This window comes from Streptomyces longispororuber (assembly GCF_014656095.1).
GTDB classification, from domain to species: domain Bacteria; phylum Actinomycetota; class Actinomycetes; order Streptomycetales; family Streptomycetaceae; genus Streptomyces; species Streptomyces longispororuber.
In genome coordinates, this window is the sequence record NZ_BNBT01000004.1 from 57,672 (window position 1) to 114,219 (window position 56,548).

A 56,548-nucleotide genomic window follows, 5' to 3' on the forward strand; every position below is an offset into this window, starting at 1 on the left:
TGGCGCATGGAGCGCACCGCGCGGCGCAGGATGCGGCGCAGCACGTAGCCGCGGCCCTCGTTGCCGGGCGCGGTGCCGTCGGCGAGGAGCATCAGGGCGGTGCGGACGTGGTCGGCGACGACGCGCAGGCGGACGTCGTCCGCGGGGTCGGCGCCGTAGCGCACCCCGGCGAGCTCGGCGGCGCGGTCCAGGACGGGCCGGGTCTCGTCGGTCTCGTAGAGGTTGTCGACGCCCTGGAGCAGGGTCGCCATGCGCTCCAGGCCCATGCCGGTGTCGATGTTGCGGCGCGGGAGTTCGCCGAGGATCGGGTAGCCGGTCTTGCCGGGTCCCTCGCCGCGTTCGTACTGCATGAAGACGAGGTTCCAGAACTCCATGTACCGGTCCTCGTCGACGGCGGGGCCGCCCGCGCGGCCGAGCGCCGGGCCGCGGTCGTAGTACAGCTCCGAGCAGGGGCCGCACGGTCCGGGGACGCCCATGGACCAGAAGTTGTCCTCGTCGCCACGGGCCACGATCCGCTCGTCGGGCAGGGCGGCGACGCGCCGCCACAGGGCGCGGGACTCGGCGTCGGAGTGGTGCACGGTCACCCAGATCCGCGCCGGGTCGAGTCCGAAGCCGCCGTCCGCGACGGGGCGGGTGCTCAGGTCCCAGGCGTGGGTGATGGCCTCCTCCTTGAAGTAGTCGCCGAAGGAGAAGTTGCCGTTCATCTGAAAGAACGAGCCGTGCCGGGTGGTCCTGCCGACCTCCTCGATGTCGAGGGTGCGGACGCACTTCTGCACGCTGGTGGCGCGCGGCCAGGGCGGGGTCGCCTCGCCGGTGAGGTAGGGCTTGAACGGCACCATGCCCGCGTTGACGAACAGCAGCGTCGGGTCGGGCGTGGGCAGCGGGGCGCTGGGCACCACGGTGTGGCCGCGCTCGGCGAAGAAGTCGAGGAAGCGGCTGCGGATGTCGGCGGTACGCAAGACGTGCTCCGGTCTGGGGTGGGTCACTGGGGCGGGTCCGCGGCGGCGCGCGCGGGGTGGTCCGGTCCGAGGAGGGCGACGGTCCCGTTCCCGTCGGCGGGGCGGGTGACCTGTCGCCAGCCGAGGCGCTCGTAGAAGCGGACGGCGGTGGCCTCGGCGGACGTGAGCAGCCAGCAGCGGCCGTCGGGCGCGTCGCGGGTGACCGCTGCCAGGAGCGTACGGCCGAGGCCGAGGCCGTGCGCGGCGGGCAGGGCGGCGAGTTCGTCGACCTCCCGGCCGCCGCACAGCCACGCGGCCGTGCGGGCGGTGCCGAGCGCGGCGGTGACGCGCGGGTAGGCGCGGTCGGCGGGCAGCGGGGTGCTCGACGTCCAGGCCGTGGCGAAGCCGAGCACCCGCTCGCCGTCCAGGGCCAGGGCGGCGGTGAACCCGGGCCGGGTCACGTCGTGGGCGAGGCGTTCGAGGTAGTGGTCGGCGTCCGCGGGCTGCGAGTGCCAGGGCCCTCGGGCGAAGGCGGCGGCGTGGACGGCGCGGATGCCGTCGCCGTGGGCCAGCAGGTCCCGCCCTGGCAGGCGTACGACGGCGGCCATCAGGCGGCCCTCGCGACGGTGGCGGTGGCCACGGGGTGCAGGGCGGCGTACTCCAGGGGCGCCGACGGGTCGACGGAGACGTCCAGCGGCGCGGGTGGGGCGCCGGCGCGGACCAGCAGGTCGCCGACGGCGGCGATCATCGCGCCGTTGTCGGTGCACAGCCCGAGGGGCGGGACGCGCAGGGTGATCCCGGCGGCCCGGCAGCGCTCCTCGGCGAGCGCCCGCACCCGCGAGTTGGCGGCGACGCCCCCGACGACCACGAGGGTGGTGACGCCGTGCGCGGTACAGGCTGCGACCGCCTTGCGCGTGAGCACGTCGGCGACGGCCTCCTGGAGCGCGGCCGCGCCGTCGGCGACCGGCAGTTCCCGGCCCCGGTGGCCCTCGGCCCAGCGGGCGGCGGCGGTCTTCAGGCCGGAGAAGGAGAAGGCGTACGGGTCGTCGCCGGGGCCGGTCAGCGGGCGCGGGAAGGCCACGGCGTCCGGCGATCCGGCGCGGGCCGCGCGGTCGACGGCGGGGCCGCCGGGGTAGGGCAGGCCGAAGACGCGGGCCACCTTGTCGAAGCACTCCCCCGCGGCGTCGTCCAGGGTGTCGCCCAGGTGCGCGACGGGGTCGCGGGCCAGGTCGCGCACGAGGAGCAGCGAGGTGTGCCCGCCGGAGACGATCAGGACCACGCAGGGGTCGGGCAGGGGGCCGTGCTCCAGGGTGTCGGCGGCGACGTGCCCGGCCAGGTGGTGCACGCCGTACAGCGGTACGCCGAGCGCGTACGCGAGGCCCTTCGCCCCGGCGAGGCCGACCTGCAGGGCGCCGGACAGCCCCGGCCCTGTCGTCACGGCGACGGCGCCGATGTCGCCGAGGCGCAGTCCGGCCTCGTCGAGGGCGCGGCGCACCACCGGGCCGAGGGCGTGCACGTGGGCGCGGGCGGCGATCTCGGGCACGACGCCGCCGAACCGGGCGTGCTCGTCCATGCTGGACGCCACCGCGTGCCCGAGCAGGTGGCCGTTCCGCACGAGGCCCGCGCCGGTCTCGTCGCAGGACGACTCGATCCCCAGCACGACCGGGCCCGCCGTGGCGCTGCTCCCCATGTCCGCCCCCTTGGCTGTTCGGGTTGCCTGGCTTGTTGCCCCTCTATTGTAATTGCAAATCACTCGCAACAAGCGACAGGGACGGGCACACGAGCGCTGCGGGAGGGGACGGGCCCAGGGGGCGTGAAAAGCGTCCGGCCCGGCGACTCCCTGGTCACCGGGCCGGACGGGGCGCGGACGTCAGCGTCCGGCGTCCTTGAGGACCGCGTCCGCGAGTCCGCGGGCGTACTCAGGGGACAGGCCCTCGGTCCGGAACAGGATGCGGTACAGGAGCGGCGCCACCACGTGGTCCATGACGGCTTCGCGGCCCGGCAGCGGCTCCTCGCCCCGCTCGGCGGCGCGGCCGAGGATCAGGTCGACCTGGTCGGCGGCGTAGTCGGAGCAGCGGCTCGCGTTGCCGCTCTCGGGGGTGCCGAGGAGCGCGTCGCGCAGATAGGCGCGGCCGGGGGTGGAGGACATCTCCTCCAGGAAGTGCTCGGCCCACGCGGTGAGGTCGGCGCGCAGGTCGCCGTGGTCGTCCGGGTCCGCCTCGGGCCGCAGCCGCTCCACGGCCACGTCCGACAGGAGCTCCTGGAGGTCGCCCCAGCGGCGGTACACGGTGGACGGCGTGACCCCGGCCCGGGCCGCGATCAGCGGCACCGTCAGGGCCGCGCGCCCCCGCTCCGCCTCCAGCTCGCGCACCGCGGCGTGCACGGACGCCTGCACCCGGGCGCTGCGTCCGCCGGGACGGGCCATGGGCTTGGGACTCATGCCGTTCACCTTAACGCGAAGATCTGGCTTCAACGGGACGGGGTGGCGGGGCCCGCTGCCGCCTCACCAGGGCCGGGGCCACGCGGCCAGGGCCGGGGGGCTACGCGACCCGGACCGGGGGCGCGACCAGGGCCGGGGGCGGCCAGGGCTGGGGGGACGCGACCAGAGCCGGGGGGCTACACGGCCAGGGCAGCGGGCGGGCTCCCCGCCTCCGGGGCGAGCGAGCCGGCATCCGGGCGTGTCCGCTCGTAGGCCCGCCCCGCCCGCAGCGCCGTCCGCTCGCCGCCCGGGCCGCCGATGAGCTGCATCCCGAGGGGCAGCCCCGCGCCGTCCCGGCCGACGGGGACGGTCAGCGCGGGCAGGCCGGTGATGTTGGCGGGCGCGGAGAGGCGTACGTAGGCGTCGGGCACGCTCTCCACCGTGCCGTCCGGCCAGGACACCGACTCCTGCCCCGCCCGGACCGCGGCCGTCGGCACGGCGGGCGCGACGACGACGTCGACCCCCTCGAAGAGCCGCACCCACTCGCGGCGCATCAGGGTGCGGGCGCGCTGGGCCCGCAGGTAGTCGCCCGCGTGGAACAGCTCCCCGGCTTCGAGGAGGACCCGTACGTCGTCCCCGTACAGCTCGGGGGTCGTGCGCAGGGTGCGCTCGTGGTTCGCGCTGGCCTCGGGGACCATCAGCCCCCACTGGACGGCCTGGACGTAGCGGGTCATCGGGATGTGGACGTCGACGAGTTCGGCCCCGAGGTCGCGCAGCCGCCCGACGGCGTCCCGTACGGCCGTCTCGACCTCGGGAGTGACGTGGTCGAAGTAGTGGTTGACGGGGACGCCCACCCGCAGGCCCGCCAAGTCCCCGTCCGGCAGGGGCGCGTACTCCTGCCCGGTGAGGGCGGCGAGCACGAGCGCGGCGTCCTCGACCGTGCGCGTGAGGGGGCCCACGTGGTCCAGGGACCAGGACAGGGAGGTCACCCCGCGCGTGGGGACCAGGCCGTGGCTCGGCTTGAGGCCGACCACGCCGTTGAGCGCCGCGGGGACGCGGATGGAGCCGCCGGTGTCGGTGCCGATGGCGAAGGTCGCCGCGCCGGCCGCGACCGCGACGGCCGAGCCGCCGCTGGAGCCGCCCGCGACGCGGTCGGCGGCCCAGGCGTTGCGGGTCTGCGGGGTGGTCAGGCCGTAGGCGAACTCGTGGGTGTGGGCCTTGCCGAGCAGCACCGCCCCGGCGGCCGCGAGCCGGGCGGCGACGACGCTGTCCTCGGCCGCCAGGTGGCCGTCGCGGACCCGCGAACTGGCGCTGGTGGGCTGCCCCTTGACGTCGACGAGGTCCTTCAGGGCGAGCGGGATGCCGTGCAGGGGGCCGCGTCCGCGCCCGGCGGCGAGCTCGCGCCCGGCCCGCTCGGCGGCGCGGCGGGCCTCCTCGTGCCGCAGGCTCACATAGGGGTTGAGGACGCCCGCCACCTCGTCGGCACGGCGCAGGACGGAGTCCGTCAGCTCGGCCGGGGACAGCTCGCCCGCGGCGATCGCGGCGGCCGCCCCGGCGAGGGTCAGCTCATACGGCCGCATCGCGCACCTCCGCCCCGGCGGGCGTGGGCTCCACACCGGTGAGGTCCAGCTCGCGCAGGGTGGCGACGACGGCGTGGATGTGGCGGGCGGTGGCGGCCACCAGGTCGAGGCGCTCGTCGGGCAGGGGCAGCCCGGCGCGCGCGGCCCACCGGGCCGCGTCGCGGGGGCCGAACTCCAGGGAGGACATGGGGGTTCCCTTCGAGATGGGTGGCACGGGAGACGCAAAAGCTAAACGTTTGCGTTAGGCCACCATAGGGGCTAGCCTCCACTAACGCAAAGCCATTGCTTTTAGGTGCGCAGGGCTCCACGTGACCTCGCACGGCTTCACGCGGCCTCACCTGGCCCGGCCCCACGCGGGCCCCACGCGACCGCACACACGCGGAGGGCTCCCCCTCCCCCTCACCCCTCGGAGCACCCACCCATGCACCACCACCCCACCCCTGCCCAAGAGCCGCACACCTCTCCCCGAACCCTCGGCACCACCCCGGCCTGGGCCGTCGGCAGCACGCCCGTCCACCGCGTCGACGAGATCGACTTCCCGCCCGAGACCGGCGCCTGGCTGCTGCCCGACGCCACCCCGGACGTCGTCGCCCGCGCGCCGTGGCTGACACCGGACTTCGCCGACGACGGGGGCGTCCTGCGCGCGTCGAGCCACAGCTTCGCGTTCACCGTCGACGGGCGGCGGGTCCTCGTCGACACGGGCATCGGCAACGGCAAGCAGCGCGCCATGCCCGCCTGGCACGAGCTGGACACCGACTACCTCGACCGGCTCACCGCGGCGGGGTATGCACCCGACTCCGTCGACCTGGTGATCCTCACGCACCTGCACGCCGACCACGTCGGCTGGAACACCCGCCTGGAGAACGGGACATGGGTGCCCACGTTCCCCCGCGCCCGGTACGTCACGACCCGTACCGAGTGGGACCACTGGGCGTCCGTGGACATGGAGGAGTCCCGCCGCCAGATGTTCCGCGACTCGGTGCACCCCGTCCGCGACGCGGGCCTGCTGGACGTCGTCGACATCACGGAGGGGCCGGTCGCCCTCGCGCCCGGCCTGCGGCTGCTGCCCACCCCCGGACACACCCCCGGCCAGGTCGCGGTCGAGCTGCGCGACTCCGGGGACACCGCGCTGATCACCGGCGACGCGGTCCACCACCCCGTCCAGCTCGCGCACCCGCACCTGGCGAGCTGCGCCGACACCGACAGCGCCCTGGCCCGCGCCACCCGTGCCGCCCTGCTCGCGTCCGCCGCAGGGAGCGGTGCGCTGCTGCTCGGCACGCACTTCGCCCCGCCGACGGCGGGCCGCCTCACCCGGGACGGCTCCGGCTACCGACTCACGCCCGTGCGCCCCGCATTGGCCCAGACCTATTGACGACAGGTCTATACCTACTTACCGTCAGCCGCATCAGATCCCATCCGCAGCAAGGCCTCCTTGAGGGAGCACGCCATGATCGGTCGGACGGTACGTCTGTTGGGAGCGGCCCTGGCGCTGGCCTGCGCGGCACAGTTGCCCGCCGCGGCGGCGCCGGACGCGCCGGGCACACCGCGGGAGGAGACCTGCGCGGTCAAGTCGAAGCCGGCGGGCAAGGTGCTCCAGGGCTACTGGGAGAACTGGGACGGCGCGGCGAACGGCGTGCACCCGCCCTTCGGCTGGACCCCGATCACCGACGCGCGCATCGGCGCGCACGGCTACAACGTGATCAACGCCGCCTTCCCCGTCATCCGTTCCGACGGCACCGTGCTGTGGGAGGACGGCATGGACTCCACGGTGAAGGTCGCGACGCCGGCCGAGATGTGTCAGGCCAAGGCCAACGGCGCCACGATCCTGATGTCCATCGGCGGCGCGGCCGCGGGCATCGACCTCAGCTCCCCGGCCGTGGCCGACCGGTTCGTCGAGACCGTCGTGCCGATCCTGAAGAAGTACAACTTCGACGGCATCGACATCGACATCGAGACCGGCCTCGTCGGCACCGGCAACATCAACCAGCTCTCGCCGTCCCAGTCGAACCTGATCCGCATCATCGACGGGGTGCTGGCCAAGATGCCGTCCAACTTCGGCCTGACGATGGCCCCGGAGACGGCGTACGTCACCGGCGGCAGCGTCGTGTATGGCTCCATCTGGGGCGCGTACCTGCCGATCGTCAAGAAGTACGCGGACAACGGCCGGCTGTGGTGGCTGAACATGCAGTACTACAACGGCAGCATGTACGGCTGCTCCGGCGACTCCTACTCCGCGGGCACCGTCCAGGGCTTCGTCGCCCAGACCGACTGCCTCAACAAGGGGCTCGTGATCCAGGGCACCACGATCAAGGTCCCGTACGACAAGCAGGTGCCGGGGCTGCCCGCCCAGCCGGGCGCCGGCGGCGGCCACATGGGCCCGAGCCTCGTCGCCCAGGCCTGGAACCACTACGCGGGCGCCCTCAAGGGCCTGATGACCTGGTCCATCAACTGGGACGGCTCGCGCAACTGGACGTTCGGCGACAACGTCAAGCGCCTCCAGGGGCGCTGAGCCCGCACCGGGTGCCGCCCGGGGTGCGGACCCGTCACCGGGGTGCCTCCTGACCGCCGGAGTGCCGTCCGGGGCCGGGGTGGCCCCCGGGCGGCGCCGCGCGGCGCCGCTCCCCGGGCGGCGCCCCTGATCGGCCGCGCCCGACCGGCCCCGTCCCTCTTGCCCGCGCCCCGGCCCTCTGCTTGACTCCGCCCGCCGAACCGGCCACGCCCCCACGCGGAGGACCCCATGGACCTCACCCGCAGACGTCTGCTCTCCGCCCTCGCCGCCGCCGGGCTGCTGAGCGCGGTCCCCGTGCGGGCGGCGAGCGCGGCCGACCGGGAGCGGCTGCTCGCCAACGTCGTGGCCGTCTTCGCCGGGACCGCGCGGTCCAACGCCCGGCCCGAGACCGCGGCCAGGCGCGCCGCCGTCGAACGGGCCGCGCGGGACCGGCTGAAGGCCATGGACGACGCCGGGCCGGGCGAGCTCTTCCACGGCCTGGTGCTCGGCACCGACGAGGCGCAGCTCAACACCGCCTTCCGCCACCTCTACGAGATCGCCCTCGCCACCCGCACCCCCGGCCTGCCCGGCGGCGACCTGTACGGGAACACCGCCGTGCGGCGCCGGGTCGTCGACGGCCTGGTGTGGCTGCACGAGCGGTACTACGGCGACCAGACGAAGGGCTACTACGGCAACTGGTTCCACTGGGAGATCGGGATCTCCCAGCACGTCAGCAGGACCCTGGTGCTGCTCGCCGACACCGTGCGCGCGTACCGCCCCGACCTGGTCCGCACGTACGTGGCCTCCATGGACGCCTACCTGCGCAACGGCGTCGACGGGGACGTGAACCTGGACTCCCGCTTCCACACCGGCGCCAACCTCGCGGACATCACCACCAACCGCGTCCTGCAGGGCGCGCTGCTCGCCGACGACGCGCGGGTGCGCAAGGCGCTCACCGACCAGTTGACGGTCTTCGCCACCGTCGACCCCTACGACCTCAAGCACGGCGTGACGGACGGCTACTACGCCGACGGGTCCTTCCTCCAGCACGCGTCCGTCGCCTACACCGGCGCCTACGGCAAGGGCCTGCTCACCCGGGTCGTGCAGACCCTCACGTTCCTCGACGGGACCGGCTTCGCGCACGGCGAGGACCTCGTCCCGGTCGTCCTGCGGTGGGTGCGCGACGGATTCGCCCCGGTGATCTTCGAGGGGTGGATGATGGAGATCGTCAAGGGGCGGGCGGTGTCCCGCACCGACAGCGGCTACACCGACGTGGCCGCCGTCGTGGAGGCCGTCACCGACCTCGCCCCGCTCGCGCGCGCCGCCGACGCCACGGCCCTGAAGGGCTATGTGAAGCACGTGCGCGAGACGTCCAGGACCGCCCTCGACCCGAGCCGGTTCGTCTCCCCCGTCAGCATCGTGCGCTACGCCGACATCGTCGCCGACGCCTCCGTCCCGGCCCGTGACCTCAACCCCGCCGCCCGGTGCGTCGCCTTCAACGCCATGGACCGCACCGTGCACCGCAGACCCGGGTACGCCTTCGCGCTGGCGCGCAACTCCGACCGGATCAGCAAGTACGAGTACATGAACGGCGAGAACCTGCTGCCCTGGTTCCAGGGCGAGGGCGCCCACTACCTGTACCTGGCGGGGCAGGACCAGACGAGGGCCTTCGGCGTCGACTACTTCACCGCCGTCCCGCCGCACGGGCTCGCCGGGGTGACGGCCCCGGTGGAGCGGCGCCGCTCCGTGCCGGAGCTGTACGGCAAGCCGTACTACGACAACCCGGGCCACCCGCTGAAGTTCACCCCGTCCTCGGAGTCGCAGAACACCTATGTGTACTTTCCGCGCGGCACCCACCGGTTCTCCGGCGGCGCCGTCCTCGGGGCGTACGGCGTCGCGGGCATGGTGCAGTCCGACGACGTCGCCCACCGCGACCGGGCGCTGCTGCCCGACGACTTCGTGACCCACCGCAACGCCACCGCCACCAAGTCGTGGTTCCTGCTCGACGAGGAGGTCGTGGTGCTCGCCGCCGGAGTCGGGGACGGGGCCGGCCGGGCGGTGGCCACGACCGTCGACGCACGCGTCTCCGCGCCCGGCGACCGGGTCTCCCTCACCGGGGCGCTGCGCGACGGACAGCCCTGGAGCGGGCCCGGCACCGGCCGGCTCGCCTGGCTGCGCTGGGCCGACGCCGGGCAGGGCACGGCGGTCGGGTACGTCTTCCTCGACACGCCCCCGGTGCGGGTCACCCTCGACGAGGTGACCCGCAGCCGCCGCGCCGTACGGACCGCGAACCCCGACACCCCCGTGACGCGCCAGGTGTTCGCCGCCCGGGTCGAGCAGGAGGCCGGCGCCGCCCCGGTGCGCCTGGCGTACGCGCTCCTGCCGCACGCGGGCGAGGCCCGGCTGCGGTCGTACGGGGCGGTCGAGGTCCTCACCAACTCCCGGGCGCTGCAAGCCGTCCGGCACGACGGGCTCGGCCTGACGGCGGCCAATTCCTTCACGCGCGGGCGCCACGACGTCGGGCACCTGCGCGTCGACGGGCCGGCCTCGGTCCTCGTGCGCGGACCGCGCGGCGGGCCCACCACCGTCGCCGTGTCCGACCCCACCACGGCCCGCGACACCGTCACCGTGCTGCTGCGCGGACGCCCGCTGCGGCCGGTCGACGCCGACGCGGGGGTGCGGGTCCGGGCCGTGCCCGGCGGCACGAGGATCGACGTCACCACGCACCACGCGTACGGACGGAGCTTCACGGTCACGCTGCGTCCGTGAGCCGCGCCGCCCGCCGTGCACGCCGCCCGCCGCGCCGTCAGGCCCCCGCCGCCACCGGCTGGTCCCGGCCGTCCCGGTGGATCGGGGCGCGCGTGCCGGTGAGTGGCGCGCCCGTGCCGCCGTGCCGTGCCGCCACGATCTCGGCGGCGATGGACAGGGCCGTCTCCTCCGGGGTGCGGGCCCCGAGGTCGAGGCCGATCGGCGAGCGCAGCCGGGCCAGTTCGGCCTCCGTGACGCCCGCCGCGCGCAGGCGGCGGGCACGGTCCTCGTGGGTCCGCCGCGAGCCCATCGCACCGACGAACGCGACCGGCAGCCGCAGCGCCACCTGAAGGACGGGCACGTCGAACTTGGCGTCGTGCGTCAGCACGCACAGCACCGTGCGGGCGTCCGTCGCGGTGGAGCGCAGATAGCGGTGCGGCCAGTCCACGACGACCTCGTCGGCCTCGGGAAAGCGGGCCCGTGTGGCGAAGACCGCCCGGGCGTCGCACACCGTCACGTGGTAGCCGAGCAGCTTGCCCGTGCGGACCAGCGCCGCGGCGAAGTCCACGGCGCCGAACACGATCATGCGCGGGGGCGGGGTGCTCGACTCGACGAGCAGGGTCACCCCGCCCGGGCAGCGCGAGCCGTCCTCGGACACCTCGACGGTGCCGGTGCGGCCCGCGTCGAGCAGCGCGCGGGCCTCGGCCACCGCCGTGCGGTCCAGGGCCGCGCCACCGCCGAGGCCGCCCGCCCACGAGCCGTCGGCCCGCACGAGCAGGGCCCGGCCGAGGAGTCCGGCGGGGCCCCGGGCCACCCGGACGAGCGCGGTCGGCTCGTCGCGGTCGGCCCGGGCCAGGGCCTCGGCGACCCGCGCCCGGTCCGGGGCGTCGGCGGGCACGGGCACGACCAGGACCTGGAGGGTGCCGCCGCAGGTGAGGCCGACGGCGAAGGCGTCCTCGTCGCTGTAGCCGAACTCCTCCACCACCGCCTCGCCGTCCTCCAGCGCCCGCAGGCACAGGTCGTACACCGCGCCTTCCACACAGCCGCCGGAGACCGAGCCGACGGCGGTGCCGTCGCTGTCGACGGCGAGGGCGGCGCCGGGGCCGCGCGGGGCGCTGCCGCCGACGGCCACCACGGTGGCCACGGCGAACGAGCGCCCCTCGTCGGTCCAGCGCCGCAGCGCCCCGGCGATGTCAAGCACGGTCCGGCCCGCCGTCGGCCGCGGCCCCGGCGCCTGGGGTGCCCGGGGCCCCTGCCGCGTCGAGGACCCGGTCCGGCCGGATGGGCAGGGTGCGGTGGCGGACGCCGGTGGCGTGCCACACGGCGTTGGCGATCGCCGCGGCCGCGCCGACGATGCCGATCTCGCCGATGCCCTTGATGCCGACGGGGTCCTCGTCGTCCGTGTCCTCGACCCAGTCCGCCTCGATGCGCGGTACGTCGGCGTGCGCGGCGAAGTGGTAGCCGGCCAGGTCGGCGCCGACGTGCGCGCCCGAGGCCGCGTCCCGGACCGCCTCCTCGTGCAGCGCCATCGACAGGCCCCACGTCATGCCGCCGACCAACTGGCTGCGCGCGGTCAGCGGGTTCACGATCCTGCCCGCGGCGAAGATCCCGAGCATCCGGCGGACCCGTACCTCGCCGGTGGTGACGTCCACGGCGACCTCGGCGAACTGCGCGCCGTAGGAGTGGCGCTCCTTCTGCGCGAGCGCGGCGAGGACGTCGCTGGTGTCCGACCGCGCCGTGAGGCCCTCCTCCGGTACGGCGCCGCCGAGGGCCAGGCGTTCGCGCAGTTCGCGCGCCGCCAGGAGCACCGCCCAGCCCCAGGAGCGGGTGCCCATGGAGCCGCCGGCGAGCCAGGCCTGGCCGAAGTCGCTGTCGGCGATGCGGACGCGCACCCGGTCGGGCGTGACCTCAAGGGCGTCCGCGGCGATCTGGGTGAGCGCGGTGCGGGCGCCGGTGCCGACGTCCGCCGCGGTGATCCGTACGGTGAAGGTGCCGTCGGGCTCCGCCGTCACGGCCGCCGTGGTCGGGGCCGCGCCGACGAAGAACGTGGACGCCGCCATGCCGGTGCCGACGAGCCAGCGCCCGTCGCGGCGCGTGCCCGGGCGCGGGTCGCGGTCGGCCCAGCTGAAGCGGCGGGCGCCCTCGCGGTAGCAGGCGAGGAGGTTGCGGCTGCCGAAGGGCAGGCCGGAGACGGGCCCGACGGCGGGTTCGTTGCGCTCGCGCAGCGCGATCGGGTCGACGCCGCACTTCTCGGCGAGCTCGTCGAGGGCGCACTCCAGGGCGAAGGAGCCCGGGGCCTCGCCGGGTGCCCGCATCCAGGTGGGCGTGGGCACGTCGAGGGGCACGAGGCGGGTGACGGAGTGGTGGGCGTCGGCGGCGTACATCGACCGCCCGAACCCGGCGCTCGGCTCGACGAACTCGAACAGCTTCGACGTGACGCCGTGGGCCTCGTGGCCGAGGGCGCGCAGCCGTCCGTCGGGGTCGGCGCCGAGCCGCACGCGCTGGGTCGTGGGGCTGCGGTAGCCGACCACCGAGAACATCTGCCGCCGCGTCAGGACCACGCGCACCGGCCGGTCGAGGACGGTCGCGGCCATGGCGGCGCCCACCTGGTGCGGCCGTACGCCCTTGCAGCCGAAGGCGCCGCCGACGTGCTCGGACCGCACCCGCACCGAGGCCAGGTCGAGCGAGAACAGGTGCGCCAGCTCCTCGGCGACCCACCGGCTGCCCTGGTTGGAGTCGACGACTTCGAGCCTGCCGCCGTCCCAGCGGGCGGTGGCCGCGTGCGGCTCCATCGTGTTGTGGTGCTCCTCGGGCGTGCCGTACCGCTCGTCCACCACGACGGCGGACGCCGCGAGTTCGGCCTCCAGGTCGCCCTTCACGGCCTCGTTGGGCTGGCCCATCACGCTCTCCGGCGTGTACGCCGCCGCGTGCTCCGGGTGGAAGCCGACGTCGTGCGGCTCCGTCTCGTACCGCACCTGGAGCGCCTCGGCGGCCTCCCTGGCCTGCTCGGACGTCTCGGCGACCACGAGGGCGACGGGCCAGCCCGCGTAGGGCACGCGGTCGTGCTGGAAGAGGCCGACGACGGGGTCGGGCGGCCCGAGGCTGCCCACGTACTGGGTCTCGACGCGGGGCGCGTTGCCGTGGTGGAGGACGGCGAGCACGCCCGGCATCCCGAGCACCGGCCCGGTCTCCACGGCGACGACGCGGCCGCGGGCGACGGTGGAAAGGACGAGCCAGCCGTGGGCGAGGTCGCCGAAGGGGATCTCACCGGCGTAGCGGGCGGCGCCGGTAACCTTGTCCCGGCCCTCGATCCGGGTGTGCCCGGTGCCGACGGCTCCGGGCGCCGCCGTGCCGCGGGTGGCGGTGGTCATCGGCCGGCCTCCTCGGCGAGTTCGGTCAGGACGGCGACGACGAGGTTGCGCATCAGGGTCACCTTGTATCCGTTGTCGGGCAGCGGCTCGGCGGCCGCGAGTTCGGCGTCCGCGGCGGCGGCGTACGCCTCAGCGGTCGCCGGGCCGCCGGTCAGCGCCCGCTCGGCGGCCCGCGCCCGCCAGGGCCGGGAGGCCACCGCGCCGAAGGCGAGCCGGACGTCGTGCACGCGGCCGTCGCGCACGTCGAGCGCGGCGGCGAGCGAGCCGATCGCGAAGGCGTACGAGGCGCGTTCGCGCACCTTGCGGTAGCGGGAGCGGGCGGCGACCGGCGCGGGCGGCAGCGTGACGGCGGTGATCAGCGCCCCGGCGGGCAGGGCGGTCTCCGCGTGCGGGGTGTCCCCCACCGGCAGGTAGAAGTCCGCGAGCGGCACCTCGCCGGGGCCGTCGAGGGTCTCGTAGGCGACGACCGCGTCGAAGGCGGTGAGGGCCACGCCCATGTCCGAGGGGTGGACGGCCACGCAGTGCTCGCTGGCGCCGAGGATGGCGTGATTGCGGTGCTCGCCGCGCAGGGCGGCGCACCCGCTGCCGGGCGTCCGCTTGTTGCACGGCCGCGCCAGGTCGGTGAAGTAGGCGCAGCGGGTGCGCTGCAGGAGGTTGCCGCCGACCGTGGCCATGTTCCGCAACTGGCCGGAGGCGCCGGCGAGCACGGCCTGGGTCAACGCGGGGTAGCGGCGGCGGACTTCGGGGTGGGCGGCCAGGTCGCTGTTGCTGACGGTGGCGCCGATCCGCAGGCCGCCGCCGGCGGTCTCCTCGATCCGGTCCAGCGGCAGCTCGGCGAGGTCGACGAGGCGCTCGGGGCGCTCCACGCCGGCCTTCATCAGGTCGACGAGGTTGGTGCCGCCCGCGAGGAAGCGGGTGCCGTCGTCGGCGCCGTGCAGGGCGAGGGCGCCGGAGACGTCGGGCGCGCGCAGATAGCCGAACTCCCTCACGCCACGGCCTCCTTGGAGGCGTCGGCGGGTATGTCGTCCCCGCCGCCGGGGGCGTCGGCGGCGCTCGCGTCCCGGTCGGCCGCGGCGGCGCGCTCGACCGCCCGCACGATGGACACATAGGCGCCGCACCGGCAGAGGTTGCCGCTCATCCGCTCCCGGATCTCCTCGGGGGTCAGCGGCGGCACGCCCGCCTCGGGCCGTACGTCGTCGGTCGCGGCGCTGGGCCAGCCCGCCGCGTGCTCGTCGAGCACCGCGAGGGCCGAACAGATCTGTCCGGGCGTGCAGTACCCGCACTGGAAGCCGTCGAGGTCGAGGAAGGCCTGCTGCACCGGGTGCAGCCGGTCGCCCTCGGCGACGCCCTCGATGGTGGTGATCTCGCGGCCCTCGGCGGCCACCGCGAGCTGCAGGCAGGAGACGGCGCGGCGCCCGTCGACGAGGACCGTGCAGGCGCCGCACTGGCCCTGGTCGCAGCCCTTCTTCGTGCCGGTCAGGTCCAGGCGCTCGCGCAGCACGTCGAGCAGGGTGGTGCGGTGGTCGACGGGCAAGGTGTGTTTCTCGCCGTTGACGGTCAGTGTGACGACGCTGTGCGTCGCCGTGGGGGCTGGAGCCATGGTCAAGCCTTCTTTCGCGTACGCGGAGGTGGCGCGCGGCGCAGCGGGGCGCGCTGGAGCCGGTGGCGCTCGGCGTGCTGGGACGTGCTTCGACGTGCTCGGGCCGGGGCGTGCCCGGCCGGGTTGCTTCGGCGTGGTGCGAGGACGAGCTGGTCGGGCGCGTTCGAACGGGCGGGACGTGCTCGCGGTGGTGCGCGGTCACGGGTGCGGCCCGCGGGCGGAGGTGGCGCGCGGGCACCGGGCCGGCCACCGGTCCGGTCGAACGGGTCGTGCGAACAGGACGTACGGGCAGGGCGTGCGGACGCCGGGCAGGCGCCGTCGGGGCGTCCGGCCGACCGGTGTCCCGCTATGGTGATCCCAAGCGGACACCTGTCCGATGACTCCGAACCTAACGGACACCTGTCCGCTTGAGCAAGGCCGGACGGCCCGGGCCCGGAAGGACGAGGGGTGCACGAGAAAAAGAACGCGCCACTGCGGTCGGACGCGCAGCGGAACCGCGAACGCATCCTGGAAGTCGCCCTCGTGGAGCTGACGCGGGCGGCGGACACCCCTCTGAGCGCCATCGCGAAGAAGGCGGGCGTGGGGCAGGGCACCTTGTACCGCAACTTCCCGAGCCGCGAGGCGCTCGTCCTGGAGGTCTACCGCTACGAGGTGGAGCAAGTGGCGGCCACGGCGGCCCAGTTGCTGGCGGACCGCGCCCCGGACCAGGCCCTGCGGGAGTGGATGGACCGCCTCGCCCGGTACTCCATGACGAAGGCGGGCCTGGCCGCGGCGATGGGCAAGGCCACCGCGTACGGCAGTTTCGCCGCCTGCGGCCACGGCCCGCTCACCGCGGCCATCACGCTCCTGCTGCGCGCCAACGACGAGGCGGGCACCATCCGCCCGGGCCTGACCCCCGACGACTTCCTGCTCGCCATCGCGGGCCTGTGGCACATCGACCCGCACAGCGACTGGCAGGCACGCGTGGACCAGCTCCTGGACATCGTCATGGACGGGCTGCGGGCGGGGGCGCCGGGGCGGTGAACGGGGGCGGCGCCCCGGCGCGCGGAGCGGGGCCGCCAGTCGCCCTGGCACCCCGGCACCCCGACACCCCAGCACCCCGAAGGGCGTCGCCCCGCCGCCCCCGGCCCGCTACCCCAGGAAGCTCAGCCGCACCTGGCGATCGGGGTTGTCCCGGTTCGTGTCCACCAGGCACACCGCTTGCCACGTGCCCAGCTCCAGCCTGCCGCCGATGACGGGGAGCGTGGCGTGCGGGGCGACCAGGGCGGGGAGCACGTGGTCGCGGCCGTGGCCGGGGCTGCCGTGCCGGTGCTGCCAGCGGTCGTCGGCCGGGAGCAGGGTGTGCAGGGCGGCGAGCAGGTCGCTGTCGCTGCCCGCGCCGGTCTCGAGCACGGCCACGCCCGCGGTGGCGTGGGGCACGAAGACGTTGAGCAGGCCGTCGCGGCCGCGGGCCACCTCGTCCAGGAAGCCGGCGCACGCGTCGGTGAGGTCGAGGACCGTCTCCTCGGAGCCGGTCGTGACGTTCAGGATGCGGGTGGTGAAGACGTCGGACATACGACCCATCCTGCACCAACACGCGCCCGTGCAGCCCGTGGGACACTGCCCGGTCGTCCACACAGTGGGATGGCGTGTCCGACCTCCGAGACACCATTGACCGTGCATCGTCGAGATCGCTACGTTCTGCCGCATGTCGCGTTCAGCTCTGCTCACTTCGCGCGGTCACATCGACCTGCTGCGGGTGGCCTCCGCCGCGTGTCGCCGCGGCTGCTGACGCCCTCTCACCCGACTGCTCCGCGTACGGACCGTACGCCGTAGCGTCCGCCCCCGGTCCTACCGGTCCCCGCGTGCGTCCATGGACCACCGCGGCGCCCACCGGCCGGCGCCTGCGGCCTCTTCGAGCCCTTCGTGACGCCCGCGCTCCGCGGGTGCCGTCCGTACGCCGCCACCCCACTGCCGCGCACCGCGCACCGCCCCGGCCCGGCGCCGCCCTCCGCGGCCGTGCCGGGTCGACCGCCCGGGCGCGCCCCCCGCCTCCCGCCAGGAGTGCCATGAGCATCAGCCATGCCCCACCTCCGCCTCCCTCGCCCGACATATCCGGTGAAGCCACCGAAGAGATCCCGGAGACCGGCGCCGTCCCACCGCCCGAGCTCGTCCCCCTCGTGCCCGCCTCCGCCCGCCGCGCCCGTGTCCCCCGCTGGCTGCGCCGCACCACAGGACCCCTGCTGCTGCTCGTCCTGTGGCACCTGCTCAGCGTCACCGGCGTCCTGAGCGACGACGTGCTCGCCTCCCCGGGCACCATCGCGCGGGTCGCGGGGGACCTCGTCGAGGACGGTTCGCTGCCCTCGGCCATGGGGGTCTCCGTGCAGCGCGTCGCCGTCGGCCTGCTGCTCGGGACCCTCGTCGGAACCGGACTCGCCCTCGTCTCCGGGCTGTTCCGGATCGGCGAGGACCTCGTCGACGCGAGCGTACAGATGCTGCGGACCGTGCCGTTCGTCGGGCTCATCCCGCTGTTCATCATCTGGTTCGGCATCGGCGAGACGCCCAAGCTCGCCCTCATCACGCTCGGTGTCTCCTTCCCGCTGTACCTCAACGTGTACGCGGGCATCCGCGGCGTCGACACCCAACTCATCGAGGCGGGCGAGTCGTTGGGGCTCTCCCGGTGGGGGCTCGTACGGCACGTGGTCCTGCCGGGCGCGCTGCCCGGCGCGCTGACCGGGCTGCGGTACTCCCTCGGCATCGCCTGGCTCGCCCTGGTCTTCGCCGAGCAGATCAACGCCGACGCGGGCATCGGCTTCCTGATGGTCCAGGCCCGGGACTTCCTGCGGACCGACGTCATCGTCGTCTGCCTGATCGTCTACGCCTTCCTCGGCCTCCTGGCCGACCTCGCCGTCCGCACTCTCGAAAGGCTGCTCCTTCAATGGCGACCGACGTTCACCGGCCGGTGACCTCCGCGGCGCCCGCCGCCGTCCGCGTCGACGGGCTCATCCGCGCCTTCGACGGCCGCCCCGTCATCGACGGTCTCCGCCTCGACGTGCGGCCCGGCGAGTTCGTGGCGCTGCTCGGCCGCAGCGGCTGCGGCAAGTCCACGCTGCTGCGCGTCCTCGCCGGGCTCGACCGCGAGATCGAGGGCACCGTCCTCGTGCCGCGCCGCAAGGCCGTGGCGTTCCAGGCACCGCGCCTGATGCCCTGGAAGCGGGTGTGGCGCAACGTCGTGCTCGGCCTGGACGGCAAGCCCGAGCGGGCCGTCGCCGAGCGGGCCCTGGACGAGGTCGGGCTCGGCCACCGCGCCCGCGCCTGGCCCAAGACGCTGTCGGGCGGCGAGGCCCAGCGCGCCTCCCTGGCCCGCGCGCTGGTGCGCGAGCCCGACCTGCTGCTCCTGGACGAGCCGTTCGGCGCCCTCGACGCGCTGACCCGGGTGCGGGCGCAGCGGCTCGTCGGCGAGCTGTGGCAGCGGCGGGGCTGCGCCGTGCTGCTCGTCACGCACGACGTCGAGGAGGCGGTGCTGCTCGCCGACCGGGTCCTCGTCATGGACCGGGGCGTGATCGCGCACGAGCAGCGCGTCGACCTCGACCGGCCCCGCGACATCACCGACCCCCGCTTCGCCGCCCTGCGCGCCGGGCTCCTGGAACGCCTCGGCGTCGAGGCGCCCACCCCCGCCTCCGCCTCCGCCTCCACCCCCGCCTCCGCTGCCGCCGCCACCTCCGCCTCCACTGCCGCCGCCTCCGCTGCCGCCACCGTCCCCGCCCGCACCGCCACCTGACCGCCTCGACCCCACCGAGCCCGTGACGTACGCACAGAACGGATCCGTCCCCATGCGACAACGCCTCGCCCCTGTCCTGCTCCTCCCCTTGGCGCTGGCCCTCGCCGCCTGCTCCGGGACGTCCTCGGCCACCTCGTCGACCGGCGGCGGAGGTACCGACGGCAAGGGGTCGCTGACCCTCGCCGTCGGTGACCAGCGCGGCGGTTCCAAGGCCGTGCTGCGCGCCGCCGGCGAGCTCGACGACCTGCCGTACCGGATCGAGTGGTCGACGTTCACGTCCGGGCCGCCGCTCCTGGAGGCCGTGAACGCCAAGGCCGTGGACATCGGCGCGGTCGGCAACACGCCGCCGGTGTTCGCCGCGGGCGCGGGCTCGAAGATCTCGGTGGTGGCCGCGACCCACGGCACCGCGCGCGGCGAGGCCATCGTCGTCCCGAAGGACTCCGGGCTGCGGCGGACCGCCGATCTGAAGGGCAGGTCGGTCGCCGTGGCGCAGGGGTCGTCCGCGCACTACCAGCTCGTCGCGTCGCTGAAGAAGGCCGGGCTCACGCTCAAGGACGTCGACGTCACGTACCTGCAACCCGCCGACGCACTCGCCGCGTTCACCGGCGGCACCGTGGACGCCTGGGCGGTGTGGGACCCGTACACGTCGCAGGTGCTGCGCGGCGGCAAGGCGCGGGTCCTCACCGACGGCGAGGGCCTCGTCAACGGCCTCAGCTTCCAGGTGGCGGCGCCCGGCGCACTGAAGGACAAGAAGAAGGCCGCCGCCGTCGGCGACTACCTGCGCAGGCTGCGCAAGGCCCAGAACTGGGTCTTCCGACACCCCGAGGCGTGGGCGAAGGTCTGGGCGAAGGACACCGGGCTGCCGTACGAGGTCGCCCTCGACGCGGTCAGGCGCACGCACGGCACGCGCGTCCCGGTCGCCGTGGACCGTGCCGCCATCGCCTCCGAGCAGGACATCGTCGACACCTTCGCCGAGCTGAAGCTCATCCCGCGCCGCGTCGACTTCGCCGACTTCACCGACGACCGGTTCAACGGCTCGCTGCCGCCCTCGACCACCAAGCCCCGCACCTACCCCCGCACGCCCGAGGAGTCCTGACCATGACCGTCCACCTGCACTGGTTCCTGCCGACCGGCGGCGACGGCCGCACCCTCGTCGACCGGCACGCCTACACCGACGGCGGCATCACCCGCTCCCGCGTCACCCCGGTCAGCGGCGTGCGCGCCCCCGACATCGCCTACCTGGCGCAGATCGCCAAGGCCGCCGAGCAGCTCGGCTTCGAGGCCGTGCTGACGCCGACGGGCACCTGGTGCGAGGACGCCTGGCTGACGACGGTCGCCCTGGCCCAGCACACCGAGCGGCTCAAGTTCCTGGTGGCGTTCCGGCCCGGCGTGCTGTCCCCCGTGCTCGCCGCGCAGATGGCGGCGACGTACCAGCGCGTCACGCGCGGGCGCCTGCTCCTGAACGTGGTGACGGGCGGCGACGCGACCGAGCAGCGGCGCTTCGGCGACCACGTGGACCACGACCGCCGCTACGCCCGCACCGACGAGTTCCTGTCGGTGGTCCGCGGGGTGTGGGGCGGCACGCCGTACGACTTCGACGGGACGTACTACCAGGTCGAGGGCGGTCTCACCGCGCTGCCGCCGGACCCGCTGCCGGAGGTCTTCTTCGGCGGCTCGTCGGCCGCGGCGGGCCCGGTCGCGGCCCGCCACGCGGATGTGTACCTGACCTGGGGCGAGCCGCCGGAGCAGGTGAAGCGGAAGCTCGACTGGATCCGGGGGCTCGCCGAGGCGGAGGGGCGCACGGTCCGCTTCGGCATCCGGCTGCACACCATCTCCCGCGACTCGGCGCGGGAGGCCTGGGCCACCGCGCGGCGCCTCCTCGACGACCTCGACGCCGACACGGTGGCCGCCGCGCAGGAGGCGCTCGGCCACAGCGAGTCGGTGGGCCAGCAGCGGATGCTCGCGCTGCACGGCGGCTCCCGCGACAACCTGGAGATCGCGCCGAACCTGTGGGCGGGCGTCGGCCTCGTGCGCGGCGGCGCGGGCACCGCGCTCGTGGGCAGCCACGCCGAGGTCGCCGACCGCGTCGAGGAGTACCACGCGCTCGGCGTGGAGCACTTCATCCTCTCCGGCTACCCGCACCTGGAGGAGGCGTACTGGTTCGGCGAGGGCGTCGTCCCGGAGCTCGCGGCGCGCGGCCTCCTGTCCCGCATCCCCGCCGCCCCGCTGGCCGGCGTCCCGGCCGCGAACGGCCGCCCGGCGTCGGCGCCGGGCGGGGCGCCGCTGCTGGTGGGCGGGGGTCGCTGAGGCGGCGAGCCGCTGGACCGCTGAGCTGCTGGGCCGCTGAGCCGCTGGACCGCTGAGCCGCTGAGCCGCTGAGCCGCGGGAAGATCCCGCACCCCGGCATGGTTGGTAGAAACGTGAACGATATCGGGGTGCGGGACGCGGGCGTGACGGACGTGGACGTGGTGGTCGTGGGCGCCGGGCAGGCGGGTCTGTCCAGCGCCTACCACCTGCGGCGCAAGGGGTTCGAGCCAGGGCGGGACTTCGTCGTCCTCGACCACGCGCCCCGGCCGGGCGGCGCGTGGCAGTTCCGCTGGCCCTCGCTGACGTACGGCAAGGTGCACGGCATGCACGCGCTGCCGGGCATGGAGCTGACCGGGGCGGACCCCGCCCGGCCGTCGTCGGAGGTGATCGGGGAGTACTTCGCCGCCTACGAGGACCGCTTCGGCCTGCACGTACGGCGCCCCGTGGACGTGCGACGCGTACGGGAGGGAGCCGGCGGGCGGCTGCTCGTGGAGACCTCGGCGGGTACCTGGGCCACGCGCGCCCTGATCAACGCGACCGGCACCTGGGACCGGCCCTTCTGGCCGCGCTACCCGGGCCAGGAGACGTTCCGCGGGCGGCAGGTGCACACAGCGGACTACCCCGGGCCCGAGGCGTTCCGCGGGAAGCGCGTCGTCGTCGTGGGCGGCGGCGCCTCCGGCACCCAGCACCTGATGGAGATCGCCCCGTACGCCGCCGCGACGTGGTGGGTGACGCGGCGGCCGCCCGTGTTCGCCGACGGCCCCTTCGACGAGGAGCGCGGGCGGGCCGCCGTGGCCATGGTCGAGGAGCGGGTGCGGCGGGGCCTGCCGCCGCTGAGCGTGGTGTCGGTGACCGGGCTCGCCGTCACGGACGCGGTGCGCGAGGCGCGCGCGAACGGGGTCCTTGACCGCCTGCCGATGTTCGACCGCATCACGCCGACCGGCGTGGAGTGGGACGACGGGCGGCGGATCGAGGCCGACGTGATCCTGTGGGCGACCGGCTTCCGCGCGGCCGTCGACCACCTCGCGCCGCTGCGGCTGCGGGAGCCGGGCGGCGGCATCCGCCTGGACGGCACGCGGGCGGCCGCCGACCCGCGCGTGCACCTCGTCGGGTACGGCCCTTCGGCCAGCACGATCGGCGCGAACCGCGCGGGGCGCGCGGCGGTACGGGACATCGTGCGCCTCCTCGGGGACGAGGCGGTGGCCGTGCCCGCGCCGGAGGCCCGGGTGGCCGGCGCGGAGGTGCCGGTACCCGCCTGAGCCGTGAAAGGCCTGCGCTCCGCGGCCGCGACCCCGCGCGGGCTACGTGCGCTCCTCCGGCAGCGGTGCCACCGCGAGCAGCGTCCGGTAGTGGCCCGCCGGGTGCGGCTCCCCCACCGGTCGCCCCGCGACCTCGATCCACGCGTGGGCCTCGAAGGGGCTGGTGCGCACGCCCGTGCACCAGGTGGGCCAGGTGCCCCGGGCGCGGCACAGCAGGGCCGCGGCGATGGAGCGCTGGAGGCAGGCCTGGCCCGCGCAGCGCAGGCTGACGGAGACGACGTCCTTGCGGGCGGCCAGGGCCTCGTCGGCGGTGGCGGGCCGGGCGCCCCGGCGTACGGCTTCCAGGACCTTGCGGACCCGGGCGGGCTTGGCGCGGGCCAGCACGCGGGCCGCGGCCACGGCGAGCAGGGGCAGCGGTCTGCGGCGCACCGGCAGCCGGTCGCGGGCGGCCAGGGCGACGGGGGCGCTCACCGGGGCTCCGCGAGGAGGTCTGCGGCGCGCAGGGAGTCCACGAGCCGGGCCACGTCGCGCCGGGCGGCCTCGGGCGCGGCCCGGTGGCGCTCCGTCAGCTCCTGGGCGGCCTGGTCGTGGGTGCGGCCGTCGAGGAGGTTCTTCAGGACGAGGACGCCGGTGGGGTTGAGCTGCCAGTAGCGGCCGGTGCGCTGGTGCAGCAGGACGGCTCCGTCGTCGGTCTCGGCGAGGGAGACGTCGGGGTGCAGGGTCAGGGGCATCGTCACGTCCGAAGGGGTAGGGGGCGGCGGGCGGCGCGGGCCCAGGTCTCGCAGCCGAGGAGCTGTTCGACGGCGATGTCCCGGGCGGAGTCGGCCTGGGGGGCGAGGAGCCGGGCGCGGACGGCGTCGGCGTCGATCACTCCGAGCCGGGCCAGCTCGGAGTCGGCGAAGACGTCGAGCAGCGCACCGAGGTTGCGGCGGCGGCCCGTGCGCAGGTCGGCGCTGAAGTCGCCCTTGGTGGTGCGGTCCAGGACGAGGTCGGGGACGAGGCCGCGCAGGGAGCGGGCGAGGAGCGGTTTGTACCGCCACGGCGTGACGCGCTGGTCCAGACGCACGGCGAGGGCCGCCTCCACGACGCGGTCGTCGAGGAACGGCAGGTGCAGGCGCACGCCCTCGGCGGCGAAGAGCCGGGCGACCTGCCGGTACGCGGGCGACGTGACGCGCAGGGCGGTCAGGCACTGGTGCTGCCCCCGGTCCTCGGCGAAGGGCCGGGCGCTGTCGGCGGCCTCCAGGAGCGCGGCCCGGGCGGCGTCGACGGCGGCGTCGCTCGCCCAGGCCGGGGCGCGCAGCGGGGCGAGCCCCCAGCTCAGTGAGGGCAGCCGGGCGGGTGGCGGCGGACCGGTGAGCGCGGCGGCCTGGGCGCGCCACCAGTCGGACGGGGTGTCGGCGCGGGCGAGTTGGCCGAGGGTGGCCGCGAGCGGCCAGCGGCCGAGGGCGCGGTTGCCGCGCAGGTGGCGCAGCCCGGTCAGGGGGTGGCGGCGGACCAGGCGGTGCAGATAGCCGTACGTCCGGCCGAGGAGCTCGTCGGCGCCGTGGCCCGCGAGGTGGTGGCGGGAGCCGTGGGCGGCCAGGACGCGGGCGGTGTGCCGCATGCGGGCGTGGGTGCGCGCGTACAGGTACGGCCGCTCGGTGTCGGCGAGGGCCTCGGGGTCGGCGAAGACGGGCGGCAGCTCCTCCTGGGGCAGGACGAGGTGGTGCGCGTCGGGGAGGCGTGCCGCGGCGTGGGCGGCGTAGCGGGCGTCGTCGTTGCCCGCCTCCGCCTCGGCCCAGCGGAAGGCCAGCAGGTCCGGGGTGTGCCGGGCGGCGAGGAACGCCAGGGAGGTGGAGTCCATGCCGCCGGACAGGTCGCTGCTGAGGCTTCCGGCGGACGGGCCGGGCGCGCTCGTGCCGTCGGGGCGGCGTGCGTCGACCGCCGTGACCAGGGCCTGGCGCAGGGCCACCGCGCCGTCGTCCAGGGGGAGTTCGGGGTCGGGCGGACGCCACCGGAGCACTTCGCGGGCGCGGTCGGCCTCCAGGACGAGGCAGTGGTCGTGCGGCACCGTCGCCACGCCCGCCCAGGGGCTGCGGTCGGCGAGCGGGGGCGGCAGCATGCCGCCGCACGCGACGCGCACCGCCAGCACGTCCTCGTCGACGCCCGCGCCGGTGAGCGCGGCGAGCACGTCGGCGCGGTCCGCGGCGAGCGGCGTCCCGTCGACGAGACGGGCGTGGAAGACCTGCCGCAGCCCGGTCAGGCCGCCCTGGACCCGTGTGGCGCCGTCGTCCGTGGCGGCCACCAGGTGGAAGCTGCCGGGCAACTCCCGCGCCACGGCGTCCACGTCGGCGAGCGTACGCAGGCCCCGGGCCAGCCGCTCCAGGCGGTCGGTGGTGACCGGGCAGTGCCCGATCACCACCAGGCGCACCGGACCCGCCGTCGTGCGGCGGACCTCGTCCGGGTCCCAACCGCCCACCACCCAGGGGCGGCCCGAGGGGTGGGCAAGCACCCGGGCGGCCGGGAAGGGGTACGCGTCCGGGGTCCGCGGGGCTGCCCCTGGCGCGTCCGACAGGACGACGAATCCGGCGCTCATCTCACCTGGCCTCGGCTCGTACGGTCCGACTGGTCACTGGTCCGGTACGGCCGCCCCTACCAGCCCTGCTCGCCGAGGACGTCGTTGTACTTGTTGCCGAAGCCCAGCGTGTCCTCGGAGAACTCGCCGACGGCCACGAGGGCCGGCGGCTCGTAGCCCGTGGCGGCGTCCTGCTCGTCGGTGCCCGTGTGCTGTTCCATGGGTGCCTCCTGATGAGTCCTGACGGGTACGGGAAGTGCCTGGACAGACGCGTGCGCCCCCGGGCAGGGGCGCACACGACGCGCGGCGATGATCCGAACTCATTGCCGAACACGCCCTACCCGTCAATCACACGCCATACACCGCCACTTGGGCTCGCTTGCGCACCACGCACCCCTTGCCTCACGCCTCGACGACGACCGCACGGCCGGGGTCAGGCGTGCCGAGGGGGCGGCCGGGTCAGGCGTGGGACGGGGCCGGGGGCCTGCGGCGGGGGCCTCCGCCCGGCGGCACCGCGAGCGCGTCGCGCAGGCGGGGCACGACGGCGAAGCAGTCGGCCACGCCCGCGAGGCGCATCACCTTGCGGTGGAAGGGGTCCTGCAGAACCACGGTGAGGCGCAGCTCCCGGCGGCGGGTGGCGTTGCGCGCCTGGCAGAGCAGGGACAGGCCGCCGCAGTCCAGGAACGTCACGTCGCTCAGGTCGAGGACCACGTCGTGGCGGCAGGTGAGCGTCAGCTCGGCGAGGCGGCCCGTGAGCCGCTCGGTGGCGTAGATGTCGAGCTCTCCCCAGAGCGTGATGACCAGCCGCTCCTGCCGCACCCGGGCGTGGAGACCGAAGGGAGGACTGTCGTCGTGCATCGTTCCCCCTCGTGGCGCCCTGTGCGCGGATCCGGGGTGTGGCGGCCCGGCGCCGCCGACCCGGGTCGGTCCGGGCGGAGCACGCGGACGCACCACCGTGATTGCGGTCTGTGCGGTGAACTGTCTCGCCACCGGGGGCACGAGCGGCGCGGTGGTGCCTATGGCATACCCGACAGGCGCAAGATAATGCAACTCCTCTGCATTAAACCGGGGTTGGCTGATTCGGCCGGGCTCCGGCGCACGCTGCCGGACGGGGGCGCCGACCGCCGTCACGGCACCGGTGTCGTGGCTGGTCCGCGCCGGGTCACCGGTCGGCCGGGCGGTGCGGCGCCGCCGTCGGCGGAGGTGTCACAGCGTGTACAGAAGTTTGTCGGGCACCACCGGCGGGGTGCCCTGCAGGACTCCGGTGGTGGCGTTGTCGATCAGGTGCCGCTTCACCTGGGCGGGGGTGTCCGCGGGCCGGAGGGCGAGGTGGAGCGCCGCCGCGCCGGCCGCGTGGGCCGCCGCCATCGACGTACCGCTGACGGTACGGACGGAGGTGTCGCCGTCGTACCACATGGAGGGGATCTGCACGCCGGGTGCGAACAGGGACACGCAGGAACCGTGGTTCGAGGAGGAGGCCCGCCGGTCGTTGCGGTCGCTGGCGCCGACGGTGATCACCTCGGGGAGCCGCGCGGGGGACGTGGAGCAGGCGCCGGTGGAGGTGCCCGCGCTGCCGGCCGCCGCGGTGTAGGTGACGCCGGAGCGGACCGAGGCGCGGACGGCGTTGTCGAGGACGCCGTCGGCCGGGCCGCCGAGGCTCATGTTCGCCACGGCCGGCCGCGCGGCGTGCGCCGTCACCCAGTCGACCCCGGCGACGACGCCCGACGTGGTGCCGGAGCCCTGGCAGTCGAGGACCCGCACGGCGATCAGCCGGGCCTCCTTGGCGACGCCGTGGGTGCGGCCGGCCGCGATGCCGCCGACGTGGGTGCCGTGGCCGTTGCAGTCGGCACCGTTCCGGCCGTCGCCCACGGTGTCGACACCGACCGAGGCGCGCCCGCCGAAGTCCTGGTGCGTGGTGCGCAGCCCGGTGTCGATGACGTGGACGCGGACGTCGGGCGCGGTCGTGCGGTACGTGTAGCTGCCGGACAGTGGCAGGGTGCGCTGGTCGACGCGGTCCAGGCCCCAGGGCGGGTTCGGCTGCGTCCCGTCGGCGGCGGCCCGGGCGAGGCGCACGCGGGTGTCCTGGTGGACGGACGCGACCCGCGGGTCGGCGGCGACGCGTGCGGCCCGCGCCCGGCTCATCGTGGCGGAGAAGCCGTGCAGCGCGGCCCGGTACACGTGCCCGAGGCGCGTACCGCCGTCGCCCCGCCCGAGCAGCTCGCGCGCCACGCCGGGCACGTCGCGGCCCCGGGTGTCCTTCAGGACGACGATCCACCCGTCCGGCACGGCGCTCTCCCCGGCCGCGGCAAGGCGCAGCGCACCCGCAGGGCCCGCCGGGGCGGCCCCGGCCGCGGACGCGCCGCCGGCCTGGAGACCGGCGGCGACGACGAGCGCGGACAGCACCGCGACGGCACGGGTGCGGGAGGGACGTGTCATGGCTGCACCTGCTTCCTCGTGGGGGTGAGGGCCCCGGGAGGCGGGAGCGGTGGGGATTGCCGCCCGGGGACGGGGGTACCCGGCAACGGTGGCCCGCCGGATGGTCGGCCGGCGGGCCACCTCGGAGACATACCGCCGGAGCCGGGCGAGGCGGTCCGCTGGCCACCACGCTGGCGAGGGTCCGCCGAAAACGGCAGGTGCAGCGACACCGCACCGCGCCGCCGCACCGGACACCCCGCCCCGCTCCGCCGTGGTTCCTTCCTCTTCCGCCCCGCCTTCACGGTGTCGGCGCATCCGCCCCCCTCCCCTCGTCCGCCCTCCCGGCCGGGCTGCCGAGTACCGCCCGGGAGAGCCATGGAAGCGGCGATGCGGCGCGCCATCAACGGGTCCCGCGCGCCCCAAGACGACTTCCGGCCTACCTGGACCCCACTGCCGCCTCGCCCACGCCGCCGCCCCCGGTCACCGGTTCCTGTTGAACTCCGCCACGTTGCGCCGCTGTTCCTCGTAGCTCGCGGTGAAGCGGGTGTCCCCGCGCTTCACGGTCACGAAGTAGAGCCAGTTCCCCGGTGTCGGGTTCGTGGCGGCGCGCATGGCGTCCTCGCCGGGGTTGTTGATGGGGGTGGGGGGCAGGCCCATGCGGGCGTAGGTGTTGTAGGGGCTCTTGAGCTTGGTGTCGCTCGCGGCGGTTCTGAGGGTGGAGCGGTTCAGGGCGTAGTTGATCGTGGAGTCCATCTGGAGGGGCATGCCCCGGTCGAGGCGGTTGTAGATGACGCGGGCCACCTTGCCCATGTCCGCCTTGGTGTCCGCCTCGGCCTCGATCATGCTCGCGATGGTGACGGTCTGGTAGATGTTCACGGCGTTGCGGTCGGCGCCCGCGGTGACGTGGCCGCCGCTGAACTTCTTGTTCGCGGTGTTCACCATGTACGACAGGACGGACGCCGGGGTCGACTGGGACCCGATGGGATACGTGGCCGGGAAGAGGTAGCCCTCGGGGTTGCCGCCGGCGTCGCCGGGCAGTTTGAGGTCCGCCCGGCCGACCGCCTTCTTCGTGGTGCCCTCGGCGACTCCGAGGGCCTTGTCGATGGCCTTGTAGACCTGGCCGGAGCGCCAGCCCTCCGGGATCGTCAGCGTCTTGGGCCGCGGTTCTTCGTCGTCGTCGGGGAGCAGCAGCGGGACCGCCACGGCGGTGGCCGCGGCGACGGCTCCGGACGTGATCAGGGCGATCCGGCCCCGGCGCGTCAGCCGGACCGCTGTGCGTTTCGTGCCCCCTGGCGGTGTGGTGGTGTGCATGCGGGCACGGTAACCCGGCTTTTGTCATATTTCAGGGCAAATGTCGGCGGATCGGACCCCTACGGCGCGGGTTCCAGGAGCGTGTCCCTGCGCACGAGCGCGGCGTACCGGCCGTTGCCGGCGAGGAGTTCCTCGTGGGTGCCCCGCTCCACGGCCCGCCCGCCGTCGAGGACCACGATCTGGTCGGCGCCGCGCACGGTGGACAGCCGGTGGGCGATGGTGAGCGTGGTCCGGTCGGCCGACAGGGCGTCGATGGCCCGCTGCACGGCGTGCTCCGTCCGGGTGTCGAGGGCGCTGGTGGCCTCGTCCAGGATGAGCACGGGAGGGTCGCGCAGGATCGTGCGGGCGATGGCGAGGCGCTGCTTCTCGCCGCCGGAGAAGCGGTGGCCGCGCTCGCCCACCACGGTGTCGTAGCCGTCGGGGAGGGCCGCGATGTGGTCGTGGATCTGCGCGGCCCGTGCGGCGGCGTGCAGTTCCTCGTCGGTGGCGTCCGGCTTGGCGAAGCGGAGGTTGTCGGCGACGGACGCGTGGAACAGGTACGTCTCCTGGGAGACGACGCCGACGGCGCGCGCGAGGGTGTCGAAGTCCAGGTCGCGCACGTCGACGCCGTCGAGGGTGACGCGCCCGGCCGTCACGTCGTACAGCCGGGGGACCAGGTAGCTGAGCGTGGACTTGCCGGAGCCCGTGGGCCCGACGACGGCCAGGCTGCCGCCCGCGGGCACGGTGATGTCGATCCCTTCGAGGACGGGGGCGCCCTCGGGGTCGTAGCGGAACTCCACGCCCTCGAACCGGACCTCGCCCTTGACCCGCTCCAGGGACACCGGCCGGTCCCGCTCGGTGATGTCGACGGGCAGGTCGAGGTACTCGAAGATGCGCTGGAAGAGCGCGAGCGAGGTCTGGATCTGCACCCCGGTGGAGAGCAGGCTGACCGCGGGCCGGAACAGGCCCTGCTGGAGCGAGACGAACGCGACGAGCGTGCCGATGGAGACGGTGGGCCCGCCCATCTGGAAGGTGAGCCCGGCGCTCCAGTACAGGACGGCGGGCATGGCGGCCATGACGATGGTGATCACGGCCATGCGCCAGCGCCCGGCCATGTTGGAGCGGACCTCCAGGCGCACCAGCTCCGCGGACTCGTCGGCGAACGAGCGCGTCAGCGAGTCGGCGCGGCCCATCGTGCGGCCGAGCAGGATGCCGCTGACGGACAGCGACTCGGTGACCGTGGCGGCCATCGCGGCCATCTGCTTCTGCCGCTCGGTGGCGATCTTCTTGCGCTCGCGGCCGACCCGGCGACTGATCCACACGAACAGCGGAAGCAGCAGGAGGGACACGACGGTCAGGCGCCAGTCGAGGGCGAGCATGGCGACGACGGTGGCGATGACGCTCGTGCTGTTCGACACGAGGGAGGTCGCCGTGGAGGTGACGGTCGCCTGCATGCCGCCGATGTCGTTGGCGATGCGGGACTGGACCTCGCCGGTGCGGGTGCGGGTGAAGAAGGCGAGCGACATGCGCTGGAGGCGGCCGTAGACGGCGGTGCGCAGGTCGTGCATGACCTGCTGGCCGACGGTCGTGGAGATCAGCGTCTGGAGGACGCCGAAGACGCTGGTGACGACCGCGCTGAGGACCATGCCGAGCGCGAGCAGGGTCAGCAGGCCCGTGCGTCCCTGCGGGATGGCGGTGTCCAGGATCTCCTTGAGGAGGAAGGGGGTCGCCACCGAGACCAGGGACGCGGCGCACACCAGCAGGCCGACGACGGCGAGGCGGGCGCGGTACGGGCGGAAGAGGCGGAGGATGCGGCGTAGCTGGCGGGGCTCCTCCGGGCCCTCGGCCGGGCGGGGCTCCCCCGGGTCCTTGGCCAAGCGGGGCTCCCTCGGGTCCTTGGCCGGGCGGGGCTCCCCCGGGCTCGCGTCCGAGGGCGTCCAGGTGGGCGGGGTGTCGTGAGGCATGGGCTCCTACGGGACCTAGCGGGACGTCGGCGGTGTCGGCCGACGACCGTGCGGAGGAGCGGCGGTACGGGACCGCCGCCCGGGGGCGTGCGGATGGTGCGGGCCGACGGTGCGGGTCGGCCGCGCGGGGCCGGGCCGCCGGTGCCGAGGCGGCGGCGCCGGATGGGCGCTGTCGGGTCGGCGGTGTCGGGTCGGCTGTGTCTGGCTGTCGGTGCCGGGTCGGTGACGGCGTGGCGCCGGCGGTCGCCCGGCCCGGGGTGTCGGCGACCGTACGGCCTGCGCCGTCGGCAGCCGTGCGGCCCGGGCTTTCGGTGTGCTCGGGCTTTCGGTGTGGCCGTACGGCTGCGCTGTCGGCGCGCGCGGTCGCACGGCCTGAGTGCGGTGGCCTGCCGCCGAGGACGGACGTGGGTGGGCCGGCGCCGACGACCTCAGGAGGATAGCTCATTGTTACCTATACTCACAATGCACATGGTCCTGCTACTGTTCCGGCATGAGCACACCGGACACCGACGGACTTCTCGCCGAGCAACTGCTGCGGCTGACCCGTCGGCTGCACCGCATCCAGAAGCGCCACCTGGAGCCCATCGGCATCACCCCCGCGCAGTCCCGGCTGCTGCGCACCCTGGCGCACTGCGACACGCCCCCGCGCATGGCCGATCTGGCGCAGCGCCTGGAGGTCGTACCGCGCGCCGTGACCAGCGTGGTCGACGCCCTGGAGGCGAGCGGCCGGGTGCGCCGCGCCCCGGACCCGACCAACCGCCGCGTCATCCGCATCGAGCTCACCGACGGCGGGCACGAGGCGCTCCGGTTGCTGCACGGCGCGCGCCGCGCCGCCGCGGAGGACATCCTGGCTCCCCTGGACACCGCCCAGCGCGCGCAGTTGGGCGGCTTGCTCGACGCGTTGTTCGAGGTGCCTGAGGGCGGGGGGTGAGGCGGGGGGCTCGGTGTCACGGGGGCTTGCTTGTCCGCCAGGGCAGACCTGTGTCGCCCACCTGTGTCACGGAGGCGTGGCGCCTCGGCGGCGGTGTGCCCTCGCGGGTGGGACCCTGGCGGCGGAGAGCCGGTGGCGGTGCACCGGCCGCCCCGGCCCGCGCCGCCGAGACCGCTGAGGAGAGGCCATGCCCCTGCTGGAGCCCGACCCCGACGCCCTGCGCCCCGCCCCGCACGGCCGCAGGCCCGCGCCCGACCGGGTCCCCGAGGGGCAGGCGGGCGGCACGCCCCGGCCGCTGCGCGACGACCTCACCGCGCTCCTCGGCGCCGACAAGGTCCTCACGAGCGTGTCCGACCTGGTCCGCTACGCCTCGGACGCGAGCCCGTACCGCTTCGTGCCGCGCGTGGTGGTCGTCGCCGAGGACATCGACGACGTGTCCGCCGTCCTGTCGTACGCCCACGGCAAGGGCCGCGAGGTCGTCTTCCGCGCGGCGGGCACCTCCCTCAACGGCCAGGCGCAGGGCGAGGACATCCTCGTCGACGTCCGCCGGCACTGGGCGGGCGTCGAGGTGCTCGACGGCGGGCGGCGGGCGCGGATCGCCCCCGGCACGACGGTGGCGCGCGCGAACGTCACCCTCGCGCGGCACGGGCGCGTGCTCGGCCCGGACCCGGCCAGCGCGATCGCCTGCACCGTCGGCGGGGTCGTGGCGAACAACGCCTCCGGCATGACGGCGGGCACCACCCGCAACTCCTACCGCACGGTGGCGTCCCTGACGTGCGTCCTGCCGTCCGGCACGGTCGTCGACACCGCCGACCCCGACGCCGACGCGCTGCTCGCCCGGGCCGAACCCGCCCTGTGCGCGGGCCTGCTCGCCCTCAAGCGCGAGATCGAGGCGGACGCGGGGCTCACCGCCCGCATCCGCGCGAAGTACGAGCTGAAGAACACCAACGGCTACCGCCTGGACGCCTTTCTGGACGGCGCCACGCCCGTGGAGATCCTGCGCGGCCTCATGGTCGGCTCCCAGGGCACCTTCGGTTTCATCTCCGAGGTCGTCTTCGACACGCTGCCGCTCGACCGGTACGTGTCGACGGCGCTGCTCTTCTTCCCCGCGCTGCCCGCCGCTGCCGCCGCCGTGCCGCTGTTCACCGCCGCGGGTGCGCGGGCCGTCGAGCTGATGGACGGCAACACCCTGCGCGCGTCGGTGCGCGTGCCGGGCGTGCCGCAGGACTGGGCGCGGCTGCCGAAGGACGCCACCGCCCTGCTCGTGGAGTTCCGCGCACCGGACGAGGCGGGCCGGGACGCGTACGAGTCGGCGGCCGCCGAGGTGCTGCGCGGCCTCGACCTCGTCGCCCCGGTGCCGTCGGTGACGAACCGCTTCACCCGGGAGCCCGGGGAGATCGGCGCCTACTGGACGGCCCGCAAGGCGTTCGTGACGGCCGTCGGTGGCTCGCGTCCCGCAGGGACGACGCTCATCACCGAGGACTTCGCGGTGCCGCCCGCCCGGCTCGCGGAGGCCTGCGAGGAACTGCTCGCCCTCCAGACGCGGCACGGCTTCGACGCCGCCGTGGCCGGCCACGCCGCCCACGGCAACCTCCACTTCCTGCTCGCCTTCGACGCGGCCGACCCCGCGGACGTGGAGCGGTACGCCGCCTTCATGGACGACTTCTGCCGGCTCACCGTCGAGCACTTCGACGGCTCCCTGAAGGCCGAGCACGCCACCGGCCGCAACCTCGCGCCGTTCCTGGAACTCGAATGGGGGCCGCGGGCCACGGAGTTGATGTGGCGCACCAAGCAGGTCATCGACCCGGACGGCGTGCTCGCGCCGCGCGTCGTCCTTGACCGCGACCCGCAGGCCCATCTGCGGGGCCTGAAGACGATCCCCACGGTGGAGCCGATCGCCGACCCGTGCATCGAGTGCGGCTTCTGCGAACCGACCTGCCCCAGCGAGGACCTCACGACCACGCCGCGCCAGCGCATCGTGCTGCGCCGCGAGATGATGCGCCAGGCCCCGGGCTCCGCCGTCGAGGACGGGCTCGTGGCGGCGTACGGGTACGACGCCGTGGACACCTGCGCGGGCGACTCGACGTGCAAGCTGGCCTGTCCCGTCGGCATCGACACCGGCGCGCTGATGAAGTCCTTCCGGCACGGCCGGCACTCCCCGCGCGAGGAGCGGGTCGCCGAGCTGGCCGCACGGAGGTTCAAGCAGGTGGAGGCCTCCGCGCGGCTCGCCGTGGCCGCCGCCGGGACGCTCCGCGCGGTGGCCGGCGCCCGGACCGGCGACCGGGTCCTGTCCGCCGTCACCCGGGCCGCCCGCAGGGTCGCCGGCCCCGAACTCGTCCCCGCGTGGCTGCCGCGGCTTCCCGGCGCGGCGCCCCGGCGCCTCCCCCGCACCACGCGCCGGGGCGCCGCCGCCGTCTACTACCCGGCCTGTGTGAACCGCGTCTTCGCGAGCCCCGGCGCCCTGCCCCTGGCCCACGCCGTCGTCGCCGTGTCGGCGCGCGCGGGCAAGCCCGTGTGGGTCCCCGACGACGTGGCCGGAACGTGCTGCGCCACGATCTGGCACTCCAAGGGGTACGCCGCCGGGAACGCCGTCATGGCCAACCGCGTCGTCGAGGCCGCCTGGGGCTGGACGGCGGGCGGCGCGCTGCCGCTCGTCGTGGACGCCTCGTCGTGCGCGCTCGGCCTCGCGCGCGACGTCGTGCCGTACCTGTCGGACGACAACCGCGCCCTGCACGCGGAGCTGACCGTCGTCGACTCCGTGGTGTGGGCCGCCGAGCACCTGCTCCCCCACCTCACGGTGCGCCGCACCGTGGGCTCCGCCGTCCTCCACCCGACCTGCTCCACGCGCCACTTGGGCGACGAACCGCAGCTCCGGGCCGTCGCCGAGGCCTGCGCCGACGAGGTCGTCGTCCCCGACGACGCGGGGTGCTGCGCGTTCGCGGGCGACCGGGGCATGCTGCACCCGGAGCTCACCGCGTCGGCGACCCGCGCGGAGGCGGCGGAGGTGACCTCCCGCCCCTTCGACGCGCACCTCTCGGCGAACCGCATGTGCGAGGTGGGGATGGAGGAGGCGACGGGCAGGGAGTACCGGTCGGTCCTCCTGGAGCTGGAGCGCGCGACGCGGCCGTAGCGGGCGGGGCTGCGGCGCTCAGGCCCCGCCGCGGAACCGTGCGTCGGCGCACCCGGCGGCTTCCAGCGCCGTCGCTACGCGGATCGCGCCCCGGGAGTACTAGGCATATCCGAGCGTCCGCCTGGCCGCTTCGCGGAACGCGGCCAGCGCTCGTGCCCTCCGCTGCTCGGCGTCCACCGTACGGTCCATGGGACCTCCGGAGCCCCATTCCATGACCATCAGGTCCCCGGCCTTGCGCAGTTCGCGGGCCGCCTCCAGTACGTCGGGCGGCCCGCACAGTTCGATCAGGGACTCAGCGGCGACCGCCTCGTAATGCGCCTCGTGCTGCCTCGCCCTCACCTCGGGCGGCCAGTCGTCGTCTTCACGGTGCCCGAGCACCGTATAGGCGGCCTCCGTCTGCATCATGTCCGCGCGGATCATGGCGTGATAGGCCGCCTGCCGCTGCTCGCGCATCCACCGCGCGTCGTCGTGCCGGCGCTGCAGCGCCAAGGCTTCGCGGCCGGCCCTGGCCGACCGGGCGGCGCCCCACACGGCGGCTCCAGCTCCCACTCCCGCACCGAGGAGGCCGATCACGGCCGTCAGCCACTCGTTCACCACGCCATTGTGGTCGTTCGTTCGTCGTACTCGCGCGGCATGCGCGTCCGGTGAACGAACGGTGTGCTCATGCGGGCGCGGCTTCCTGGGTCTCGGCGGGCTGAGGTCCGGCGATGGGCTCGATGCGTGGTTGGGCGAGTCGGGCGTAGTCGGAACCGGAGATGGCCGCTGACCGGTCGAGGCGGGCGGCGTTGAAGTAGAGCTGCGGCCGGGCGACGACCGCGGGGTCGGCGACGAGTTCGAGGTCGGGATCGAAGGCGAAGGGCAGGACGGTTCCGGGAACGGCGTGGGCCAGCCGTTCGGCGGTGGCGGCGTCGCTGAACCCGACGTAGCGGGCGTTGAACAGGGTGCGGACGGCGTCCAGGTCGACGCGCCGGTCGCCGGGGACGACCGCCAGCACGTGGCGGGTGGTCTTCCTGTCTGTTTTGACTCTGAGGATGATGCACTTCGCCGCCTGGGAAACGGGGTGTCCGCGCAGGGCGCTGACCGAGTCCGTGGTGCCGTCCGGTTCGTGATCGATGAGCCGATAGGGCGTCCGGGTGGTGTCGAGCAGGGTGATCAGGCGCTGGTAGGTGTCATGGTCGGACACGTTTCCTCCTTCTTCTCGGTTCGCGTTCTTCTCAGTTCGCGTTCTTCTCAGTTCGCGTTCTTCTCGGTTGACGTTGCGGTGGTGCGGGGGGCGCGTTCGACGGCCTGGCCCCCGTAGGTTCCGGCGCTCAGGCAGCGGGCACGCCCCCACGCTGCCCCAACCACCACGTTGAAGGCCATGACCAACTTCTTAATCCAAGGTGTAGCAGTCCTACACTGTCGGGGTGGATGAACGGCAGCTACGCATCCTGCGTGAACTGGGGGAACTCGGCAGCGTCAGCGCGGTCGCCGAGGCCCTGCACGTGACGCCCTCCGCGATCTCGCAGCAACTGCGGCTGCTGCAACGCTCGATCCCCGTACCGCTCACCGAACGCGCCGGACGCCGCGTGGTCCTGACCGACGCCGGGCAGGCCCTGGCCGCGGCGGCCGTCAAGGTCGAGACCGCCCTGGCACAAGCCCGGCACACGATCGCCGACTTCGTCGAGCAGCCCGACGGCGACGTATCGGTGGCCGCGTTCCACAGCGCGGCATCCGCGTTCTTCCCGCTCCTGCTGCGCGGCCTCGCGGGCCCCGGCCGCCCCCGCCTGTCGCTCGCGGACGAGGACGTCGCCCAAGACCGCTTCCCCGCCCTCACCCGGCACTACGACCTGGTGCTCGCCCACCGCCTCGACCACGGTCCGGCGTGGCCGCGCAGCGTGACCTGTACGACGCTGCTGTGCGAGCCCCTCGACGTAGCCCTGCCGGCCGACCATCCGCTGGCCTCCAGGCCGCTGCTCACGCCGCGGGACGTGGCGGACCAGCCGTGGATCACGGTGCACGACGGCTTCCCGCTGATGTCCACCATCGAGGCCATCGCCGGCGCCGCCAACCGCCGCCTCGACATCGTCCACCGCATCAACGAGTTCGCGGTGGTCGCCGAGGCCGTCGCCGCCGGCGGCGGCCTCGCGCTGATGCCCCGTTGGACCGCCCGACCGCACCCCGACGTCGTCCTCAGGCCGCTCAGCGGAGTACACGCCCGCCGCGACATCGACGTCCTCCACCGCCCCGAACGCACCGCCCGCAACGCCGTCCGCACCGTCCTCGCCGAGTTGCGCCGCGCCGCCGCACACATCCAGGGCCGAGACCGCTGAGACCCCCCCGCACTCAGGGCCTTTCGGCGCGGCTCCGTTTCTCCGTCCGGCGCGGCCCGCTCCGGCTCGGCGTACAGCGGCTCGGCGTCCTGCGACTCCGCGCACGCCCGGAGCTGCGTACGCCCGAGTCCGCGTACGCGCGAATCCGCGTCTCGCGAATCTGCGTACGCGCGAATCCGCGTACGCCCGCGCGCCCACGGCTCCGCGCACCGCGCACCGCAGCCCCCGTCGGGGCAGGCGACCGCCCTCCACGTCACGGTGTGGAAAAGTCCAACCCCCTGGCCACGTCCGCCCCTTGCGTCCCGTCGGCGCCCGCCCGCAAGGTGGGCGCGCCCAGTGACAAGGCACCGTGACTACGGAGGTCCGATGCACGACGAGGACGCGTACGCGCAGCACACGACACCGGCACCTGACGACTCCCCCGACGGTCACTCCCGGCGCGCGGTCCTCCGCACGGCCGGTATCGCCGGGGCCGGGCTCGGCCTCGGCGCGTTCGCGGGCGGCCCCGCCGCCCACGCGGACACTGCGGACCTCGCGGGGGCAGCGCCCGCCGAAGCCCCCGAGGACGCGCCCGCCGCGCCCGCCCGCAAGGGCAGGACAATGATCGGGGTACCGTTCGCGGCCCGCTCCACCGTGCGCGTCGGCATCATCGGCCTCGGCAACCGCGGCGGCAGCATGATCGACCTGTTCCTGGCGCTCCCCGGCGTACGCGTCGTCGCCCTGTGCGACCCGGTCAAGGACAAGACCGCGGCGGCCGCGAAGAAGGTCGTCGCCGCGGGGCAGCCCGCCCCGGCGACGTACACCAAGGGGGAGCACGACTTCGAGAAGCTCTGCGAGCGCGGGGACGTCGACTTCGTGTACGTGGCGACGCCTTGGGACTGGCACTTCGAGATGGCCAGATCGGCGATGCTGAACGGCAAGCACGTCGGCGTGGAGTGTCCCCTCGCCTTGCGCCTGGACGAGCTGTGGGCGCTGGTCGACCTGTCGGAGCGCACCCGCAGACACTGCATGCAACTGGAGAACTGCTGCTACGGCAGGAACGAGATGCGCGTCCTGCGGATGGCGCACGCGGGCAAGTTCGGGGACCTCCTGCACGGAGCGGGCGCGTACAACCACGACCTGCGCGGCCTCATGTTCGACCCCGACTACTACGAGGGTCCCTGGCGGCGCCTGTGGCACACGCGGCTGCGCGGCGACCTCTACCCCAACCACGGCTTCGGCCCCGTCGCCAACTACATGGACGTCAACCGCGGCGACCGCGCCACGCACATCTCCAGCTTCGGCACCCCCGCCCTCGGCCTCGCCGAGTACCGCAAGGAGCACATGCCGCCGGGCGACCCGAGCTGGAAGGAGACGTACATCGAGAGCGACCGGACCATCAGCCTGGTGCAGACCGCCAAGGGCCGGGTCATCCGCCTGGAGCACGACGTCTCGACACCCCATCCCTACAGCCGTATCAACAGCCTCGGCGGCACGAAGGGCGTCTTCGAGGACTACCCCGCCCGCATCTACATCGAGCCCGACCACACCGACGACCGCTGGGGCGACTTCTCGAAGTACGCGGCGGAGTACGACCACTGGCTGTGGAAGGAACACGCCAACCCGCCCGGCGGACACGGCGGCATGGACTACCTCATGGTGTTCCGCCTGATGCAGTGCATGCGCCTCGGCCTCGTACCGGACTTCGACGTGTACGACGGCGCGACCTGGACCGCGCCGGTACCGCTGAGCCACGCCTCGATCAAGGCGAAGGGCGCCCCGCAGGCCATCCCGGACTTCACCCGGGGCGGGTGGAAGAAGGCACGCCCGGGCGTGGACTCGGAGAAGCCCGAGGAGTCCTGAGCGGCGGGGTTTCTGGACGGCACGGTTCCGGAGGGGGCGAGCCCCGGAGGGCACGGTTTCCGGACGGGGCGGTTTCCGGACGGGGCGGTTTCCGGACGGGGCGGTTTCCGGAGGGGGCGAGCCCCGGAGAGCACGGTTTTCGGACGGGCGGGCCCCGGATGGCGGGCCAGTGACGGAGCGGGCGGGCCCGGGCAGCGGGCGGGCCCCGGCAGCAGGCGGGCCCGAGGGGGGCGGGGCGGCTCTCAGGCCTTGAGGGCCGCCCTGTCCCCCATCACCACGACCGGGTGCTGCTTCGGGTCGAGCGCCCGCAGCAGGCGGCGCATGCCCGCCTTCGACAGGCTCACGCAGCCCGACGTGCCGCTGCCGTGGTCCATGTGCAGCCAGATGCTGCCGCCCTTGGCCTGCCCCTGCGGGCGCGTGGGATCGTTGGGCGGGGTGCCGGGCACGCGGTTGTAGTCGATCGCGATGACGTAGTCGAAGTCGTGCCAGTGCGTCCTCGGCCAGTAGCGCGGCGCTTGGAGGGACGCGGTCCGCGTGTACGGGAGGCCGCTCCCCGGGTCGGCGAGGACACCGCCCGCGTCCGTGAGCGTGAACACGCCGACCGGACTGCGCTTGTCGTTCTCCCGGTGGTCGCGCGTCCAGCCCTTCTTGCCGTTGTGGGCGGGCCAGCTCCGTTCCTTCTTCCAGGTCTCGCCCCGCTTCGTGTACAGGACGACCGTGGACGCCGCCGAGTTCTCGCCCTCGCCGTAGACGGCGACGACCTGGCGCGCGTTCTTCGGGATGCGGGACCGGAGGCGGTCGCCGACGTCGGGGATGCGCTTGAAGTCGGTGGTGGGCCGGTCCGCTGCCCGGCCACCGCCCTGCGGCGAGTGCGCGGCTCCGCCCCTGCCGTCCCCCGCACCGCCGCAGGAGGTCAGGACGGCTGAGCAGGCGACGGCCACGGCCGCCGTTCGAACCACACCGGCTACGCGCATGCGCCCCATGCTCGCATCAGCCCCGTGCGCCCCCTGACCGACGGCCCCTCGGCGCCCGCAGCGATGGCGGACTCTTTACCCGGCCCCGGAAAATCGTTTGCCTCCTGCCACCGTGCGAGGTGAACCTTGCACGGTTTGTTACCGCCGTTCGGTCGGCGCCCGCTCGGCGCCCCGGCGGCACGCGGCCGTCACTCCGGGCGTGACCGCTCCACACACCACCGCTGCCCACCGCTGCCGAGAACCACCGCTCCGATCCTGGGACGTCATGCAGATTCGCGATCTTCCGTACGCCGATCCGGGCGAGCCCGACGCCCGCTCCGGCCCCCGCTTCCTGCTGTGGCTGGGCCGTATGCAACTGGGCGGCCAGCTCAAGTCGTTGTGCTGGGGCCTGCTGCACTTCCTCGGCATCGCCGCCCTGCCGTACATGGTGGGCACCGCCGTGGAGGCCGTCATCGACCGCTCCGGCACCCGGCTCGCCCTCTCCGGCGGCCTCATCCTGCTGGCGGGGGTCGCCATCGCGGCCGGTGACACGATGCTGCACCGCACCGCCGTCACCAACTGGATCACGGCGGCGGCCCGGGTCCAGCAGTTGCTCGCCCGCAAGACCGCCCGGCTGGGCGCCGCGCTCACCCGGCGGGTGGCCGCCGGTGAGGTCGTCGCGGTGTCCACGGGCGACGTGGAGAAGATCGGCTGGTTCGTGGAGGCCCTGTCGCGGTTCGCGGCGGCCGCCCTGACGGTCCTCGCCGTCTGCGTCGGTCTCGTGGTCTACCAGCCCGCCCTCGGCATCGTCGTCGCCGTCGGCATCCCGGTCCTGGCACTCGCGGTCCTGCCCCTGCTGCCGCGCGCGACCCGCCGGGCCGACCTGCAACGCGAGAAGGCGGGCCGGGCCACCGAACTGGCCTCGGACACCGTCGCGGGCCTGCGGGTACTGCGCGGCATCGGCGGCGAGGAACTGTTCCTGGAACGCTATCGCCGCGCATCCCAGGAGGTACGGGTCGCCGCCGTGCGCAGCGCACGCATGTGGGCAGTGATCTCCGCCGTCCAAGTGCTGCTCCCCGGGCTGCTGTTGATCGTCCTGGTCTGGCACGGTGTGCACCTCGCCCACGAAGGCCGCATCACGGTCGGCGAGCTGGTCACCGTGTACAGCGCGGTGATGCTGCTCAACTACCCGCTACGGCACTTCGAGGAGATCGCCATGGCGTACTCCTTCTCCCGCCCGTCGGCGAAGCGCGCGGCACGGGTGCTGTCCCTGCAACGCACGGAGGCGGCCGGGGCCGCAGGGCCGGTCGACGACCGGGGGACACGTGGGGGCGCGCGGGCTGCCGAGGACGCTGGGACGACTGGCGGCGGCGGGTCCGCCGGTAGCAGCGAATCCGCTGGTGGCCGCGAGGACACCGGTAGCGGCGAGGCCGCTGGTGGCAGCCAGGCCACTGGTGCCAGGCAGGGCTCTGGTGGCGGCGAGGCCATTGGTCGCAGCGAACGTGTTGGTAGCGGCGAGGCCGTTGGTGGCAGCCGTGGCGTCGGTGGCAGCGGGACGGCTGACCGTGGCGAGTCGGCTGGTGGCAGGGCCCGGGCGGACGCTGGTGAGACCTCCGACAGCACGCGGACGGCCGATGACCAGCAGACGGCCGTCGACAGGGGGACGACCGATGGCGAGCCGACGGTCGTCGACAGGGGGACGGCCGACGGCGAGCAGACGGCCGTCAGCAAGGGGACGGCCGACGGCGAGCAGGCGGTCGTCGGCACGGGGAGGGCCGTGGGGAAGGCGAGCGCGGGCGCCCCCGACGGTGTCCTCGCCGCCACACCGCCCGCCGGTGACCTGTACGACCCGGCGACGGGTCTGCTCGCCCCGGCCGGGCGCCTCACGGCCGTGGTGTGCGGGGACCCGGACGCGGCGGGGCGGCTCGCCGAGCGCCTCGGCGGCCACCCGGCGTACACCACGGATCTGCCGTCGGTGCGGCTCGGCGGCGTACCGCTCGACGACCTGCCGCTCGACACCGCCCGCACCGCCGTCCTCGTCCAGGACAAGGACCCGGTGCTGCTCTCCGGAACCCTGGCCGCCCTGCTCGACGTACCGGCGTCGGGCGCCGTGAGTCCGGAACGGGCCCTGGCCGCGGCCCAGTGCGGCGACGTCCTCGCCGCGCTCGTACAAGGTTCCACTGCCGACGATCCCATGGACGCGCACCTCACCGAGCGCGGCCGGTCCCTGTCCGGCGGCCAGCGCCAGCGCCTCGCCCTGGCGCGGTCGCTGGTCACCGACCCGGAGGCACTGGTCCTGGACGAGCCGACGTCCGCCGTCGACTCCCACACGGAGGCCCGGATCGCCGACGGCCTGCGGGAACTCCGCGCGGGCCGCACCACGGTCGTTTTCACCTCGTCGCCGCTGCTCCTGGACCGCGCCGACCGCGTCGTGTTCCTGCACGACGGAGAGGTCGCCGCCGTCGGCGAGCACCGCGAACTCGTGGTGACCCATGCGGCATACCGGGCGGTCGTGACGCGGGAGACGGAGGAGGAACACACCGGCGCGGAGCAGCACGCTCGCGCGCAGGACGGCTCCCACGACTGCGGGCGCGCGGACGACCCCGGCCACGCGCACCACTCCAGCCACTCGGACGACCCCGAGTCAGGCCACTCCAACCGCTCGGGCCGCACCGGCCGCCCGGGGGACCGGGGCCAAGCGAGCGGCATCCCCGTGCGAACCATCGACATCGAGGAGACGGCATGATCGGCCTGGCGCCGCCGCAGTACGATCCGGCGGCCCCGACCACCGCGGAGACCCTGCCCGTCGGCGCCCCTGCGACGGTACGGGCCTATGTGCGCGAGCTGCTGCGGCGGCATCGCGGCGCCTTCGCCCTGCTGATCGCGGTGAACACCCTCGCCGTGGTGGCCTCCATGGTGGGCCCCGCCCTCCTCGGCGGCCTCGTCGAGGACCTGTCGGACGATGCGCGCGAGCTCCATCTGGAGCGCACCGTGGGCCTGTTCTCCCTCGCCCTGGTGGCGCAGGCGGTCTTCGTGCACCAGGTGCGGCTGCGCGGCGCGATGCTCGGCGAACGGATGCTCGCCGATCTGCGGGAGGACTTCCTCGTCCGGTCGGTCGGCCTGCCGCCGGGTGTCCTGGAGCGCGCCGGCACCGGTGACCTGCTGTCCCGCATCACCACCGACATCGACCGGCTGGCCAACGCGATGCGCGAGGCCGTGCCGCAGCTCGCCATCGGCGTGGTCTGGGTGGCGCTCCTCGTGGCCGGCCTCACCGTGACCGCGCCGCCGCTGGCGCCCGCGCTGCTGGTCGCCGTGCCGCTGCTCGTGGTCGCCTGCCGCTGGTACTTCAAGCGGGCGCCGTCCGCGTACCGTTCCGAGGCCGCTGGGTACGCCGCCGTCGCCGCCGCGCTCGCGGAGACCGTCGACGCGGGCCGCACCGTGGAGGCGCACCGGCTCGGCGCGCGCCGCGTGGAACTCTCGGAGCGCCGCATCGCCGAGTGGACGGCCTGGGAACGCTACACGCTCTACCTGCGGTCGGTCCTCTTCCCCTTCATCAACGCCACCCACGTCATCGTGCTGTGCTCGGTGCTGATGATCGGCGGCGTGTTCGTCCTCCAGGGCTGGATCGGCGTGGGCCAGCTCACCACGGGCACGCTGATCGCGCAGATGCTCGTCGACCCGATCGGCATCGTCCTGCGCTGGTACGACGAGCTGCAGGTGGCCCAGGTGTCGCTGGCCCGGCTCGTGGGCGTGCGCGACATCGAGCCCGCCGCCGGTGACGCCTCCGTGGCGCCGGAGGGCCGCGACGTCCTCGCCGACGACGTGCACTTCGGCTACCACAGCGGCGTCGACGTGCTCCGCGAGGTGTCGCTGGCCGTCGCACCGGGCTCCCGCGTGGCGCTCGTCGGCCCGTCCGGCGCGGGCAAGTCCACGCTCGGCCGCCTCCTCGCCGGGATCTACGGACCGCGTACGGGTCAGGTGACACTCGGCGGCGCCGAACTGGCGCGGATGCCCGCGGAAGACGTACGCGCGCACGTCGCGCTCGTCAACCAGGAGCACCACGTCTTCGTGGGCTCCCTCCGCGACAACCTGCGGCTGGCCCGGGCCGGCGCCGAGGACGCCGAGCTGTGGGCCGCCCTCAGCGCGGTCGACGCGGACACCTGGGCACGCGACCTCGACGAGGGGCTGGACACGGAGGTCGGCTCGGGCGGCCTGAGCCTGACCCCGGCCCAGGCCCAGCAGGTCGCCCTGGCCCGGCTCGTCCTCGCCGACCCGCACACCCTGGTCCTCGACGAGGCCACCTCGCTCCTGGACCCGCGCGCGGCCCGCCACCTGGAGCGTTCGCTGTCCCGCGTCCTGGAGGGCCGGACGGTGGTCGCCATCGCACACCGTCTGCACACCGCGCACGACGCCGACGTCATCGCCGTGGTGGAGAACGGCCGCATCAGCGAACTCGGCAGCCACGACGAACTGGTCCGCGCCCACGGCGCCTACGCGGCGCTCTGGAAGTCCTGGCACGGCTGACCCAATGCCCTGGAGCGGGGACGGGACGGTGACCGACGAGAAACGGCCGGCCACCGTCCCTCCTCCTCCAGAACGGTGTGCCGTCCCGTCACCGGCCGGCCCGGCGGAAGCCGCACTCCGGTACCGGCGCCTCGGCGGACAGCCCAGGAACGAGCCCGACAGCTCGGGAACCTGGTACGCAGCCGATCGCTGAAGCGCTGTCCCCGACTCATGCGGACACCTCAGGATCTTCGCAATCCCGACTTTCCACCTTTTGGGCGTCCTGCCGTTACAGGCGTGAAGGGGCTGTTCGAGTGAATCGCTGCCCGTTACGGTGATGCCGTCCCGGCCGCCCGTTGAGCGGCCTTCAGGGCAGCGCCCTTCTGTGCGGCGCCCGCTTTCTCTTCTTGCACGCTCCTCTTCTTCAGCAGCAGCGCGCTCTGTCAGCGGAGCGCCCTTCGGCTGCGCACCTTCCCCCGCCCTCCAGCACCACAGCCGCCGCACGCCCGTGCGACGGCGCCCCGGGCGCGTCGCGTACGCGCGGCGCAACGGGCGGGACAGCACCGTGCGGACAGGGAGGCCGGAACGATGGACCAGGTGCCACAGGTGTCGCAAGAGCCACAGACACCTCAGGTCAGCGGCACTGTGGTGGCCGCGTCGCCCGCCGCCCGGAGATGGGCGCTCAGCGCCGTGGCCGTGGGCGTGTTCTGCGTCCAGCTCGACTCGTTCAGCCTCAACCTGGCGCGGTCCCGTATCGGCCGCGACCTGTACGCGACCGAGGACGCCCTGGAGTGGGTGATCAGCGCCTACCTGCCGTCCACCGGCACGCTGATGCTCGGCGCCGGTCGCCTCGGTCACCCGTTCGGCAGACGTCGGCTGCTGGTCGCGGGGCTCGTGCTCTTCGGCGCGGCGTCGCTGGTGTGCGCCCTCGCCCCGCCGCTGCCCGTCCTGGTCGGCGCCCGTGTGGCGCAGGGCGGAGGCGCAACCTTGCTCATGCCGGTGGGCCTGTCGCTGCTGACCAATGTCTACCCGAGCCCGCTGCGGGGCCGCGCCACCGGCTGAGCCCTCGGCATCGGCGGAGTCGCCACCGCGTGTGGCCCTTTCAACGGTGGCGTCCTCACCGAGGCGGTGTCCTGGCGGGCGCTCTTCTGGCTGAACGCTCCCCTCGCCGCCCTGGGCGCGCTCTGTGCCTCGCGCACCGTCGAGAACCGTGACCGCGGTGCCGCCCGTACCGTCGGCTGGGCGGGCCTCTGCAACGCGACGGCCGCGCTCGCCGCGCTCGCCTCGCTCAGCATCCTCGTCGACCGCGGCATCGGCCACGGTCCGTTCCTGTGATAGCCGATGATCTTCGGTGCCGTGGTCGTGGCGGTCCTGTCGATCCTGTTCGTACGGCGTGAGCGGACCGCCGCCCGGCCACGGGTGCGGCTCGCGCTGTTCCGCAACCGGCCGTACATGGCGTTGACGCTCGCCGGAGCCGCGGCCAACACCGCGACAGTGCTTCTCCTGCTCGCCGTCCCCCTCGCGCTGCAAGGACAGCGGGGACTCCCGACCCCCGTGGCGGGCGTCACGTTCATGGCTCCGGCTGCAGCCATGGCGGTCATGGGACCGCTCGCCGGGCGCGTCCCTCCGCACGCCGCGGTGCGACTGATGCTGGGCTGCCTGGCCGTGGGCGCGCTCGTCCTGTGCCGGCTGTCCGTCGCCGTGTCGCTGCCGGTCTTCCTGGCCGTGGCCACCGTGGGCGGCGCGGCGCTCGGGCTCGCCAACGCGCTGACCCTCATCGCCACCCAGGGCACCTGGGTGGGCAGAGCACGCCGGAAGGCACCCGTCGACGGCGTCCACCTGGACATCGAGCCGTGACCCGGCCTGGCTCCCGGCTCCTGAGTGGGCAGAGCGCGCCGGGAAGGACCCGTGGACGGCGTCCGCCCGGGGGGCGAGCCGTGACCCGTGCCCGCTCCGCCCCGGCTCGGTGTGTCGTCCTGCCCTGGCTGCGGCGGTTCCCTGTAGGAGCAGCCGCCACCACCGGCTCAGAAGAAGTTGAGCGCGGCCGCGCCGCCCACTCCCCCGAGCAGCATGAACACCGGCATCAGTACCTTCAGCTCGATCCAGCTCCCGGCCCGGAACCGCAGCGCCCGGGGCGGCCCGATCGGGTACCAGCGCTTGCGGCCGATCGGTATGGGCCACAGGATCGGACAGCCGGACACGGTCAGCGCGTCGCCGATGTCGTGCACCAGCGCCCCGAGCACCACCGGCAGCCCCAGCCACAGGTACTCCTGGCCATCCCCGGTGAACAGCCAGTCCGAACCGTTGCCCGGCTTGTCCAGCACCCCGGCCATGATCCAGGCGCTCGCCGCCGCGAGCAGCCACACCAGCACGTCGCTGCTCGACCCGCGCGCCGCCCTCCACAGCAGCCCCTCGATGGCGAGCACCATGTGCACGAACAAGATCGCGAGGACGGCCCAGCGGCCTCCGGCGATCGCGAGCACCGACGCGCCGACGCCGATCAGCACCGCCCACACCCAGGTGTGCGTGAGCGTCCGGTGCCCGCCCGAACGACGCGGGTCGCCCGGCTTGCGGGTGGAGCGGTAGACGGCGTACGAGAGCTTGTCGACGATCTCGCACAGGCCGCGGGAGAGCGGGCCGAAGGCGCGCGAGATGGTCGCCGACTTGTGGTCGAGGTCCGGAGCCAGTGCCGCACCGGCACAAATCAGGGCACCGACGACGAGAACGGGCCAGGGCATCGAGTGTCCCGCGGCCGTCGCCGCCGCGCCGACCCCCAGCCAGGCCGCTGCCCCCGACAGTGAGTGTGCCGGTCCCATCATCGCTGTTCCCCGCCCCATTTCCGGTGTTGTGACGCCCCCTTGACGGCTCAGCGTAGCGTTCATGATCTTCGTGCGGCCGTCCGGTTCCCGGATCGGGACGCCGGGAAGGCAAGATGGGGGTGTGACCCTTATCGATCAGCTCCCGCAGGACGCCGACCCCGATGCCCTCTACGAAGCCTTCGAAGGCTGGGCCCAGGAGCGCGGCATCACCCTCTATCCCCACCAGGAGGAGGCGCTGATCGAGGCGGTCTCGGGCGCGAACGTGATCGTGTCGACGCCCACCGGCTCCGGCAAGAGCATGATCGCCGCCGGTGCGCACTTCGCGGCCCTGGCCCGCGACGAGGTCACCTTCTACACCGCCCCGATCAAGGCCCTGGTGTCCGAGAAGTTCTTCGAGCTGTGCAAGCTCTTCGGCACCGAGAACGTCGGCATGCTCACGGGCGACGCCTCCGTGAACGCCGACGCGCCCGTCATCTGCTGCACCGCCGAGGTCCTCGCGTCCATCGCGCTGCGCGACGGCAAGCAGGCCGACGTCGGCCAGGTCGTCATGGACGAGTTCCACTTCTACGCCGAGCCCGACCGGGGCTGGGCCTGGCAGATCCCGCTGCTCGAACTGCCGCAGGCCCAGTTCATCCTCATGTCCGCGACGCTCGGCGACGTCTCGATGTTCGAGAAGGACCTCACGCGCCGCACCGGCCGTCCCACGTCCGTCGTCCGCTCGGCGACGCGCCCCGTGCCGCTCTCGTACGAGTACCGCCTGACGCCCATCACGGAGACCCTCACCGAGCTGCTCGAGACCAAGCAGGCCCCGGTGTACATCGTGCACTTCACGCAGGCCCAGGCCGTGGAGCGGGCGCAGTCGCTGATGAGCATCAACATGTGCACCCGGGCCGAGAAGGACCAGATCGCCGAGCTGATCGGCAACTTCCGCTTCACCACCAAGTTCGGCCGCAACCTCTCCCGCTACGTGCGGCACGGCATCGGCGTCCACCACGCCGGCATGCTGCCCAAGTACCGGCGCCTCGTGGAGAAGCTCGCCCAGGCCGGTCTCCTGAAGGTCATCTGCGGCACGGACACCCTCGGCGTCGGGGTGAACGTCCCCATCCGCACCGTGCTCTTCACGGCGCTCACCAAGTACGACGGCAACCGCGTGCGTACGCTGCGTGCCCGGGAGTTCCACCAGATCGCGGGCCGTGCCGGGCGCGCGGGCTTCGACACGGCGGGCTTTGTCGTGGCGCAGGCGCCCGAGCACGTCATCGAGAACGAGAAGGCGCTGGCGAAGGCGGGCGACGACGCCAAGAAGCGGCGCAAGGTGGTGCGCAAGAAGGCGCCCGAGGGCTTCGTGGGCTGGACGGAGAACACCTTCGAGAAACTCATCGCCTCGGAGCCCGAGCCCCTGACCTCCCGCTTCCGCGTCACCCACACCATGCTCCTGTCGGTGATCGCCCGGCCGGGCAATGCCTTCGAAGCGATGCGCCACCTTCTCGAGGACAACCACGAGCCGCGCAAGCAGCAACTGCGGCACATCCGCCGCGCCATCGCCATCTATCGCTCGCTGCTCGACGGCGGTGTCGTGGAGAAGCTCGACGAGCCCGACGCCACCGGCCGCATCGTGCGCCTGACCGTCGACCTCCAGCAGGACTTCGCGCTGAACCAGCCGCTGTCCACCTTCGCCCTCGCCGCGTTCGAACTGCTCGACCCGGAGTCGCCCTCGTACGCCCTCGACATGGTCTCGGTCGTCGAGTCCACGCTCGACGACCCGCGCCAGATCCTCGCCGCCCAGCAGAACAAGGCGCGCGGCGAGGCCGTGGCGCTCATGAAGGCCGACGGCGTCGAGTACGAGGAGCGCATGGAGCGGCTGCAGGACATCACCTACCCCAAGCCCCTGGAGGAGCTCCTCTTCCAGGCCTACAACACCTACCGCACCAGTCACCCGTGGGTCGGCGACCACCCGCTGTCCCCGAAGTCGGTCATCCGGGACATGTACGAGCGGGCGCTGTCCTTCACCGAGTTCACCTCCTTCTACGAGCTCGCCCGCACCGAGGGCATCGTGCTGCGCTACCTGGCGAGCGCGTACAAGGCGCTGGAGCACACCATCCCGGACGACCTGAAGTCCGACGACCTCGAGGACCTGATCGCCTGGCTCGGCGAGATGGTCCGCCAGGTCGACTCCAGCCTCCTGGACGAGTGGGAGCAGCTCGCCAACCCGGAGGTCATGACGGCCGAGGAGGCGCAGGAGAAGGCCGACGAGGTCAAGCCGGTCACGGCCAACGCCCGCGCCTTCCGTGTGCTCGTCCGCAACGCCCTCTTCCGCCGGGTGGAGCTCGCCGCCCTCGACCAGGTGGAGGAGCTGGGCGAGATGGACGCCGAGTCCGGCTGGGACGCGGACGCGTGGGGCGAGGCCATGGACAAGTACTGGGACGAGTACGAAGACCTGGGCACCGGACCGGACGCGCGCGGCCCGAAGCTGCTGCGCATCGAGGAGGATCCCGAGCACGGTCTGTGGCGCGTCCGCCAGACGTTCGCCGACCCCAACGGCGACCATGACTGGGGCATCAGCGCGGAGGTCGATCTCGCGGCCTCCGACGCGGAGGGCCGCGCCGTCGTCCGCGTCACCGACGTCGGCCAGGTCTGAGCCCCCCATGCTCCCGAACAGAGGTTGAGGACTTCCCATGGACAATCCCGCGGACCGCCTGGTCGACCTGCTGGACCTCGAGCAGATCGAGGTGAACATCTTCCGCGGCCGCAGCCCGCAGGAGTCCCTGCAGCGCGTCTTCGGCGGGCAGGTCGCCGGGCAGGCGCTGGTCGCGGCCGGGCGCACCACGGAGGGCGATCGCCCGGTGCACTCGCTGCACGCGTACTTCCTGCGCCCGGGCCGCCCGGGCGTGCCCATCGTGTACCAGGTCGAGCGGGTCCGGGACGGGCGCTCCTTCACCACGCGCCGCGTCACGGCCGTCCAGCAGGGCCGCACGATCTTCAACCTCACCGCCTCCTTCCACCAGCCCGAACAGGGCGCCTTCGAACATCAGCTCCCACCGCGACTCGACGCCCCCGACCCCGAGTCGCTGCCGACGGTCGCCGAAGAGATCAAGGAGCACCTGGGCGCGCTCCCCGAGCAACTGGAGCGCATGGCCCGGCGCCAGCCCTTCGACATCCGTTACGTGGACCGGCTGCGCTGGACCCCGGACGAGATCAAGGACGCCGAGCCCCGCAGCGCGGTGTGGATGCGCGCGGTCGGCCCGCTGGGCGACGATCCGCTCGTGCACACCTGCGCACTCACGTACGCGAGCGACATGACCCTCCTGGACGCCGTCCGCATCCCCGTGGAGCCGCTGTGGGGTCCGCGGGGCTTCGACATGGCCTCGCTGGACCACGCCATGTGGTTCCACCGCCCCTTCCGGGCCGACGAGTGGTTCCTGTACGACCAGGAGTCACCGATCGCGACGGGGGGCCGCGGCCTGGCACGGGGCCGGATCTACGATCGTGAGGGGCGGCTGCTCGTCTCGGTCGTGCAGGAGGGGCTGTTCCGCCCGCACGCTCCGCGCCACCTGGGCAGCCGGACGGACGGCTGAGCCACGCGGCGGGCACTGCCACTGCCGCGTCGGCGGCGGAATGGTTCGGTCGACGGGACACGGGGCCTCCTGTTCATGGAGCGTCTGAGGGGAGCAGGTCGGGGACATGGGCGACACGAGGGGCATCAGTGGCATCGGTGATGCCGATGACATCGGTGACATGGGTGGCATAGGTGACGCCGGGCAGGTCGGCGACACCGGGCTGAGCGATGGTCCGGGGCAGGCCGGTGACGCGGGAGGGGCCGACGACGCAGCACGGGCGGAGGACGCGGGACGCGCCGACGGCAGCTCGGGCGGTGAGACGCTCGGAGGGCGGGACGCGTTGCTGGCCCGAGCCGTACGCCTGCGCGAGAGCGGCCACCGCGAGGAGGCCCGGACGCTGCTGCTCACCCTGAGCGAGCGCTGCCCCGACGACGCCGAAGTGGCCTACCAGACGGCCTGGGTGCACGACACGCTGGGTCTTGAGGCCGAGGCGCTGCCGCACTACGTACGTGCGATCCAGCTCCCGGGCCTCTCCGACGACGACCGCCGCGGAGCGCTCCTCGGCCTCGGCAGTACGTACCGGATCCTCGGCAAGTACCCGGAGGCCGTCGCCACCCTGCGGGACGCGTCGGCGGAGTACCCCGACGACGGAGCGCTGCGTGCCTTCCTCGCCATGGCGCTGTACAACACGGGCCGGTCGCGCGACGCGATGGAGATCCTGTTGCACCAGCTGGCCACCACCAGCCAGGACCCGGAGATCGCGCGGTACCGCCCCGCCATCGAGCACTACGCCACAGACCTCGACGCAACCGTCTAGCGGAGCTGAGCGTCACCGTCTGGCGAACGGGCCTGGCCGCTTCGGAGCGGCTGGGCCAGGGCCCAGCCGCTCCGACCCAGCCGCGCGGGAGTCGGTCGCCCCCGCGTGGCTTCGTCGGCTGCCCTCACTGCCGTCGGCCTGCCCCTCTCAGTCCTCCGGCCGCCCTCTCCTGCGCCGCAGCCACCCCAGCAGGCCACGCGGCTCGTGGCGCTGGTCCGCGGCACGTATCGGAGGGACTGCCTCCGGCGCGGGTGGCGCCGGGGTGCCGACCACCGAGGTCACATCCGCCCCGCTGCCACCTTCGGTGACGGATGCCCGCAGCCGCTCCGCACGCGGTGCCGCGACTACGGGTGGCATACCCGGCCTGGGCGCCGGCCGGTGCCGTCGTGCCTCCGCCAGCCCCAGGCTCATATTGACGCGCAGCCAACTGATCTCGTCCGGGTCGTCGGCCGTGGTGATCCGCTCGACGAGGTGGGTCGTCGGTGACTCCGGCGCGGCCTGTGTCAACGGGTCGGGCCTGAGACGGTGCAGATAGGCCCGCTCGTACGGATCCGGGACCAGGTGGGCGAGCCGCACCGGGTCGAGGAAGGACGCCGTGATCGCGGCACGCTCCCACGGGTCCTGCGACTGCCGCAGCAGGAACTCCACGTGACGGCGGCGCCAGTTACGGGCGCGCAGGTCCGCCCCGCTCGCCAGCAGCGCCCGCACCGTGTCCGGCGCGCGGCCGGTGAGCAACGGGGCGTTGGCCTCACACGCCGCGAACTCCCGCAACTCTTGGGCGAGGTACAGCCACACGATGGTCCGGTAGCGGTTCAGATAGAACTTGACGGGTGTCAGCAGCCCGGCGCGGGCGAGGCGGGTGAAACGGGGCTGCGGGATGTCCAGCAGCGCCGCGCCGTCCGCGGTTCCGACGGTTTCGATGGCATCCCGCAGCGACTTCGGGAAGCCGGGTGTCTCGCGGAGGCGGTCGATCTCCTCACGGCTGACGCGTCGGCGCACGCCCGCCGGGTCGGCGACGGTCCGCACGTGGCCGAGCATGACGGCCAGCTCGAACTCCCCGCGCTTCAGCTCCAGTTCACGCGCGGCCCGGCTGCGCGCGAACGACGACGGCCGACTGGCCGGGACAGGCGGGGTGGTCGGGGCCGCTGAGCCGGTCAGGGCTGTTGAGGCGGTCGTGCCCGCTGAGTCGGTGGGGATCGCTGAGCCGGTCGGGGCCGTACCCGGCGGCGCGGGCCCGGCGGTGACGGGTTGCGAGATGGTCTGCGTGTCGCCGGTCATGGCGGTTCTCCCCCGTGCTTGGTCAGTGCTTCCGGGAAAAACCGTAGCCCGCCAGGCCCTTCTCCCGCTCGGCCTGTGGATAACTCCGTGTGCGCCCGCGTTCGCGCAGGTCAGAGAAGGTCAGAGATCTACGACCGGCGTGCGCTCCGGGTGCCGGGCACCTACGCCGAGGTGCTCCCCGACGCGGTTCACCAGCAGGGTCATCTCGTACGCGACCTGGCCCATGTCGGCTTGTGCCGAGCTCAGGACGCACAGACAGCTACCCTCGCCCGCCGCCGTCACGAACAGGACGGCGTCGTCGAACTCGATCATCGTCTGCCGTACGCTCCCGGCGCGGAAGTGGCGCCCGGAGCCCTTGGCCAGGCTGTGCAGCCCGGACGACACCGCCGCCAGGTGCTCCGCGTCCTCGCGCGGCAGGGCCGAACTCGCCGCCGTCACCAGTCCGTCGTTGGACAGCACCAGCGCGTGCCGTACGTGTTCCACACGCCTCGTCAGGTCGTCGAGCAGCCAGTCCAGGCCCGAATTCTGCGCCATGTTCCCTTCTCCCCGTGCGTCGCTCCCCCTGGCTGGAGGATCTGACCTGCCAGCCTTCCCCACCTCCGGCGTCCCGGCAAGCATGATGGGGACATGGCACAGAAGATGACCGACGAGCAGTGGCGGGCCTTCGTCTCGCAGGGCACCCGCACCGGCAAGCTGTCGACCGTCCGCGCGGACGGCAGCCCTCACATCGCACCGATCTGGTTCCTCCTCGACGGTGATGACCTGGTGTTCAACACGGGGAAGGACACTGTCAAGGGGCGCAACCTGGCACGCGACGGGCGCGTGGCGCTGTGCGTGGACGACGACGAGCCTCCGTTCGCCTTCGTCGTCCTCCAGGGCCAAGCCGCACTGTCCGAGGATCTGGAGCAGGTGCGGCACTGGGCGACCCGCATCGGCGGTCGCTACATGGGCGAGGACCGGGCCGAGGAGTTCGGTGCGCGTAACGGCGTACCGGGCGAACTCCTCGTTCGGGTCAGGATCGACAAGGTACTCGCGTACGCGGCCGTCTCCGACTGACTGCGCCGCCCCGCGCCCCGTCAGCATGGGGCGCGGGCTGGCCAACCGCGCGGATGGGGCAGCCGAGCAGGTAGGACGGCCGAGCCCACCGTCGCCCGGACCGTGACCGCCCCGCCCATACGCTCGAAGCTCACCACGATCCGCGCCGCGCTGCTGGCTGCCCGCGCTCCGCTCGAACTCGTGCGCCCCGGCGCTCCCGTTCCCTGCCATACCGTGCGGGATCATGACGTCATGAGCGATGACCACACACGGGTTCAGGAGTTCTTCACCGCGCGCGCCGCCGACTGGGACAGCCGCTTCCCCGACGACGGCCCCGCGTACCGCGCGGCGGTTGCGGCACTCGGCCTGGGGCCAGGCGCCACAGTCCTGGACGCGGGCTGCGGCACGGGGCGGGCCCTGCCGGCGCTCAGGGATGCTGTCGGCCCTTCCGGAACGGTCCTGGGAGTGGACCTCACGCCCGCCATGCTGGAGGCCGCCGTACGGGCGGGCAGACAGGACCATGGCGCACTCCTCCTCGCCGACGTGGCACGGCTGCCTGTCCGGACGCAGGCGCTGGACGCCGTATTCGGCGCGGGTCTCATCTCCCACCTCCCCCGACCCGCCGAGAATCTGCGGGAGTTGGCTCGGGTGGTGCGGCCCGGTGGGTTGCTCGCACTGTTCCACCCCGTCGGACGCGCCGCGCTGGCGGCACGCCAGGGTCGGCAGATCACGCCGGACGACCTGCGCGCCGAGGCGAACCTCCGCCCCCTGCTGGCTGCTTCCGGATGGCGGATGACGTCGTACGTCGACGAGGACACTCAGTTCCTCGCGCTGGCGGCACGCGAGAACTGACCCTTTCAGGCCGGACGAGCACCCCCTGAGCGCACCCGCTCAGTACCGCCCGGCGAGCACCGCGGCGAAGGCGTCCGGGTTGTCCAGCATGACGTTGTGCCCGGCGTCCGGGACCGTCACCACCCGTACACCGGACAGCGCCAGGTCGTCGGCGCCCGCGAGTCCACCGCTCAGCTCCCCCTGGACGTACACGCGCTCCACAGGAATTTCCTTGAGCATCGCGCGCATGGTGGGATGCGTCCCGCGCACGAGCCCGGTGGCGCTGCGGTGCAGTGCGCGCGGGTCGGCCAGGCGCATGGTCGCCGCCCACACCGGTCCGACGCGCTCCAGCACGCGCACGTGGCCGTCGCGGAGGAAGTCATCCTCTTCGTAGAGGGCGATTCCGCTGCTGCCCGCCGTGCTCGGCGGGTGCGGGTCCAGGTTGGCCTCGGTGACGACGAGCCGACCGACCAGGTCAGGTCTGCGCCGGGCCAGGACGATGGCCACGGAACCGCCCATGCTGTGTGCGACGATCTCCGCGCCACGCACGGCGGCCGCGTCCAGCGCCGCCGCCAGTGCGTCCGCGTGGTCCTCCAGGGTGTAGCCGAAGTCGACGGGGCGGTCACTCAGGCCGTGACCCGGCAGATCCACGAACAGCGACCGACGACCGGCCAGCTCCGGCCGGGCAGCGATGTGTGCGTAGTAGGGCGCCGATGCCGCTCCGAGCCCGTGCACGTACACCCGCGCCGGCTCGGCACCGCCGACCTCGGTCCAGCGGATCCGGCTGCCTTCCCCGTCGAACCGCGCGTCCCGCATCGCCATGCTCCTGCCTCCCCCTGCGCGTGACCGCCGCCCGTACCGCCTGTACCACGCGCCCACGTCCCGTATCCCGTTCCATAGGCACTATACATCGGCCACGTAGTACAGCGACATCGATGCATATGCATACCTCGCATTCGATGTACTGCGCTGATGCGGCAGAATGTGGGCATGCTGGAGCTCGCCATCCTTGGTTTCCTGTACGACTGCTCGCTGCACGGGTACGAGTTGCGCAAGCGCATCGCCGCCCTGACCGGGCATGTCCGACCGGTCGCGGAGAGCACGCTGTATCCGGCCATCAAACGGCTCGAGAAGGCGGGTCTGGTGGTCCGCGAGACGCAGCCCGGCGCCGTCGCCGCCCCGCGCCACGTGCTGAGCCTCACGGCCGACGGCGAGCGCGAGCTGCGTCGGCGCCTCGCCGAGCCGGCCCCGGCGGACATCACCGACGAGAACCGATGGTTCACGGTGCTCGCCTTCCTGCGCCATCTGCAGGACACGGATGCCCAGGCCGCCGTGTTGCGGCGGCGGCTCGACTTCCTCCAGGAGCCCGTCAGCTTCTTCTACGAGGGCGACCGGCCGCTGCGGGCGGAAGAAGTGGAGGATCCATTCCGCCAGGGCATTCTCACCATCGCGCGGGCGACCAGCCGCGCCGAGCTCACCTGGCTGCGCAAGACCCTCGCGTCACTCGGCTGAGGCCCCCGCGGGAGGGCCCGTGTGCCGCACCGGGCAGCCACGGAGCCCGGGTTTCGGGAACGTGCCGAGCTCGGCGACCCGGTAGCCGTTCCGGTAGCCCTTGATCTCCCAGTTCTGCCGGCCGTGGTGCGGCGCTGTGCGTGGCGGCAGCAGTCGCACCGCGCGCCCGCGCAGCCGCACCGCGCGCCGGACCAGTGTCCGGGTCAAGGCGGAGGGCCGGTCGTAGCGGAAAGCCCGTAGGAGGGGGTCGTCGAGCAGCGCGAGGGTCGCCGCCCGCAGGACGGGCGCCAAGGGACGCGGGTACCACGAGGCCATCAGGGCGAGGGTGGCGTCCGAGA

The 56,548-nt window shown here is 74.0% G+C and carries 52 protein-coding genes (2 of these 52 only partly in view); 25 read left to right on the top strand and 27 right to left on the bottom strand.

All coding sequences use genetic code 11. From position 1 onward, the window contains the following. The 6 genes from alaS to IE330_RS02245 form a co-directional block, all read right to left on the bottom strand. Positions 1–959, bottom strand: partial view of an alanine--tRNA ligase gene (gene alaS, locus IE330_RS02220; RefSeq protein WP_190134091.1) — the 5' end (the start) only. Its footprint begins 1,702 nt before the window's first position; the window shows 959 of its 2,661 coding nt (coding positions 1–959); it begins with the start codon at positions 957–959; its stop codon lies beyond the left edge, outside the window. Between the two features lie 23 nt (positions 960–982). Beyond that, positions 983–1,546 carry a GNAT family N-acetyltransferase gene (locus IE330_RS02225; RefSeq protein WP_190134092.1) on the bottom strand — a complete coding sequence of 188 codons (564 nt, stop codon included), beginning with the start codon at positions 1,544–1,546 and terminating at the stop codon, positions 983–985. Beyond that, complete coding sequence (gene tsaD, locus IE330_RS02230) at positions 1,546–2,628, bottom strand: tRNA (adenosine(37)-N6)-threonylcarbamoyltransferase complex transferase subunit TsaD (protein ID WP_190134093.1); 1,083 nt, start codon at positions 2,626–2,628, stop codon at positions 1,546–1,548. Before tsaD ends, IE330_RS02225 begins: the two co-directional genes overlap by 1 nt. A 180-nt stretch (positions 2,629–2,808) precedes the next feature. Then, positions 2,809–3,378, bottom strand: coding sequence for a TetR/AcrR family transcriptional regulator (locus IE330_RS02235; RefSeq protein WP_190134094.1), 570 nt, complete (start codon positions 3,376–3,378; stop codon positions 2,809–2,811). A 176-nt stretch (positions 3,379–3,554) separates the two neighbouring features. Next, positions 3,555–4,937, bottom strand: coding sequence for an amidase (locus IE330_RS02240; protein ID WP_190134095.1), 1,383 nt, complete (start codon positions 4,935–4,937; stop codon positions 3,555–3,557). Beyond that, a complete protein-coding gene (locus tag IE330_RS02245) occupies positions 4,924–5,124 on the bottom strand; it encodes a hypothetical protein (protein ID WP_190134096.1) in 201 nt (66 codons plus the stop codon). Before IE330_RS02245 ends, IE330_RS02240 begins: the two co-directional genes overlap by 14 nt. Before the next feature lie 234 nt (positions 5,125–5,358). On the opposite strand from IE330_RS02245, the gene IE330_RS02250 reads away from it, so the two are divergent. From IE330_RS02250 to IE330_RS02260, 3 genes are all read left to right on the top strand, one after another. After that, positions 5,359–6,309: an MBL fold metallo-hydrolase gene (locus tag IE330_RS02250; RefSeq protein WP_190134097.1), complete on the top strand. Its 951-nt coding sequence runs from the start codon at positions 5,359–5,361 to the stop codon at positions 6,307–6,309. 75 nt (positions 6,310–6,384) lie between these two features. Then, positions 6,385–7,446 carry a chitinase gene (locus IE330_RS02255; protein ID WP_190134098.1) on the top strand — a complete coding sequence of 354 codons (1,062 nt, stop codon included), beginning with the start codon at positions 6,385–6,387 and terminating at the stop codon, positions 7,444–7,446. A 228-nt stretch (positions 7,447–7,674) separates the two neighbouring features. Then, on the top strand, positions 7,675–10,194 hold the full coding sequence (locus IE330_RS02260; RefSeq protein ID WP_190134099.1) for a polysaccharide lyase family 8 super-sandwich domain-containing protein: 2,520 nt from the start codon (positions 7,675–7,677) through the stop codon (positions 10,192–10,194). Between the two features lie 37 nt (positions 10,195–10,231). On the opposite strand, the gene IE330_RS02265 is transcribed toward IE330_RS02260, so the two are convergent. The 4 genes from IE330_RS02265 to IE330_RS02280 are packed head-to-tail and all read right to left on the bottom strand — an operon-like array spanning position 10,232 to position 15,144. After that, the gene (locus IE330_RS02265; protein ID WP_190134100.1) at positions 10,232–11,374 is read right to left on the bottom strand and encodes an XdhC family protein; all 1,143 of its coding nucleotides are present in this window, start codon (positions 11,372–11,374) and stop codon (positions 10,232–10,234) included. Then, positions 11,367–13,544, bottom strand: a complete 2,178-nt coding sequence (locus tag IE330_RS02270) for a xanthine dehydrogenase family protein molybdopterin-binding subunit (protein WP_190134101.1) — start codon at positions 13,542–13,544, stop codon at positions 11,367–11,369. Before IE330_RS02270 ends, IE330_RS02265 begins: the two co-directional genes overlap by 8 nt. Beyond that, entirely contained in the window at positions 13,541–14,533 is a 993-nt protein-coding gene (locus IE330_RS02275) for an FAD binding domain-containing protein (RefSeq protein ID WP_190134102.1), read from the bottom strand. The genes IE330_RS02270 and IE330_RS02275 overlap by 4 nt, the downstream gene beginning before the upstream one ends. After that, the gene (locus IE330_RS02280; protein WP_190134103.1) at positions 14,530–15,144 is read right to left on the bottom strand and encodes a (2Fe-2S)-binding protein; all 615 of its coding nucleotides are present in this window, start codon (positions 15,142–15,144) and stop codon (positions 14,530–14,532) included. Before IE330_RS02280 ends, IE330_RS02275 begins: the two co-directional genes overlap by 4 nt. 447 nt (positions 15,145–15,591) lie before the next feature. Between IE330_RS02280 and IE330_RS02285 the strand changes: the two genes are divergently transcribed. Further along, positions 15,592–16,167: a TetR/AcrR family transcriptional regulator gene (locus IE330_RS02285; RefSeq protein WP_190134104.1), complete on the top strand. Its 576-nt coding sequence runs from the start codon at positions 15,592–15,594 to the stop codon at positions 16,165–16,167. Positions 16,168–16,275: 108 nt separating this feature from the next. On the opposite strand, the gene IE330_RS02290 is transcribed toward IE330_RS02285, so the two are convergent. Then, positions 16,276–16,698: a YjbQ family protein gene (locus tag IE330_RS02290; protein ID WP_190134105.1), complete on the bottom strand. Its 423-nt coding sequence runs from the start codon at positions 16,696–16,698 to the stop codon at positions 16,276–16,278. A 133-nt stretch (positions 16,699–16,831) separates the two neighbouring features. Here IE330_RS02290 and IE330_RS39955 point away from each other — a divergent pair, with 133 nt between their 5' ends. The 6 genes from IE330_RS39955 to IE330_RS02315 all read left to right on the top strand — a co-directional run bounded on the left by IE330_RS39955 (position 16,832) and on the right by IE330_RS02315 (position 22,470). Beyond that, entirely contained in the window at positions 16,832–16,915 is an 84-nt protein-coding gene (locus IE330_RS39955) for a putative leader peptide (RefSeq protein WP_319053403.1), read from the top strand. Between the two features lie 277 nt (positions 16,916–17,192). Continuing rightward, positions 17,193–18,089 carry an ABC transporter permease gene (locus IE330_RS02295; RefSeq protein WP_190134106.1) on the top strand — a complete coding sequence of 299 codons (897 nt, stop codon included), beginning with the start codon at positions 17,193–17,195 and terminating at the stop codon, positions 18,087–18,089. Continuing rightward, positions 18,062–18,904 (top strand): ABC transporter ATP-binding protein, encoded by an 843-nt coding sequence (locus IE330_RS02300; protein WP_190134107.1) that lies wholly within the window; start codon positions 18,062–18,064, stop codon positions 18,902–18,904. Before IE330_RS02295 ends, IE330_RS02300 begins: the two co-directional genes overlap by 28 nt. A gap of 52 nt (positions 18,905–18,956) precedes the next feature. Next, positions 18,957–20,000: an ABC transporter substrate-binding protein gene (locus IE330_RS02305; RefSeq protein ID WP_190134108.1), complete on the top strand. Its 1,044-nt coding sequence runs from the start codon at positions 18,957–18,959 to the stop codon at positions 19,998–20,000. A 2-nt stretch (positions 20,001–20,002) separates the two neighbouring features. Further along, a complete protein-coding gene (locus IE330_RS02310; protein ID WP_190134109.1) occupies positions 20,003–21,211 on the top strand; it encodes an LLM class flavin-dependent oxidoreductase in 1,209 nt (402 codons plus the stop codon). Between the two features lie 113 nt (positions 21,212–21,324). Next, on the top strand, positions 21,325–22,470 hold the full coding sequence (locus IE330_RS02315) for an NAD(P)-binding domain-containing protein (RefSeq protein WP_229925279.1): 1,146 nt from the start codon (positions 21,325–21,327) through the stop codon (positions 22,468–22,470). Between the two features lie 42 nt (positions 22,471–22,512). On the opposite strand, the gene IE330_RS02320 is transcribed toward IE330_RS02315, so the two are convergent. The 8 genes from IE330_RS02320 to IE330_RS02355 all read right to left on the bottom strand — a co-directional run bounded on the left by IE330_RS02320 (position 22,513) and on the right by IE330_RS02355 (position 30,693). Continuing rightward, on the bottom strand, positions 22,513–22,941 hold the full coding sequence (locus IE330_RS02320; RefSeq protein ID WP_190134111.1) for a lasso peptide biosynthesis B2 protein: 429 nt from the start codon (positions 22,939–22,941) through the stop codon (positions 22,513–22,515). Continuing rightward, positions 22,938–23,201, bottom strand: coding sequence for a lasso peptide biosynthesis PqqD family chaperone (locus IE330_RS02325; RefSeq protein WP_190134156.1), 264 nt, complete (start codon positions 23,199–23,201; stop codon positions 22,938–22,940). The genes IE330_RS02320 and IE330_RS02325 overlap by 4 nt, the downstream gene beginning before the upstream one ends. 2 nt (positions 23,202–23,203) lie before the next feature. After that, a complete protein-coding gene (locus IE330_RS02330; protein WP_190134112.1) occupies positions 23,204–25,045 on the bottom strand; it encodes an asparagine synthase-related protein in 1,842 nt (613 codons plus the stop codon). Positions 25,046–25,101: 56 nt separating this feature from the next. Continuing rightward, positions 25,102–25,245 carry a keywimysin-related RiPP gene (locus tag IE330_RS02335; RefSeq protein ID WP_190134113.1) on the bottom strand — a complete coding sequence of 48 codons (144 nt, stop codon included), beginning with the start codon at positions 25,243–25,245 and terminating at the stop codon, positions 25,102–25,104. 238 nt (positions 25,246–25,483) lie between these two features. Further along, positions 25,484–25,882, bottom strand: a complete 399-nt coding sequence (locus tag IE330_RS02340) for an STAS domain-containing protein (RefSeq protein WP_190134114.1) — start codon at positions 25,880–25,882, stop codon at positions 25,484–25,486. 348 nt (positions 25,883–26,230) lie between these two features. Continuing rightward, positions 26,231–27,460: a S8 family peptidase gene (locus IE330_RS02345; RefSeq protein ID WP_190134115.1), complete on the bottom strand. Its 1,230-nt coding sequence runs from the start codon at positions 27,458–27,460 to the stop codon at positions 26,231–26,233. Between the two features lie 459 nt (positions 27,461–27,919). Next, positions 27,920–28,750, bottom strand: a complete 831-nt coding sequence (gene mltG, locus IE330_RS02350) for an endolytic transglycosylase MltG (protein WP_190134116.1) — start codon at positions 28,748–28,750, stop codon at positions 27,920–27,922. A gap of 59 nt (positions 28,751–28,809) precedes the next feature. Next, positions 28,810–30,693 (bottom strand): ABC transporter ATP-binding protein, encoded by a 1,884-nt coding sequence (locus IE330_RS02355; RefSeq protein WP_190134117.1) that lies wholly within the window; start codon positions 30,691–30,693, stop codon positions 28,810–28,812. A gap of 490 nt (positions 30,694–31,183) precedes the next feature. Here IE330_RS02355 and IE330_RS02360 point away from each other — a divergent pair, with 490 nt between their 5' ends. Together IE330_RS02360 and IE330_RS02365 are read left to right on the top strand one after the other, a co-directional pair. Beyond that, the gene (locus IE330_RS02360) at positions 31,184–31,624 is read left to right on the top strand and encodes a MarR family winged helix-turn-helix transcriptional regulator (protein WP_190134118.1); all 441 of its coding nucleotides are present in this window, start codon (positions 31,184–31,186) and stop codon (positions 31,622–31,624) included. A gap of 187 nt (positions 31,625–31,811) precedes the next feature. Beyond that, on the top strand, positions 31,812–34,754 hold the full coding sequence (locus IE330_RS02365; protein WP_190134119.1) for an FAD-binding and (Fe-S)-binding domain-containing protein: 2,943 nt from the start codon (positions 31,812–31,814) through the stop codon (positions 34,752–34,754). Positions 34,755–34,853: 99 nt separating this feature from the next. Here IE330_RS02365 and IE330_RS02370 read toward each other — a convergent pair whose 3' ends face one another. Together IE330_RS02370 and IE330_RS02375 are read right to left on the bottom strand one after the other, a co-directional pair. Beyond that, positions 34,854–35,348, bottom strand: coding sequence for a hypothetical protein (locus tag IE330_RS02370; protein WP_190134120.1), 495 nt, complete (start codon positions 35,346–35,348; stop codon positions 34,854–34,856). Positions 35,349–35,415: 67 nt separating this feature from the next. After that, on the bottom strand, positions 35,416–35,937 hold the full coding sequence (locus IE330_RS02375; protein ID WP_190134121.1) for a YbaK/EbsC family protein: 522 nt from the start codon (positions 35,935–35,937) through the stop codon (positions 35,416–35,418). Between the two features lie 223 nt (positions 35,938–36,160). On the opposite strand from IE330_RS02375, the gene IE330_RS02380 reads away from it, so the two are divergent. Next, a complete protein-coding gene (locus IE330_RS02380) occupies positions 36,161–37,066 on the top strand; it encodes a LysR family transcriptional regulator (RefSeq protein WP_190134122.1) in 906 nt (301 codons plus the stop codon). Positions 37,067–37,432: 366 nt separating this feature from the next. Next, positions 37,433–38,908, top strand: coding sequence for a Gfo/Idh/MocA family protein (locus tag IE330_RS02385; protein WP_190134123.1), 1,476 nt, complete (start codon positions 37,433–37,435; stop codon positions 38,906–38,908). Positions 38,909–39,150: 242 nt separating this feature from the next. Here IE330_RS02385 and IE330_RS02390 read toward each other — a convergent pair whose 3' ends face one another. Next, the gene (locus IE330_RS02390; protein ID WP_190134124.1) at positions 39,151–39,882 is read right to left on the bottom strand and encodes a L,D-transpeptidase family protein; all 732 of its coding nucleotides are present in this window, start codon (positions 39,880–39,882) and stop codon (positions 39,151–39,153) included. A gap of 265 nt (positions 39,883–40,147) precedes the next feature. On the opposite strand from IE330_RS02390, the gene IE330_RS02395 reads away from it, so the two are divergent. The 5 genes from IE330_RS02395 (at position 40,148) to IE330_RS38665 (ending at position 46,221) form a co-directional block, all read left to right on the top strand. Further along, entirely contained in the window at positions 40,148–42,607 is a 2,460-nt protein-coding gene (locus IE330_RS02395) for an ABC transporter transmembrane domain-containing protein (RefSeq protein ID WP_190134125.1), read from the top strand. Further along, positions 42,604–44,385, top strand: a complete 1,782-nt coding sequence (locus tag IE330_RS02400) for an ABC transporter ATP-binding protein (RefSeq protein WP_190134126.1) — start codon at positions 42,604–42,606, stop codon at positions 44,383–44,385. Before IE330_RS02395 ends, IE330_RS02400 begins: the two co-directional genes overlap by 4 nt. Before the next feature lie 585 nt (positions 44,386–44,970). After that, a complete protein-coding gene (locus tag IE330_RS38655) occupies positions 44,971–45,426 on the top strand; it encodes an MFS transporter (RefSeq protein ID WP_229925281.1) in 456 nt (151 codons plus the stop codon). Between the two features lie 66 nt (positions 45,427–45,492). After that, positions 45,493–45,699: a hypothetical protein gene (locus IE330_RS38660; RefSeq protein ID WP_229925282.1), complete on the top strand. Its 207-nt coding sequence runs from the start codon at positions 45,493–45,495 to the stop codon at positions 45,697–45,699. A gap of 6 nt (positions 45,700–45,705) precedes the next feature. Further along, positions 45,706–46,221, top strand: a complete 516-nt coding sequence (locus tag IE330_RS38665; RefSeq protein WP_229925284.1) for an MFS transporter — start codon at positions 45,706–45,708, stop codon at positions 46,219–46,221. A gap of 167 nt (positions 46,222–46,388) precedes the next feature. On the opposite strand, the gene IE330_RS02410 is transcribed toward IE330_RS38665, so the two are convergent. Continuing rightward, entirely contained in the window at positions 46,389–47,183 is a 795-nt protein-coding gene (locus tag IE330_RS02410) for a metal-dependent hydrolase (protein WP_190134127.1), read from the bottom strand. 121 nt (positions 47,184–47,304) lie between these two features. Here IE330_RS02410 and IE330_RS02415 point away from each other — a divergent pair, with 121 nt between their 5' ends. The 3 genes from IE330_RS02415 (at position 47,305) to IE330_RS02425 (ending at position 51,554) form a co-directional block, all read left to right on the top strand. Beyond that, on the top strand, positions 47,305–49,818 hold the full coding sequence (locus IE330_RS02415; RefSeq protein ID WP_190134128.1) for a DEAD/DEAH box helicase: 2,514 nt from the start codon (positions 47,305–47,307) through the stop codon (positions 49,816–49,818). Positions 49,819–49,855: 37 nt separating this feature from the next. Then, the gene (locus tag IE330_RS02420; protein ID WP_190134129.1) at positions 49,856–50,755 is read left to right on the top strand and encodes an acyl-CoA thioesterase; all 900 of its coding nucleotides are present in this window, start codon (positions 49,856–49,858) and stop codon (positions 50,753–50,755) included. 202 nt (positions 50,756–50,957) lie between these two features. After that, a complete protein-coding gene (locus IE330_RS02425; protein ID WP_373314544.1) occupies positions 50,958–51,554 on the top strand; it encodes a tetratricopeptide repeat protein in 597 nt (198 codons plus the stop codon). 147 nt (positions 51,555–51,701) lie between these two features. On the opposite strand, the gene IE330_RS02430 is transcribed toward IE330_RS02425, so the two are convergent. Together IE330_RS02430 and IE330_RS02435 are read right to left on the bottom strand one after the other, a co-directional pair. Next, complete coding sequence (locus IE330_RS02430) at positions 51,702–52,832, bottom strand: DUF6397 family protein (protein WP_229925285.1); 1,131 nt, start codon at positions 52,830–52,832, stop codon at positions 51,702–51,704. A gap of 120 nt (positions 52,833–52,952) precedes the next feature. Continuing rightward, entirely contained in the window at positions 52,953–53,366 is a 414-nt protein-coding gene (locus IE330_RS02435) for a roadblock/LC7 domain-containing protein (RefSeq protein ID WP_190134131.1), read from the bottom strand. Positions 53,367–53,459: 93 nt separating this feature from the next. Here IE330_RS02435 and IE330_RS02440 point away from each other — a divergent pair, with 93 nt between their 5' ends. Beyond that, a complete protein-coding gene (locus IE330_RS02440; protein ID WP_190134132.1) occupies positions 53,460–53,888 on the top strand; it encodes a PPOX class F420-dependent oxidoreductase in 429 nt (142 codons plus the stop codon). Between the two features lie 231 nt (positions 53,889–54,119). Continuing rightward, a complete protein-coding gene (locus tag IE330_RS02445; protein WP_190134158.1) occupies positions 54,120–54,719 on the top strand; it encodes a class I SAM-dependent methyltransferase in 600 nt (199 codons plus the stop codon). A 39-nt stretch (positions 54,720–54,758) separates the two neighbouring features. Here the strand turns inward: IE330_RS02445 and IE330_RS02450 are convergent, their stop codons facing one another. Then, the gene (locus IE330_RS02450) at positions 54,759–55,514 is read right to left on the bottom strand and encodes an alpha/beta fold hydrolase (RefSeq protein WP_190134159.1); all 756 of its coding nucleotides are present in this window, start codon (positions 55,512–55,514) and stop codon (positions 54,759–54,761) included. Positions 55,515–55,688: 174 nt separating this feature from the next. Here IE330_RS02450 and IE330_RS02455 point away from each other — a divergent pair, with 174 nt between their 5' ends. Then, positions 55,689–56,210: a PadR family transcriptional regulator gene (locus tag IE330_RS02455; RefSeq protein WP_190134160.1), complete on the top strand. Its 522-nt coding sequence runs from the start codon at positions 55,689–55,691 to the stop codon at positions 56,208–56,210. Here the strand turns inward: IE330_RS02455 and IE330_RS02460 are convergent. Next, positions 56,199–56,548, bottom strand: partial view of an oxygenase MpaB family protein gene (locus IE330_RS02460; protein ID WP_190134133.1) — the 3' portion only. It continues 556 nt past the right edge of the window; only the last 350 of its 906 coding nucleotides appear in the window; its start codon lies beyond the right edge, outside the window; the stop codon is at positions 56,199–56,201. The genes IE330_RS02455 and IE330_RS02460 overlap by 12 nt on opposite strands.

Bases quoted from the DNA above. Each gene is read 5' to 3' on its own strand.
- IE330_RS02300 (WP_190134107.1), top strand. From the start codon at position 18,062: ATGGCGACCGACGTTCACCGGCCGGTGACCTCCGCGGCGCCCGCCGCC.
- IE330_RS02385 (WP_190134123.1), top strand. From the start codon at position 37,433: ATGCACGACGAGGACGCGTACGCGCAGCACACGACACCGGCACCTGAC.
- IE330_RS02345 (WP_190134115.1), bottom strand. From the start codon at position 27,460: ATGACACGTCCCTCCCGCACCCGTGCCGTCGCGGTGCTGTCCGCGCTC.
- IE330_RS02295 (WP_190134106.1), top strand. From the start codon at position 17,193: ATGAGCATCAGCCATGCCCCACCTCCGCCTCCCTCGCCCGACATATCC.
- IE330_RS02305 (WP_190134108.1), top strand. From the start codon at position 18,957: ATGCGACAACGCCTCGCCCCTGTCCTGCTCCTCCCCTTGGCGCTGGCC.
- IE330_RS02325 (WP_190134156.1), bottom strand. From the start codon at position 23,201: ATGCCCCTGACCCTGCACCCCGACGTCTCCCTCGCCGAGACCGACGAC.
- IE330_RS02390 (WP_190134124.1), bottom strand. From the start codon at position 39,882: ATGCGCGTAGCCGGTGTGGTTCGAACGGCGGCCGTGGCCGTCGCCTGC.
- IE330_RS02240 (WP_190134095.1), bottom strand. From the start codon at position 4,937: ATGCGGCCGTATGAGCTGACCCTCGCCGGGGCGGCCGCCGCGATCGCC.
- IE330_RS02245 (WP_190134096.1), bottom strand. From the start codon at position 5,124: ATGTCCTCCCTGGAGTTCGGCCCCCGCGACGCGGCCCGGTGGGCCGCG.
- IE330_RS02255 (WP_190134098.1), top strand. From the start codon at position 6,385: ATGATCGGTCGGACGGTACGTCTGTTGGGAGCGGCCCTGGCGCTGGCC.
- IE330_RS02290 (WP_190134105.1), bottom strand. From the start codon at position 16,698: ATGTCCGACGTCTTCACCACCCGCATCCTGAACGTCACGACCGGCTCC.
- IE330_RS02395 (WP_190134125.1), top strand. From the start codon at position 40,148: ATGCAGATTCGCGATCTTCCGTACGCCGATCCGGGCGAGCCCGACGCC.
- IE330_RS02260 (WP_190134099.1), top strand. From the start codon at position 7,675: ATGGACCTCACCCGCAGACGTCTGCTCTCCGCCCTCGCCGCCGCCGGG.
- IE330_RS38665 (WP_229925284.1), top strand. From the start codon at position 45,706: ATGATCTTCGGTGCCGTGGTCGTGGCGGTCCTGTCGATCCTGTTCGTA.
- IE330_RS39955 (WP_319053403.1), top strand. From the start codon at position 16,832: ATGTCGCGTTCAGCTCTGCTCACTTCGCGCGGTCACATCGACCTGCTG.
- IE330_RS02310 (WP_190134109.1), top strand. From the start codon at position 20,003: ATGACCGTCCACCTGCACTGGTTCCTGCCGACCGGCGGCGACGGCCGC.
- IE330_RS02445 (WP_190134158.1), top strand. From the start codon at position 54,120: ATGAGCGATGACCACACACGGGTTCAGGAGTTCTTCACCGCGCGCGCC.
- IE330_RS02365 (WP_190134119.1), top strand. From the start codon at position 31,812: ATGCCCCTGCTGGAGCCCGACCCCGACGCCCTGCGCCCCGCCCCGCAC.
- IE330_RS02235 (WP_190134094.1), bottom strand. From the start codon at position 3,378: ATGAGTCCCAAGCCCATGGCCCGTCCCGGCGGACGCAGCGCCCGGGTG.
- IE330_RS02340 (WP_190134114.1), bottom strand. From the start codon at position 25,882: ATGCACGACGACAGTCCTCCCTTCGGTCTCCACGCCCGGGTGCGGCAG.
- mltG (WP_190134116.1), bottom strand. From the start codon at position 28,750: ATGCACACCACCACACCGCCAGGGGGCACGAAACGCACAGCGGTCCGG.
- IE330_RS02270 (WP_190134101.1), bottom strand. From the start codon at position 13,544: ATGACCACCGCCACCCGCGGCACGGCGGCGCCCGGAGCCGTCGGCACC.
- IE330_RS02410 (WP_190134127.1), bottom strand. From the start codon at position 47,183: ATGATGGGACCGGCACACTCACTGTCGGGGGCAGCGGCCTGGCTGGGG.
- IE330_RS02420 (WP_190134129.1), top strand. From the start codon at position 49,856: ATGGACAATCCCGCGGACCGCCTGGTCGACCTGCTGGACCTCGAGCAG.
- tsaD (WP_190134093.1), bottom strand. From the start codon at position 2,628: ATGGGGAGCAGCGCCACGGCGGGCCCGGTCGTGCTGGGGATCGAGTCG.
- IE330_RS02455 (WP_190134160.1), top strand. From the start codon at position 55,689: ATGCTGGAGCTCGCCATCCTTGGTTTCCTGTACGACTGCTCGCTGCAC.
- IE330_RS02280 (WP_190134103.1), bottom strand. From the start codon at position 15,144: ATGGCTCCAGCCCCCACGGCGACGCACAGCGTCGTCACACTGACCGTC.
- IE330_RS02435 (WP_190134131.1), bottom strand. From the start codon at position 53,366: ATGGCGCAGAATTCGGGCCTGGACTGGCTGCTCGACGACCTGACGAGG.
- IE330_RS02360 (WP_190134118.1), top strand. From the start codon at position 31,184: ATGAGCACACCGGACACCGACGGACTTCTCGCCGAGCAACTGCTGCGG.
- IE330_RS02330 (WP_190134112.1), bottom strand. From the start codon at position 25,045: ATGAGCGCCGGATTCGTCGTCCTGTCGGACGCGCCAGGGGCAGCCCCG.
- IE330_RS02440 (WP_190134132.1), top strand. From the start codon at position 53,460: ATGGCACAGAAGATGACCGACGAGCAGTGGCGGGCCTTCGTCTCGCAG.
- IE330_RS02400 (WP_190134126.1), top strand. From the start codon at position 42,604: ATGATCGGCCTGGCGCCGCCGCAGTACGATCCGGCGGCCCCGACCACC.
- IE330_RS02335 (WP_190134113.1), bottom strand. From the start codon at position 25,245: ATGGAACAGCACACGGGCACCGACGAGCAGGACGCCGCCACGGGCTAC.
- IE330_RS02430 (WP_229925285.1), bottom strand. From the start codon at position 52,832: ATGACCGGCGACACGCAGACCATCTCGCAACCCGTCACCGCCGGGCCC.
- IE330_RS02250 (WP_190134097.1), top strand. From the start codon at position 5,359: ATGCACCACCACCCCACCCCTGCCCAAGAGCCGCACACCTCTCCCCGA.
- IE330_RS02450 (WP_190134159.1), bottom strand. From the start codon at position 55,514: ATGCGGGACGCGCGGTTCGACGGGGAAGGCAGCCGGATCCGCTGGACC.
- IE330_RS02355 (WP_190134117.1), bottom strand. From the start codon at position 30,693: ATGCCTCACGACACCCCGCCCACCTGGACGCCCTCGGACGCGAGCCCG.
- IE330_RS02225 (WP_190134092.1), bottom strand. From the start codon at position 1,546: ATGGCCGCCGTCGTACGCCTGCCAGGGCGGGACCTGCTGGCCCACGGC.